This is a genomic window from Methylocella silvestris (genome assembly GCF_002891535.1).
GTDB classification, from domain to species: Bacteria; Pseudomonadota; Alphaproteobacteria; order Rhizobiales; family Beijerinckiaceae; genus Methylocapsa; species Methylocapsa silvestris_A.
Genome location: NZ_PDZR01000001.1, coordinates 169,232 through 226,902, shown reverse-complemented (window position 1 = coordinate 226,902; position 57,671 = coordinate 169,232). Strand labels below are relative to the sequence as shown.

At 63.0% G+C, this 57,671-nt stretch carries 45 protein-coding genes, 1 tRNA gene and 1 pseudogene (2 of these 47 running past the window's edge); 27 read left to right on the top strand and 20 right to left on the bottom strand.

Annotated features, from left to right (window positions below; all coding sequences use genetic code 11):
- A protein-coding gene (mtnA, locus tag CR492_RS01015; protein ID WP_102841849.1) for an S-methyl-5-thioribose-1-phosphate isomerase crosses the window boundary here: on the bottom strand, window positions 1-639 show its 5' portion. 462 nt of this gene lie to the left of the window's left edge; the window shows 639 of its 1,101 coding nt (coding positions 1-639); its start codon is at window positions 637-639; its stop codon lies off the left edge, out of view.
- Between the two features lie 72 nt (window positions 640-711).
- Entirely contained in the window at window positions 712-957 is a 246-nt protein-coding gene (locus tag CR492_RS01010; RefSeq protein ID WP_102841848.1) for a hypothetical protein, read from the bottom strand.
- Window positions 958-1,211: 254 nt separating this feature from the next.
- On the opposite strand from CR492_RS01010, the gene CR492_RS01005 reads away from it, so the two are divergent.
- The 3 genes from CR492_RS01005 (at window position 1,212) to CR492_RS00995 (ending at window position 3,922) form a co-directional block, all read left to right on the top strand.
- Window positions 1,212-2,261 (top strand): hypothetical protein, encoded by a 1,050-nt coding sequence (locus tag CR492_RS01005; protein ID WP_102841847.1) that lies wholly within the window; start codon window positions 1,212-1,214, stop codon window positions 2,259-2,261.
- 457 nt (window positions 2,262-2,718) lie between these two features.
- Window positions 2,719-3,093: a hypothetical protein gene (locus CR492_RS01000; protein ID WP_146030129.1), complete on the top strand. Its 375-nt coding sequence runs from the start codon at window positions 2,719-2,721 to the stop codon at window positions 3,091-3,093.
- 37 nt (window positions 3,094-3,130) lie between these two features.
- On the top strand, window positions 3,131-3,922 hold the full coding sequence (locus CR492_RS00995) for a DUF4239 domain-containing protein (RefSeq protein WP_102841845.1): 792 nt from the start codon (window positions 3,131-3,133) through the stop codon (window positions 3,920-3,922).
- Window positions 3,923-4,394: 472 nt separating this feature from the next.
- Here CR492_RS00995 and CR492_RS00990 read toward each other — a convergent pair whose 3' ends face one another.
- Window positions 4,395-5,048: a helix-turn-helix transcriptional regulator gene (locus CR492_RS00990; protein WP_245411942.1), complete on the bottom strand. Its 654-nt coding sequence runs from the start codon at window positions 5,046-5,048 to the stop codon at window positions 4,395-4,397.
- Between the two features lie 267 nt (window positions 5,049-5,315).
- Here CR492_RS00990 and CR492_RS00985 point away from each other — a divergent pair, with 267 nt between their 5' ends.
- The 8 genes and pseudogenes from CR492_RS00985 (at window position 5,316) to CR492_RS00955 (ending at window position 13,777) form a co-directional block, all read left to right on the top strand.
- Window positions 5,316-5,558, top strand: a complete 243-nt coding sequence (locus CR492_RS00985; RefSeq protein ID WP_102842315.1) for a hypothetical protein — start codon at window positions 5,316-5,318, stop codon at window positions 5,556-5,558.
- Between the two features lie 543 nt (window positions 5,559-6,101).
- The gene (locus CR492_RS00980; RefSeq protein WP_102841844.1) at window positions 6,102-6,668 is read left to right on the top strand and encodes an HdeD family acid-resistance protein; all 567 of its coding nucleotides are present in this window, start codon (window positions 6,102-6,104) and stop codon (window positions 6,666-6,668) included.
- A gap of 227 nt (window positions 6,669-6,895) precedes the next feature.
- Window positions 6,896-8,980, top strand: a complete 2,085-nt coding sequence (locus CR492_RS00975) for an ATP-dependent helicase (protein ID WP_102841843.1) — start codon at window positions 6,896-6,898, stop codon at window positions 8,978-8,980.
- Between the two features lie 169 nt (window positions 8,981-9,149).
- Window positions 9,150-10,559, top strand: coding sequence for an L-seryl-tRNA(Sec) selenium transferase (gene selA / locus CR492_RS00970; RefSeq protein WP_102842313.1), 1,410 nt, complete (start codon window positions 9,150-9,152; stop codon window positions 10,557-10,559).
- The gene (locus CR492_RS00965; protein ID WP_102842314.1) at window positions 10,546-11,322 is read left to right on the top strand and encodes a tetratricopeptide repeat protein; all 777 of its coding nucleotides are present in this window, start codon (window positions 10,546-10,548) and stop codon (window positions 11,320-11,322) included. The genes selA and CR492_RS00965 overlap by 14 nt, the downstream gene beginning before the upstream one ends.
- A pseudogene (gene selB, locus CR492_RS00960) lies at window positions 11,319-13,154 on the top strand (selenocysteine-specific translation elongation factor); the annotation flags it as partial. The gene CR492_RS00965 and the pseudogene selB, both read left to right, overlap by 4 nt.
- A gap of 114 nt (window positions 13,155-13,268) precedes the next feature.
- Window positions 13,269-13,364: transfer RNA gene (locus CR492_RS20650), tRNA-Sec, on the top strand.
- 29 nt (window positions 13,365-13,393) lie between these two features.
- Entirely contained in the window at window positions 13,394-13,777 is a 384-nt protein-coding gene (locus CR492_RS00955; RefSeq protein ID WP_102841841.1) for a hypothetical protein, read from the top strand.
- 6 nt (window positions 13,778-13,783) lie between these two features.
- On the opposite strand, the gene selD is transcribed toward CR492_RS00955, so the two are convergent.
- Entirely contained in the window at window positions 13,784-14,830 is a 1,047-nt protein-coding gene (gene selD / locus CR492_RS00950; RefSeq protein WP_102841840.1) for a selenide, water dikinase SelD, read from the bottom strand.
- A 167-nt stretch (window positions 14,831-14,997) separates the two neighbouring features.
- Here selD and CR492_RS00945 point away from each other — a divergent pair, with 167 nt between their 5' ends.
- Window positions 14,998-16,050 carry a permease gene (locus CR492_RS00945; RefSeq protein ID WP_180982383.1) on the top strand — a complete coding sequence of 351 codons (1,053 nt, stop codon included), beginning with the start codon at window positions 14,998-15,000 and terminating at the stop codon, window positions 16,048-16,050.
- A gap of 9 nt (window positions 16,051-16,059) precedes the next feature.
- On the opposite strand, the gene fdhE is transcribed toward CR492_RS00945, so the two are convergent.
- From fdhE to fdnG, 4 genes are read right to left on the bottom strand one after another with little or no spacing between them, the layout of a single operon-like run.
- Window positions 16,060-16,989 (bottom strand): formate dehydrogenase accessory protein FdhE, encoded by a 930-nt coding sequence (fdhE, locus tag CR492_RS00940; protein WP_102841839.1) that lies wholly within the window; start codon window positions 16,987-16,989, stop codon window positions 16,060-16,062.
- A 22-nt stretch (window positions 16,990-17,011) separates the two neighbouring features.
- Window positions 17,012-17,698, bottom strand: coding sequence for a formate dehydrogenase subunit gamma (locus CR492_RS00935; RefSeq protein ID WP_102841838.1), 687 nt, complete (start codon window positions 17,696-17,698; stop codon window positions 17,012-17,014).
- Window positions 17,695-18,603 (bottom strand): formate dehydrogenase subunit beta, encoded by a 909-nt coding sequence (gene fdxH / locus CR492_RS00930; protein ID WP_102841837.1) that lies wholly within the window; start codon window positions 18,601-18,603, stop codon window positions 17,695-17,697. The genes CR492_RS00935 and fdxH overlap by 4 nt, the downstream gene beginning before the upstream one ends.
- Before the next feature lie 11 nt (window positions 18,604-18,614).
- The gene (gene fdnG, locus CR492_RS00925) at window positions 18,615-21,686 is read right to left on the bottom strand and encodes a formate dehydrogenase-N subunit alpha (protein WP_146030128.1); all 3,072 of its coding nucleotides are present in this window, start codon (window positions 21,684-21,686) and stop codon (window positions 18,615-18,617) included.
- 467 nt (window positions 21,687-22,153) lie between these two features.
- Here fdnG and CR492_RS00915 point away from each other — a divergent pair, with 467 nt between their 5' ends.
- Both CR492_RS00915 and CR492_RS00910 read left to right on the top strand, forming a co-directional pair.
- Window positions 22,154-24,391, top strand: coding sequence for a TonB-dependent siderophore receptor (locus CR492_RS00915; RefSeq protein ID WP_102841835.1), 2,238 nt, complete (start codon window positions 22,154-22,156; stop codon window positions 24,389-24,391).
- A gap of 87 nt (window positions 24,392-24,478) precedes the next feature.
- The gene (locus tag CR492_RS00910; RefSeq protein WP_102841834.1) at window positions 24,479-25,090 is read left to right on the top strand and encodes a sigma-70 family RNA polymerase sigma factor; all 612 of its coding nucleotides are present in this window, start codon (window positions 24,479-24,481) and stop codon (window positions 25,088-25,090) included.
- 6 nt (window positions 25,091-25,096) lie between these two features.
- On the opposite strand, the gene CR492_RS00905 is transcribed toward CR492_RS00910, so the two are convergent.
- The 3 genes from CR492_RS00905 to CR492_RS00895 are packed head-to-tail and all read right to left on the bottom strand — an operon-like array spanning window position 25,097 to window position 28,880.
- On the bottom strand, window positions 25,097-26,275 hold the full coding sequence (locus CR492_RS00905; protein ID WP_102841833.1) for a PLP-dependent transferase: 1,179 nt from the start codon (window positions 26,273-26,275) through the stop codon (window positions 25,097-25,099).
- A complete protein-coding gene (locus CR492_RS00900; protein ID WP_102841832.1) occupies window positions 26,272-27,744 on the bottom strand; it encodes an MATE family efflux transporter in 1,473 nt (490 codons plus the stop codon). Before CR492_RS00900 ends, CR492_RS00905 begins: the two co-directional genes overlap by 4 nt.
- Window positions 27,741-28,880, bottom strand: a complete 1,140-nt coding sequence (locus tag CR492_RS00895) for a GNAT family N-acetyltransferase (RefSeq protein ID WP_102841831.1) — start codon at window positions 28,878-28,880, stop codon at window positions 27,741-27,743. The genes CR492_RS00900 and CR492_RS00895 overlap by 4 nt, the downstream gene beginning before the upstream one ends.
- A 266-nt stretch (window positions 28,881-29,146) precedes the next feature.
- Between CR492_RS00895 and CR492_RS00890 the strand changes: the two genes are divergently transcribed.
- The 5 genes from CR492_RS00890 (at window position 29,147) to CR492_RS21315 (ending at window position 37,767) form a co-directional block, all read left to right on the top strand.
- On the top strand, window positions 29,147-33,181 hold the full coding sequence (locus CR492_RS00890; protein WP_102842310.1) for a non-ribosomal peptide synthetase: 4,035 nt from the start codon (window positions 29,147-29,149) through the stop codon (window positions 33,179-33,181).
- A gap of 66 nt (window positions 33,182-33,247) precedes the next feature.
- Window positions 33,248-34,573, top strand: a complete 1,326-nt coding sequence (locus CR492_RS00885) for a lysine N(6)-hydroxylase/L-ornithine N(5)-oxygenase family protein (RefSeq protein ID WP_102841830.1) — start codon at window positions 33,248-33,250, stop codon at window positions 34,571-34,573.
- A gap of 441 nt (window positions 34,574-35,014) precedes the next feature.
- A complete protein-coding gene (locus CR492_RS00880; protein WP_280951505.1) occupies window positions 35,015-36,577 on the top strand; it encodes a PepSY-associated TM helix domain-containing protein in 1,563 nt (520 codons plus the stop codon).
- Window positions 36,578-36,731: 154 nt separating this feature from the next.
- A complete protein-coding gene (locus CR492_RS00875; RefSeq protein WP_102841829.1) occupies window positions 36,732-37,247 on the top strand; it encodes an RNA polymerase sigma factor in 516 nt (171 codons plus the stop codon).
- 64 nt (window positions 37,248-37,311) lie between these two features.
- Window positions 37,312-37,767: a FecR/PupR family sigma factor regulator gene (locus CR492_RS21315; protein WP_280951504.1), complete on the top strand. Its 456-nt coding sequence runs from the start codon at window positions 37,312-37,314 to the stop codon at window positions 37,765-37,767.
- Window positions 37,768-37,942: 175 nt separating this feature from the next.
- Here the strand turns inward: CR492_RS21315 and CR492_RS00865 are convergent, their stop codons facing one another.
- Entirely contained in the window at window positions 37,943-38,905 is a 963-nt protein-coding gene (locus tag CR492_RS00865; protein ID WP_102841827.1) for an SDR family NAD(P)-dependent oxidoreductase, read from the bottom strand.
- A 266-nt stretch (window positions 38,906-39,171) separates the two neighbouring features.
- On the opposite strand from CR492_RS00865, the gene CR492_RS00860 reads away from it, so the two are divergent.
- From CR492_RS00860 to CR492_RS00840, 5 genes are all read left to right on the top strand, one after another.
- Window positions 39,172-39,681 (top strand): TetR/AcrR family transcriptional regulator, encoded by a 510-nt coding sequence (locus tag CR492_RS00860; protein ID WP_245411915.1) that lies wholly within the window; start codon window positions 39,172-39,174, stop codon window positions 39,679-39,681.
- A gap of 314 nt (window positions 39,682-39,995) precedes the next feature.
- A complete protein-coding gene (locus CR492_RS00855; RefSeq protein ID WP_102841826.1) occupies window positions 39,996-40,358 on the top strand; it encodes a response regulator in 363 nt (120 codons plus the stop codon).
- A gap of 174 nt (window positions 40,359-40,532) precedes the next feature.
- A complete protein-coding gene (locus CR492_RS00850; protein ID WP_210200225.1) occupies window positions 40,533-43,244 on the top strand; it encodes a PAS domain-containing hybrid sensor histidine kinase/response regulator in 2,712 nt (903 codons plus the stop codon).
- A 325-nt stretch (window positions 43,245-43,569) separates the two neighbouring features.
- Window positions 43,570-44,658: a Dyp-type peroxidase gene (locus CR492_RS00845; RefSeq protein ID WP_245411914.1), complete on the top strand. Its 1,089-nt coding sequence runs from the start codon at window positions 43,570-43,572 to the stop codon at window positions 44,656-44,658.
- A complete protein-coding gene (locus CR492_RS00840; protein ID WP_102841824.1) occupies window positions 44,651-45,457 on the top strand; it encodes a family 1 encapsulin nanocompartment shell protein in 807 nt (268 codons plus the stop codon). The genes CR492_RS00845 and CR492_RS00840 overlap by 8 nt, the downstream gene beginning before the upstream one ends.
- Before the next feature lie 14 nt (window positions 45,458-45,471).
- Here the strand turns inward: CR492_RS00840 and CR492_RS00835 are convergent, their stop codons facing one another.
- The 4 genes from CR492_RS00835 to CR492_RS00820 form a co-directional block, all read right to left on the bottom strand.
- Entirely contained in the window at window positions 45,472-45,903 is a 432-nt protein-coding gene (locus CR492_RS00835; protein WP_102841823.1) for a nuclear transport factor 2 family protein, read from the bottom strand.
- A gap of 39 nt (window positions 45,904-45,942) precedes the next feature.
- Entirely contained in the window at window positions 45,943-49,092 is a 3,150-nt protein-coding gene (locus tag CR492_RS00830; protein ID WP_102841822.1) for an efflux RND transporter permease subunit, read from the bottom strand.
- A 3-nt stretch (window positions 49,093-49,095) separates the two neighbouring features.
- On the bottom strand, window positions 49,096-50,229 hold the full coding sequence (locus tag CR492_RS00825) for an efflux RND transporter periplasmic adaptor subunit (RefSeq protein ID WP_102841821.1): 1,134 nt from the start codon (window positions 50,227-50,229) through the stop codon (window positions 49,096-49,098).
- 156 nt (window positions 50,230-50,385) lie between these two features.
- Window positions 50,386-50,637: a hypothetical protein gene (locus tag CR492_RS00820; RefSeq protein ID WP_146030127.1), complete on the bottom strand. Its 252-nt coding sequence runs from the start codon at window positions 50,635-50,637 to the stop codon at window positions 50,386-50,388.
- Window positions 50,638-50,746: 109 nt separating this feature from the next.
- Between CR492_RS00820 and CR492_RS00815 the strand changes: the two genes are divergently transcribed.
- The gene (locus CR492_RS00815; protein WP_102841819.1) at window positions 50,747-51,478 is read left to right on the top strand and encodes a Crp/Fnr family transcriptional regulator; all 732 of its coding nucleotides are present in this window, start codon (window positions 50,747-50,749) and stop codon (window positions 51,476-51,478) included.
- A gap of 13 nt (window positions 51,479-51,491) precedes the next feature.
- On the opposite strand, the gene sthA is transcribed toward CR492_RS00815, so the two are convergent.
- A complete protein-coding gene (gene sthA, locus CR492_RS00810; protein WP_102841818.1) occupies window positions 51,492-52,880 on the bottom strand; it encodes a Si-specific NAD(P)(+) transhydrogenase in 1,389 nt (462 codons plus the stop codon).
- Window positions 52,881-53,074: 194 nt separating this feature from the next.
- On the opposite strand from sthA, the gene CR492_RS00805 reads away from it, so the two are divergent.
- Together CR492_RS00805 and CR492_RS00800 are read left to right on the top strand one after the other, a co-directional pair.
- Complete coding sequence (locus CR492_RS00805; protein ID WP_102841817.1) at window positions 53,075-53,941, top strand: extensin family protein; 867 nt, start codon at window positions 53,075-53,077, stop codon at window positions 53,939-53,941.
- A 335-nt stretch (window positions 53,942-54,276) separates the two neighbouring features.
- Entirely contained in the window at window positions 54,277-54,966 is a 690-nt protein-coding gene (locus tag CR492_RS00800) for a Crp/Fnr family transcriptional regulator (protein ID WP_102841816.1), read from the top strand.
- Window positions 54,967-55,018: 52 nt separating this feature from the next.
- On the opposite strand, the gene CR492_RS00795 is transcribed toward CR492_RS00800, so the two are convergent.
- The 3 genes from CR492_RS00795 to CR492_RS00785 all read right to left on the bottom strand — a co-directional run.
- Window positions 55,019-56,914, bottom strand: a complete 1,896-nt coding sequence (locus CR492_RS00795) for an AsmA family protein (protein ID WP_180982380.1) — start codon at window positions 56,912-56,914, stop codon at window positions 55,019-55,021.
- A gap of 258 nt (window positions 56,915-57,172) precedes the next feature.
- On the bottom strand, window positions 57,173-57,544 hold the full coding sequence (locus CR492_RS00790) for a response regulator (RefSeq protein ID WP_102842306.1): 372 nt from the start codon (window positions 57,542-57,544) through the stop codon (window positions 57,173-57,175).
- A 100-nt stretch (window positions 57,545-57,644) separates the two neighbouring features.
- Window positions 57,645-57,671, bottom strand: the 3' portion of a protein-coding gene (locus CR492_RS00785; protein ID WP_102842305.1) for a DUF423 domain-containing protein. Its footprint extends 369 nt past the window's final position; 27 of the gene's 396 nt are visible here — the last part of the coding sequence; the start codon falls outside the window, past its right edge; it ends in the stop codon at window positions 57,645-57,647.

The window sequence follows — 57,671 nt, the reverse complement described above, 5'->3', positions numbered from 1 at the left end:
GCCGAGTTCGAACGCGGTGAGCGCCGCGCCCTGATTGCGGGGCCGCGTTTCGTCGACATAGACGTGGACGGCTAGCCCGGCGTCATGGGCCTTGTAGACCGGGGCCGTGGCCGTGCCCCAATCCACGGTGGCGAGCCAGCCCGCATTGCAATGCGTCAGAATATTGACCGGCGCGCCGGGCGGCTTGCCAGCGACGAGGGTTTTGATGAGGGAAAGCCCATGCATGCCGATCGCCTCGCATAGCGCGATATCGTCGCGCGCGATGACGCCGGCCTCGGCAAAGGCCGTCTTGAAGCGCTGCGGCGGCGGCGCCGCTTCAAGCAGCCGCCGCACCCTGTCGACGGCCCATTGCAGATTGACGGCGGTCGGCCGCATCGCCTTAAGATGCGCGGAGGCGCGCTCCAGATTGGCATCCGCCGGGTCTGCGCGCATGGCCAGGGCGAGGCCATAGGCGGCCGTGACCCCGATCAGCGGCGCGCCGCGCACCCACATCTCCGCGATAGCTCGCGCGGCCGTGTCGACGTCCGAAATCGTTATGATCTCGAACCGGTGCGGCAAGCGCGTCTGATCGATGATCTTGATGCTTGCGCCGTCGTCGCCAGCCCAAATTGTGGTGTATGGCTTGCCGTCGACGCGCATGCCTCTGCCTTTGCCGAAATGACCGAATTTCACGATCGAAACGCGTCTGAGACCGGATGCAAGAGCCCCTGCTCAGTTGCAATTGCTGCAGATGCTCTTGTCGATATTATTGTCGCGACGCTGCATGGATTTGTCGAGCTTGGTCGGACCCGAAGCCTGCGGCACGCCCGGCCGTGGAACGACCTCGCCGGTCGAGGTCAGATAGTCCTTGTCGAGGAGTTGTCCCGGCCTTGGCTCCGACAGCTCCGGAGCGATCTGGGCCAGCGCCGCGCCTCCGATGAGCGCGGTCAGCAGAGCGGTCATAAAAATCGTTTTCATCCTCGTCGCCCTTGTTGATCAGCCCGGACGATCGCAGGTTTGCGCAAGCCGTAATTGACTGGATCATCCGTTCAACTCAAATTGAGGATGATCCTACTCCTTGGCAGAAAGCAACGCATTGGGAGGGAAAACCGACCCTTTTCGCGCCTGCTTATCACGCAAAATCGATCCAGTCCGCCCAATTCTTAACGCAGATTTAAGGGTAGAGGTCCAATCGTCGATCGGGAATTGACGAGCCTTTAGGGACGAAGCCAATGGACCACGAACCAGACGTTCCGCCGCCGGGCGACGGCCTCGAGGGACATTCGCATGGCCTTGAGCCCGGCGCGTCTGAGGCAACTTCCAGAGATATCGTTCCGGCAGACGGCGCCCGGCATGATCTCAATGAGGGCCTCGACGGTGAAATTCGGGCGGACGGCGCCGGAGAGGACTCCGAACATTCGGCGCTCGGCGGGCAGGAGGACGGCGGTCTTCGCGCGCCGGACGCCGGAGCTTCCGATCTCACGCGGTTTTTCGCCACGCGGGACGACCGCGAACTGCCGCCCGAACCGCCATCGGGCAGGCTCGCCACCTTCATCAATTACGGCTCCAGCGCGGCCTTCGTGCTTGCGGTGCTTGGTTTTGCTTTTGCCGCGGGAACTTATTTCTTCGGCGGCAATCCGGGCGCGGGGTCCGACCGGACGGCGTCGCAGATCGCCGTGCGCGAGAGTGCGGATCGCGCCGAGATGCTGCGCAAGACGCAGGCCATGGTTACGGAGATCGGCGCCCTTAGAGCCAATGTCGAGGCCTTGCGCGTCTCCGTCGCGCAGTCCCAGGCCGGCAAAGATCAGCATGGCCTCGAAAAAAGCGTTGACGCCCTGAAGGCGAAGGTCGACTCGATCAAGACAGACTCCGCCGGCGCCCTTTCCGAACTCGCCGCGAAAGTCGACAGGCTGCAGCGCGATCCGGCGCTGAAGCAGGTTGCCGAACGTCTCGACCGCATCGAAAAACAGACCGCCCTGCCGACGGGATCGATTGCGCCAATCGTCAAGGCGGCGACCCAGGAGCAGAAGAATGCGCCGCCCAAAAGTCAGCCGGCCGCCGACGCCAGCAAGCGGCCGCAGCTCATCACGAGTTGGGTCGTCCGGCAGGTCTATGACGGCGTCGCGCTAATCGAAAATGCGCGCGGCTCGATGGAGGTCGCCATCGGCGACCAGATTCCAGGCGCGGGGACGGTCAAATCGATCGAGCGGCGCGGCGGCGGCTGGATCGTCGTCACAAGCCGCGGCCTCGTCGATTACGATCACAGCATCCTGATCCCCTGAGCAAGGCGCGCGTGCGCCCTTGATGGCGCTCCAATGACGCTTCGGCGCGCGGTGAACGACAAGGCAAAAGCCCGGGCAGCTGCGCGGGACGGCCGCGGCGGAGCGCTGGTTGTGCGTCTCTAAATAATCGCATGATGCGCGAGACGGCTGGCCCCCTCGGCATGCTGACGCCAAGGCCGGCCGTTTATCTGCGTGCGTTATCACACCTTTCCTTGACGCTGCCGCTGTTACGAGTGAAGGATTGATAAAATCCGACAGTCGTTCCCGCTGGTCTCAAGCTGGGCTGCCGGAATCGTCAGCCATCAAGGGAGCGCCCGGCGCCGTGATCACGCAATGCCGGCGCCCCGCCCCAGGCAAATTTGGCTCCAGGTCCCGCGCGCGCATTTTCGGATTAAGCGCGCCTCCTCCCCGCTTGCCCGCCAAAATCCTCGTCATGATGCGTTCCGATGGCGCCGTCATGATCAGCCGCGCGGAATCCCTCGCGGGCGCGCCATTGGCGGGCGTCGCGACGCCCGTGATGTTTGCATTTCGATCAGTGGAAGAGGCGGACGCCGTCATGGTCGGCGCTCGCCGACGGTTGGCTGGCGACGCGCGACAGACGGATGGCTGGCTTGCCGGGGTGAGCGCCGGACGAGCCGCGGCCGACATCAAGGCCGAAGCCAAGGGCCTCTCTTATTCTTTCGAGGTAATCCACCCCGCCCTCAAGGGCGCGCCTATCCTGGGCGGGCGCGGAAGGGGTTGGGCGTGGCGCTTGGCGGTCGCAGCCTTTTACGCCATCGTCCTGGCCGCAGCCGCGTTGACCGGACTTGTTATCGGCATCGAGCTGACCTAATCCCGGATTGCCCCAAGCCCGCGGAGAGATCGGCCCGATGAGTTACGCCTTAGCCATTTCGATCGTTTTGGCCGCAGCCCTATCGGCGGCATTGACGACCATCATCATCCAGCGATGGATCGCCTTTGACATTCGCCGTCAGCACCACGAAGTCGGTTCGGTCGTCTTTTTACAGCTTGGGGTTGTATTCGCCGTACTTCTCGCCTTCGTATTTAGCGGGACCTGGAACGAATATAACGACGCCGCGCAGGCCGCCAATCTGGAAGCCGGCGCGCTGCACGGAGCAGCGCTGCTGGCCGCCACCCTCCCCGCCGCCGACGCCTCCGCCGTATTGTCCGCGGAGCAAAATTACCTGCAAGCTGTTGTCTCCGAAGAATACCCGATAATTGCAAAGACGCGCGCCGAAGACACAGGCGCCGATCTGAAAATGCAGATGCTGATCAGGACGGCATTAAATGTCCGTACGGCGGATCCCGATCAACACGACACGAAGAATGCAATCCTTTCGCTTCTGACCCAGGCCCACACGCAGCGCGGGATCCGCATCTACGAAGGAGCAAGCGGCGTTCCTATCGCGCTGTGGTGCGTGTTGATCGGGCTGGCGCTCGTGCTGGCTTTCTCCGTATCGTTTTCAGCCATCCAATATGCGTCGACGGCCGTCGCCGTCGCCGCCTGTTTCTCGGCCGGCATCGCCAGCATCCTGATCGTCGCCCGCCTGCTTGATTATCCCTTCGAGGGCGCCCTGGCTCAACCGCCCAGTGATTTCATCGTTCTAAGCGGCAAGGTTTCGACGCTTCTTGGCGCAACAGGGACAGGTCCCGCGCACTGACGTCGCCGCCATCACGATGCTTTCAGACAAAGCAGTTTCGATCTATCTCGCTTGCGATGCGTCAATGTAGTCTGGCGTCCACAAAGAACGGATTGTGGCAATCAACAGCGTCTTCAAAGCGCGTAGCCGTCGCTTCGATTGAAGTGCGCCATCCATGCCGGGGACATAATGATTGGGAACACCAGACGCTCACAACGAACGCCTGATGCTCTCGTTTTGCGTCAAATCACGCCGCGCCAAGCAACAGCCGCGGCATTAAAGCTCGCCCGGAACCACGTCAGCAAATCGATACATGCTAAAGTGGGTAGATGATGAGCCATTTTTTTTAAAAGTCCAGTAACGAAAAGCTACGCAGTTCATGAATACTAGTAAGTGTTGAATATTGAAATTTATCCATTCCCTTACGCCACACAGGGACGCCCAACTCGAGCACAGAGAAAGGAAACGTCTTCTGCCACGCCAGGCCCGCCTTTCATGAAATGAGGCCGGCTCGCAACGCCTTTGCGGCCGCATGAACGCGATTGAGCGCATGTAGCTTGTCGCGGGCGGAGTCCAGATGAGCCTTGACCGTGTCGTTTGAAATTCGCATGAGCTTTGCGATCTCTCCGGGCTTTTTGCCTTCCGCCACAAGAGAGAGCGCCTCGATCTCGCGGCGCGTGATCGTGCTGAGATCGATTGTTTGCCCCTCGCCATGTATGTCGCATGCGCGCTTGTGGACGTAATGCGCGACATGAGCGAGTTCTATCGTCAACTCATGGCGACGCGCCGCCCAGCAAATTTCGCTTTCGTTCGATGTGGCGATGAAAAGCCCCCAAACGCTGTTCGAGGGACCGCGCACGGGAATCGTCAGGCCTTGCCGCGGGGCGCCATTCTCCCCCGGCAGGAAGTGAATGCCTGTTTGGCGCGCGCTTTTCCGCCGAAGCGTGGCCCAGTCCATAGGCAACACCGTGCGCGACATCGCCCGAACCATTGGATCCGTCGCCAGGAGCGACTGGATTTTTTGCCGGTCGGTCCAACCTCGGCATCGCGGCTGAACCATAAACGGAGCGGAAAGGTTAAATCCAACGAATGACGGGCAAATATATAAGACGGAATACAGATTATAGCCGCGGCAGACGAGCCCCATCAGCTCTTCTAATCCGCCATCAGCCCAGCAGCCTTCGATTTGCTCGAGCAGATCATGGCTCACGTCAGCGAATCCCGTTTTACAAGGGAGCAGACGACCATCGGTCAATGTATATCGACTAAAAATAAACGCAACGTCGGGCGCTAGATCGAAGCGCATCCCGCCGCCCGATCGCCGCGATGGCGCAACAGCACAGGATTATTGCGACCGTTGCGAACCTTTTCAGGTCGCGGGCCGTTAGAGACGCTATTCGCCATGGAGGAATCGATGAGGCTCGCTATCGGATTTTCAGCCATCGTTCTTGCTCTGTCTGCGCCCGCAACGGCTTCCAATACCAACCCGACCGGCCAAAGCCGGAACGACGCCGGAGCCGGCGGCAACACGATGACAGAAGGCTCGAAGGAGCGTGGAGGCGCCGCAGGCCAGGACGGAATGCCCTCGCCGACGCCGCGGAACGGCGAAAAGCCGTCAGGCGACCACAACAAAGGCAAAGCTTCCGGCGATAACTGATGCGCGCCGATGCTACCGCGTTGCATGCTTCAGGCTCTGTCAAGAAGCCTGTATCTTGACAACGCAACCCCGCCTTCATCAACGGGATGCGTGCTGCCTCTACGATTGGCGCGGCTGCTGTCGCAAGATCGCCGGCGCCGCCGCCAGCAGATCCAGATTCGCGATTGCGCTAGTGTCCGAAGGGCGCACATCGCTCGGATCCAGATTGGTTTCGCCGCATCGCGCTCCCTGTAGGACGCGTCGAGACGTTGCTGCATCGCCGCCACATGCGAAAGTTTCTGCTCCTCCGCGCAGGCGCCCGGTCGCGCTTGGTTTAACAATCGAAAGCGCCGGTGCGACATCTCGCGGCTTTTGCGCGCCCCGCTCCGTCAGCGTTTCCTTCCTCCCACTTCGGGAGGAACACGGCGTCGGCTCGTCCTTGCCGATGCCCCTGGCGGCAATATCCTGTGACATTGCCAAAACCCTTCAAAGGCAGCACTCTCCGCCAGCCAAGCCGCCGCTGGCCGAAATCGGCCAAGAATGGCGGCTGAGGCGGGGGAAACTATGGAAAAACAATTCGACATCTTCGTCGCCGAGGCGCCTGGCGACCTCGCCGTCAACTGGGGCTGGCTCGTAGCGCTTGGGCTGGGACTTGCCCTTCTTGGCGCCTTGGCGATCTGGCGGGCCAGGACCGCGACGCTGGTTTACGTCATGTTTCTTGGCGCGATCCTCCTGGCAGCCGCCACGGCCGTTCTCATCGTTGCATTTTCGCTCACCGGCTATTGGACCGCGTTTTTCGTTCATGTGCTGTGGGCTATTCTGCTTGGGATCATCGGGCTCATCCTTGTGAGCCGGCCGGCGATCAGCGCAGAAGCGATTACGCTGGTCATCGCGTTTTATTTCTTGATCGAAGGCATTTTCAGCATCGGTTTTGCGCTGTTTTCCCACATCCGTGGCGAATGGCTGCCTATTCTGGACGGCGTCGTGAGCGTTGCGCTCGGCGCGATTCTCCTTTCCGGCTGGCCCATCACCGGCCTATGGGCGATCGGTCTGTTCATCGGAATCAACCTCGTCCTGAGGGGCGCGGCGATTGTCGCCCTCGGTCTTGGCTTTCGCGCGCTTTCCCATTGACGCCTTGCGCCAAGAGCGCAGGCAAAAGGTCCTTCCGGGGGATGCGTCCGCGGACTTCGGCCATCCTGTCTGAAGCGACAGGATGGCGCGCGCCATAGCGCGCTCTCAATGACGCGAGGAACGCGAGAAGCCGCGGCCAAAACCAAACATGCAGGATTGCTCGATATCTTTACCGGCGGCGTTGCGAACAAAACGGGAATCAACGATCGTGCTAACGGTCCTCTCGAATGATTCGCAACGTGTCAGCAACCCCCTATCTGGAAACCCTCAATCCCGAACAGCGACGGGCGGTAGAGCACGGCGTTACTGAAAACGACGCGACCCCGGCCGCGCCGCTCCTCGTCATTGCCGGCGCCGGCTCCGGCAAGACCAATACGCTCGCCCATCGCGTGGCGCATCTCATCGTCAACGGCGCCCATCCGAACCGGATCCTGCTGATGACGTTCTCGCGCCGCGCCGCTGCGGAGATGACGCGGCGCGTCGAGACGATCGCCAGCAGGGCGATGGGGGATCGCGCCGGCGCCATGACGCAAGCGCTGCACTGGTCGGGAACCTTCCACGCCATCGGCGCCCGGCTGCTGCGCGACTATGCCGATCAGATCGGGCTCGATCCGGCCTTCACGATTCATGACCGCGAAGACTCTGCCGATTTGATGAATCTGGTTCGACATGACCTCGGGTTTTCTAAAACGGAAAGCCGATTTCCGACCAAGGGAACATGTCTTTCCATCTATTCCCGCTGCGTGAACGCCGAGCTGGCGATCGAACCGGTCCTCGGCGCGTCGTTCCCCTGGTGCTCCGAATGGGCGACCGAGCTGAAGCAGCTCTTTGCCGCCTATGTTGAGGCAAAGCAGCGGCAGAATGTGCTCGATTACGACGATCTCCTGCTCTACTGGGCCCAAGCCGTTGGCGAACCCGCCCTCGCCGATGATATCGGCGCCCGCTTCGATCATGTGCTCGTCGACGAATATCAGGATACGAACCGACTCCAGGCCTCGATCCTCAAGGCGCTGAAACCGGGCGGCCGTGGGCTGACGGTGGTCGGCGACGATGCGCAATCGATCTATTCCTTCCGCGCCGCCACAGTCCGCAATATTCTGGAGTTCCCGCAAACGTTCAGCCCTCCGGCCGAGATCATCACGCTCGATCGAAACTACCGCTCGACGCCGGCCATTCTGGCGGCCGCCAACGCCGTGATCGATCTGGCCAGCGAGCGCTTCACCAAGAATCTGTGGACAGAGAGAAAAGCGGCGGCGCCGCCGCAATTGGTGGGCGTCCGCGACGAGACCGACCAGGCCCGCTACATTGTCGAGCGCGTCCTTGAAAATCGCGAAGGCGGTTTGACGCTGAAGCAACAGGCGGTGTTATTTCGCGCCTCGCATCACAGCGGCTCGCTCGAGGTCGAACTCACCCGTAGCAACGTCCCCTTTGTAAAGTTTGGCGGGCTCAAGTTTCTCGACGCCGCTCACATCAAAGACATGTTGGCGCTGCTGCGCTTCGTCGAAAATCCGCGTGACCGCGTCGCCGGATTTCGCTTGATGCTGTTGATGCCGGGCGTCGGCCCCGCGTCGGCGCAGCGCGCCCTCGACTTTATGGCTCAAGCTGCTGATCCGATCCGCGCCTTGGCCGACGCCCCCGCCCCCCGTCGCGCCGGCGAGGATTGGCGCAATTTTGTCGAGATCGTCGCTGAACTTGGATCCGGGCGACCCGGTTGGCCATCCGAGATCGAGCAAGCCCGTCTTTGGTACGAGCCGCATCTTGATCGTATGCACGAAGATGCGGCGGCCCGGCTCGCCGATTTGATCCAGCTGGAGCAGATCGCAGGCGGATATGCGTCACGCGAACGTTTCCTTACCGAACTGACGCTCGATCCGCCTGACGCAACCAGCGACCACGCTGGCGCGCCTTTGCTCGATGAGGATTATCTGACTCTGTCGACGATCCATTCGGCGAAGGGCCAGGAGTGGGCGTCCGTGTTTGTTCTCAATGTCGTCGACGGTTGCATACCCTCCGACCTCGGCGCCGGCACGACGGCCGAGCTTGAGGAGGAGCGTCGCCTGCTTTACGTCGCAATGACGCGCGCCAAGGATGACCTTCACCTCGTCGTGCCACAGCGCTTCTTTACGCACGGCCAGGCCGCGCAAGGCGACCGGCACGTTTACGCCTCGCGCACGCGCTTCATCCCGGCCGGTTTGCTTGGCCTTTTCGAAAAGACAAGCTGGCCAAAAATCGCTCGCGCAACCGCGGCGAAAACGCTTACCCAGAACCAACGATACGATCTCGGCTCCCGTATGCGGGGCATGTGGCGCTGAGCGGGCCAGCCGGCATCACACGCCATGCGGCCCGCCGTGATTTAAGCCGGCTGGCCTTGCCGGTCCGTTCGAGCCGACGTAAATTCGCCGGGACGCGGCGCCGGCGGCGATCTATGCGCGGCCCGTGTTTCACGTTTTGGCGCAGATGGTTTTGGCGAGCGAGGCTCTGATGGAAGGATCCAGCTCCGGCCGCCTGCGCGATCTCCCCTCCGTCGATGCCGTTTTGAAGGCGCCCGCAGCGCTTGCGATGCTGGAGCGTTTTGGCCGCGCCGCCTCGACCGACGCCGTCCGCGCCGCGCTGGCGGATGTGCGCGCGGCCATCGTCGGCGGCGCCTCCCGCGCGCCCGACGCCGCCGGGCTGGCGCGCGCGGCGGAAGCCGCGCTGGAAGGGGAGGCGCGGTCTAGCATGCGCCCTGTCTTCAACCTCACCGGCACGGTGCTGCACACCAATCTCGGCCGCGCAGTGCTGGCCGAGGCGGCGATCGAGGGCGCCGTCGCCGCGATGCGCGATCCCGTCGCGCTTGAGTTCGACCTCGAAACCGCCAAGCGCGGCGAGCGCGACGATCATGTCCGCGCCCTGCTCTGCGAGCTCACCGGCGCGGAGGATGCGACGCTGGTCAACAACAATGCGGCGGCCGTGCTGCTCTGTCTCAACACGCTCGCCGCCGGCCGCGAGGCGATCGTGTCGCGCGGCGAACTGATCGAGATCGGCGGCGCCTTCCGGATGCCGGACATCATGGCGCGCGCCGGCGCCAAGCTTGTGGAGGTCGGCACGACGAATCGCACGCATCTCAAGGACTACCGCGCGGCGCTGAGCGCGCAAACCGGGGTTATCCTGAAAGTGCATACCTCGAACTACCGCATCGAGGGCTTTACCGCCGAGGTCGGCGCGGCCGAGCTCGCCGCCTTGGCGGGACAGGCGAATGTGCCGCTGATGAACGATCTCGGTTCAGGCACGTTGATCGATCTGTCGCGTTACGGGCTGCAAAAAGAGCCGACCGTGCGCGAAGCGGTGCGGGAGGGCTCCGGGCTCGTGACCTTTTCCGGCGACAAATTGCTCGGCGGTCCGCAGGCGGGCTTCATCGTCGGCGCCGGCGCGCTGATCGAGGCGGTGAACCGCAATCCGATGAAGCGCGCGCTCCGGGTCGACAAGATCCGGCTGGCGGCGATCGAGGCGACGCTGAAACTCTATCGCGATCCGGATCGGCTCGCGGAGCGGCTGCCGACCCTGCGGCTGCTGGCCCGGCCGCTGGCCGAGATCGAGGCGCAGGCGCGCCGTCTCCTGCCCGCCACGACGGCGGCGGTCGAGCCGGCCTATCAGGTCGCGCTGCGCCTTTGCCGCAGCCAGGTCGGTTCCGGCGCGCTGCCGCTCGATACGATCGAAAGCGCGGGCCTGTTCATCCGCCCCACCAATGGAAGCCGTTCGCTCGAGCGGCTGGCGGGCGCCTTGCGGGCGCTCGCAAGGCCCGTAATCGGCCGCATCGAGGATGGCGGCCTGTTGCTCGATCTGCGCTGTCTCGCCGATGAAGCGGGATTTCTGTCAGCTCTTTCCGCGCTTGACGCCGATGCGCTGGCTTGAACGCCTGACGAGGCGGGGCGAAGACGTTGCCGCCGTAATGGCCAGGGCGCGCGCGGCCGCCGACGCCGGCGATTACGCGGCCGCGCTGGCGCTATGGGGACCACTCGCCCACGCCGGCGTGGCGCGCGCGCAAAACAATATCGGCGCCTGTTTTTCCGAAGGGCTCGGGGTCGCGCGCGACGCGGCGCTTGCACTGAAATGGCTGACCCTCGCCGCAGAAGCTGGCGATCCGGTCGGGCAGCGCAATCTCGCCACCGCCTATTTCAAGGGAAGCGGCGTTGACGGCGACGGCGTGAGAGCGGCGGAACTCTACCGCGTCGCCGCCGAACAGGGCGACGGGCCGGCGCAGGACATGCTGAGTTGGATGTTGCTGGAGGGCCGGTTGATCCCGGCCGATCTTGACGAATCCCGGCGCCTCGCGCGCGCCGCCGCCGAAAACGGCGTCGCCGCAGCGATGGCCCGACTGGGCATGTTCTACCACAACGCAACCGGGGTCGAGCGGGACGCGTCGGCCGCCGTCGCCTGGTGGCGGCGCGCCGCTTTGCTCGGCGAGGCCGATGCGCAGGCGATGCTGGGCGCGGCGTTCCATCTGGGCGCCGGCGCGCCGGCCGATCAGACGGAGGCGCTGGTCTGGCTGCTGCGCGGAGAGGCCGGCGGAAGCGCACTGGCCGCACCTTTCCTCGGGGCGGTCCGCGCGGCGCTCTCGCCGCAGCAGATCGCAGAAGCCGAAGAGCGCGCACGGCAGAAGCTCGAGGCGGCATGATTATCGGCGTCGCCGGCCATATCGATCATGGCAAGACCGCCCTCGTCAAAGCGCTGACAGGGGTCGAGGGCGATCGCCTCGCGCAGGAAAAAGCGCGCGGCATGACCATCGATCTCGGCTTCGCCTATCTGCCGGTCGAGGGTGGACAAACGCTCGGCTTCGTCGATGTTCCGGGCCATGAGCGCTTCGTGCACACGATGCTGGCCGGCGCGAGCGGGATCGATTTCGTTCTTCTCGCCGTCGCCGCGGACGATGGGATCAAACCGCAGACGCTGGAGCATCTCGCCATCATCGATCTGCTCGGCATTGCGCGCGGCCTTATCGTCATCACCAAGGCTGATCTTACGGGGCCGGGTCGGCTCGCGGAAGTGGAGGCCGAGATCCGGCGAGCGGTCGCTGGAACCGCGCTGGAGGGCGCCGATGTCGCAGCGGTCTCGACGCTGACCGGCGCGGGGATCGACCAACTGCGCGCCCGGCTTGTCGCCACAGCGATTGCGGAGACCGCGCGACCGGCGCAAGGCCGCTTCCGGCTGCCGGTCGACCGTTCCTTTACGCTGCAGGGCGTTGGCGTGGTGGTGACTGGAGCCGTTCTATCGGGATCGGTGCATGTCGGCGACCATGTCATGATCAGCCCTTCGGGCGTCCCGGCGCGCGTGCGATCGCTGCATGCACAAAACAGACCGGCCGAGAGCGGCAGGGCGGGCGATCGCTGCGCGCTCAATCTCGCCGGCCCCGGCGTCTCGAAAGAGACGGTTCAACGCGGCAATATCGTGCTCGATCCCGCGTTGCATGCGCCGACGGACCGCATCGACGCCCGGCTACGGATTTTGGCTCATGAAGCCAAACCGATCGGCCAATGGTTTCCGGTGCGGCTGCACCACGCCGCCGCCGAGGTCGGCGCGCGCATTGTTCTGCTCGGCGACGAGCCGATCCGGCCGGGCGCCTCGGCTGACGTCCAGCTTGCGCTCGACGCGCCGATCGCCGCCGCGGCGCAGGACCGCTATGTGATCCGCGACGTGTCGGCGCAGCGCACCATCGGCGGGGGCGTCTTCATCGATCTGCGTCCGCCTTTGCGACGCCGGCGCACGCCGGAGCGCGCAGCGCAGCGCGCAGCGCTTGCGCTTGAAGATCCGCGCTCGGCCTTCGCCGCTCTTTTGAACACGGCGCCGTTTACCGTGGACCTTGCGATCTTCGCACGCGACCGGGCCTTGAGCGCGGCGCAGACGGAGGAACTGGAAAACACGCTAAGCCTCGTCGTTCTGCCAGCCGGCGCGACCCGCTTTGCCATTTCCGCCGCCAGGTGGCGAGATTTCATGACGAACATCATGGAGCGGCTCGCCGCCTTTCACATCGAAAACCCGGACCTTCAAGGAATCGGACGGGAAAAGCTTCGTCTGCTGTTGCAGCCGCGCCTGACTGCGCCCGCCTTCCTCGCGGCGCTGCAGAAGGCGGCGCGGGAGATGGCGATTGCGCTTGACGGCTCCTTCGTCCGGCTGGCCGAGCATGAGGCGCGATTCGCGCCGAAGGATGAAGCAGCGTGGGAGGCCATTGCCCCGTTGCTTGGCGACGATGGGCGGTTTCGTCCGCCAAGGGTGCGCGATATCGCCGCGGCGACGGGACGGCCGGAGGGCGACGTGCGTCGCCTGTTGAAGCTCGCCGGGCGGATGGGCCTGGCCGATGAGATCGCGCACGACCATTTCTTCTTGCGCCCCATCGTCCACGAAATGACAGACATCATCGCTGAGCTCGCGGGCCGCCAGCCGGACAGCGCTTTCACGGCGGCGCAATTTCGCGATCTGCTCGGCAATGGCCGCAAGGTTGCGATCCAGATCCTCGAGTTTTTCGATCGCCATGGCGTCACGGTGCATAAGGGCGATCTTCGCCGGCTCGATCCGCGCCGGCTGGACTTGTTTGGCGCCCCCAGGCCATCATTGGGCGGCGCGGAGGGAGGAGAATCGTTCCCGGTGGGGCGTCCGGACTTCAAATCCGGGTGGGGCAGAAAGACTGTTTCAGGTGGGTTCGACTCCCATTCTCTTCCGCCAAACTCCCAATCCCCGCCGCGAGACGGCTCATGAGCGCGCCGCCTCGCCTCGTTGATTTCGATGACTGGCTCGTCGGCGTCTTCGGACGCACAGGCGCCTTCACCATGCTGATCGTGCTGGTGGAAATTGGCGCGACTTCGGTCGATCTCGCCGCTTCGTCCTATCTCCATGTCATGGGCGACAGGACGCGCTGGCCGGATATGATTCGCCTGTTCGCCGCTTCCGGCGCGCGCTGGAACGGCGCGGCGTTTTTTCAGGCTGACCGGGCAGGACTGGTTGACGAGGCGACCGCCGCGCGGAGACTGGCGGCGCTCGGGCGCCATCTCGCCAAGGACCGCTCGCTCCTGAATGAGGGCGCGTTCTTCAACGCGCAGGGCTTGCGGCTCAAGCTCGAGGAAATCGCAAAACAATGATGCGCGTCAGCTGATCCGGACGGCTGGCTCGCCTGCGGCGACGGCGCCGATGATCGTGGCGCGGGGAAAGCCCGCAGCCTCGATGGTCCCACGGATCGCTTCGGCCCGCTCCGGAGCGCAGGCGATGAGGAGCCCGCCGGAAGTCTGCGGATCGGTCAGCAGCGCGCGCCGCCAGTCCGGCATTGCAGCCGGCAGCACAACGGCCTCGCCATAGCTCGCCCAGTTGCGTCCGGAGGCGCCGGTGATGAATCCGCCCTCGGCCAGCGCCGGGGCGTCCTTCAGGAAAGGGATGCGGGCGAAATCGATATCGAGCGCGACGCTCCCGCCGCGCGCGAGCTCGACGCCATGGCCAAGCAGGCCGAAGCCGGTCACATCCGTCATGGCGTGGACGTCGGCGTCCTTCGCCAGCTTGTGGCCGATGCGGTTGAGCAGCGTCGTCGAGGCCATCATCTCTTCATAGGCGGCCGCGCCAAGCGCCTGCTTCTTGAAAGCCGCCGAATAGACGCCGACGCCAAGGCCCTTGGTCAGGATCAGCGCGTCGCCGGGGCGCGCGCCCGAATTGCGGCGGATATCGCTGACGGCGCAAAGCCCGACGACCGCAAGTCCGTAGATCGGCTCCGGCGAGTCGATCGAATGGCCCCCCGCGACGGGAATGCAGGCCTCGGCGCAGATCGAGGCGCCGCCCGCAAGGATCGCGCGCACGGTTTCAATTGGCAGCTTTCCGAGCGGCATGCCGAGAATGGCCAGCGCCATGATCGGCGTTCCGCCCATGGCATAGATATCCGACAGCGCATTGGCCGCCGCGATGCGGCCGAAATCGCGCGGATCGTCGACCATAGGCATGAAAAAATCGGTCGTGGCGATGACGCAGCACTCCTCGTCGATCTGCCAGACGGCGGCGTCGTCGCCGGTTTCCGTGCCGACCAGAAGCTGGGCATAAGGCGCCGCCTGCGGCTGATTGGCGAGAAGCTGTTGCAGAACAGAGGGCGCCAGTTTGCAGCCGCAGCCGCCGCCATGGGCGAGATCGGTGAGGCGCACGGGAGCATCTAACATTGCGAACCTTTCTGCGGCAGGCGACGCGGGAACAAATGACAACTTGAGCGGCAGTATATCGCCGCCCGGCGCAATCCTGTCAGGCGCGCCATCGCTGGCGTCGACAAAACCAAGGCTTGTGCGTTACGCTGCCCAAGTCCAACGCGTCCAAGCACGGCGAGGCAGACATGACCACGCGGCAAGAGGTTAATCCGGTATTCGGATGGATGACGTTTCTGCTGATCGCCATCGCCGGACTTTTTTACGTGAAATGGTTCCCCTATTACAACAGGGCCTTTGTCGCGGCGGAGACCCATTCGATCGGCCAGTCGATCCTGATGGGCAAGGCCAGCGGTCCGCCGGCGCCTTCGCTCGACTCAGCGCTCGGCTACGCTTTCGCTTACGGCAAAGCCATCTGGCAGGCGATGGTTCTCGGGCTGCTTCTTGGTTCGGCAGTGCAGGCGCTCATCCCGGCAAATTGGGTGGCCAAGGCGCTCGGCCGCACGGGATTTGGCAGCGTCGCCGCCGGCGGCCTGTTGTCGATTCCCGGCATGATGTGCACCTGTTGCGCGGCGCCGGTCGTCGTTGGCCTGCGCGAACGGCAGGCCTCCCCTGGCGCCGCCATCGCCTTCTGGCTGGGCAATACGGTCTTGAACCCGGCGGCGCTCGTCTTCATGGGCTTCGTGCTCGGCTGGAACTGGACCGGGCTCCGGCTCCTCCTTGGCGTTCTCATGGTGTTCGGGCTCGGCTATCTCGCCAACCGCATGGCGAGTCCGCGGGAAATCGCGGCGGCCGAGGCGCAGATCGCCGCTTTCAAGGAGCCGGAGCCCGACACGGGCCCCTTTGTGCGCTGGATGCAGATCCTGTGGCGCATGACGCTGCGGCTCGTCCCTGAATATATCGTGCTGATCCTGCTGCTCGGCGCCGCGCGCGCCTTTCTGTTTCCGCAGATCGGACCGGAGATCGACAACAGCCTGTTCTGGATCGTCGCCTTTGCGGTCGCAGGAATGATCTTTGTCATTCCGACTGCAGGCGAAGTGCCGATCATTCAGGCGATGCTTTCGCTTGGGATGGGGGTCGGCCCCGCAGGCGCCTTGCTGATGACCCTGCCGCCGATCAGCGCCCCCTCGCTGGCGATGCTCGCGCGCTCGTTCCGGCCCGCGACGCTCGCGCTGGTCACGGTCTGCGTCGTCGGATTTGGCGTCGCCGCCGGATTGCTGGCCGTCTGGCTGAAATTTTAGGAGTGGAATTCAGCCGCTCAGAAGCAGCGGATTTGGCGCGTGGCGCGCAAAGCCTGCTTCCGTGACAAGGAGGTCAAGCCCGAGCGTCGCGAGATCGTCCGCATAAGGATCGACCTCCATGTCGCGCGCGGAATAGAGCATCTTCGCGTAGCTGAGGCAGGCGTCGCAAACCTCGGCCTTGATCGCGCCGGAATCGCCTTCAATCCCCTTCAGGGAAAGCGAACGCGACTCGCCGCAGGTGATGCAGATGGCGCGCACATGGTTCCAGGCGGTCGAGCACAGCGAACAATAGAGATAGCGCGTTCCCGGCGTCGTCCCCGACGCGGTGATGACGCCCGCGACGGGCGTCGAGCCGCAACAGGGACAAAGTCCGCGCTGCGGCAGTAGCCGCAGCGAAGCCGCAGGGAGCGCGGCGGCGCATAGCGTGAAATAGACCTGCAGCGCGGCGGCGACATAGAGCGTCGCGCCGAGCTGCTGCGGCTCGATCTCGCCATGCAGAAAATCGTCGGCGAGGCGCTCGATCGCGCCGGCGTCGCATTGGCGTAGAGCCGCCATGAGCGAAAGCGCCGGCTCGGTCGCGGCGGGCTGGTCGAGATGGCCCAGCAAGACGGCGAGACCGTCGCGCCACATCGGATTGCGGCGATGCCCGTCGGCGGCGAGCGGCGGCATGCGGGCGCTGACCGCCTGCTCCACGGTCGCCGGATCGGGCGGGGCGAGCGGCCCCAAGGCAAGGGCCGCGGCGTGCTGGGCGTCCGAAAGCTGCGCCATGAAGCGCAGCCATTCCATCAGTGGATGGCCGTCCGATAGATGTCGCAGCCGCGCGGCGCTGCGCGCGAACCGCGTCAAGGGGCTCGGCAGCAGCAGCGGCTCCGGCGCCTTGACGCCGCCCTGAGGGTCGCCAATCCAGGCGCCTTTGGAGGCGACCTCGCCCTGCCTCACTTAGGCTCCTTCATGCGCGATGTCATCGGCGCTCCAATGGCCCTGGCGAGTCGCCGCCGGTTCGAGGCCGCGGCCCGATCGAGTCCGTCGCAACGAGGCTGCGCAGCCATTTGCGGTGATGGCGGAACGCCCAGCCCGGCGTGACATAGCCTTGCGTCATCGCCCGCATCGAGCCCCTGACCCAGATCGCGGCGTAGACATGAATGATCCAGACAATAATCGCGGCGAAGGCGGCGAGGCTATGGATCAGCACGGCCGCGCGCTGCACCTCGATTGTGGTGTAGCTCGAAAAATAATATTCCCAGATGACGAGGCCGGTCAAGAAAAGCACAGGCGTCAAGAGCGCCATCGCCCAGAACACGAATTTCTGGCCGGCGTTGAAGCGGCCGACTTCGGGAACGCCCTCCTCCTCATTGGCGAGGACCTTGTCGATCGCCTTCATCCAGGCGAGATCATCGCGATTCCAGAGATTGTCGCGCCAGAACTGGATCATCATCCCAAGATAGCTGACAAGAAACACGCAGCCGATCCACGGATGGATCGCGCGCGCCGACTGGCCCCCGCCGAAGAGGCCCGACAGAAAAAACAGCATCGGGTCGAACATCGAGAGGCCGGACAGGACCAGCAGCACGAAACAGCCGCCCGTGAGCCAGTGATTGATCCGCGTCACCGTCGTATTGCGGATGAATGTTCCCTTGGGATAGCTCATTGCGGCTCGTCCGCATGGATCAGATGTTTCGCTTCCGCCTCATCGAGCGGCTGCACTTCGTTCGGTCCGGCGACGATCCAGTGCAGGAACCCTGTGACCGCGGCGAGAGCGACGCCGGCCACCGCGAGGGGTTTGAACAGACCCTTCCAGACGGAGACAAGCGCGCTGATGTGCGGATCGTCGGGCAGGCCGGCATAGAGCGACGGACGGTCGGCATGATGGAGGACATACATCACATGCGTGCCGCCGACGCCGGGCGGATCGTAAAGCCCCGCCTTGGCGAAGCCGCGTGAGTTCAGCTCGGCGACCCGCTCCCCGGCCCAAGCCGTCATGTCAGTCTTGGAGCCGAACATGATCGCGCCCGTCGGGCACGCCTTGACGCAGGCGGGCTCCAGCCCGACCGCGACACGATCCGAGCACAGGGTGCATTTATAGGATTTATGGTCGACCTGGCTGATGCGCGGGATGTTGAACGGACAGCCCTTGACGCAATAGCCGCAGCCGATGCAGGCCTCGCTGATGAAGTCGACGATGCCATTGGCGTATTGAACGATGGCGCCCGGCGCCGGACAGGCCTTGAGGCAACCGGGATCGGCGCAATGCATGCAGCCGTCCTTGCGGATCAGCCATTCGAGATTGCCCTCGTCATTGTCCCATTCCGTGAAGCGCATCAGGGTCCATGTGTGCGGATCAAGATCGAGTGGATTGTCATAGGTCCCCTCGAAATGCCCGATCTCCGCGCGCAGATTGTTCCATTCCATGCAGGCCGCCTGACAGGCCTTGCAGCCGATGCAGCGGCTGACGTCGATCAGCTTGGCGACCTCTATCTCGTGGCTGCGGGCCGACGGCGGCGTCATCGTCGACGCCGAGCGCCTGACATAATCCTGAGACTGAAGATCGGCCATTGACTGCTCCTTCAGGCCACAGGGGCGGTTGTTCTTTCGATACTGACAAGGAACGCCTTGAATTCCGGCGTCTGCGTATTGGCGTCGCCGACGGAGGGCGTCAGCGTGTTGGCGCCGTAGCCTTTACGGGCCAATCCGGTAAAGCCCCAATGGATCGGCACGCCGATCACATGCGTCGGTTTTCCATCGACCAGCATCGGCTTGATGCGCTTGGTCACATAGGCCTTGCAAACGACGACGCCGCGCTTCGAGGCAAGACGCACCCAGCCGCCCTGCTCGATGCCTTTTTCCTTCGCCAGAACCTCGCCGATTTCGATAAATTCTTCCGGCTGCAGGATGGCGTTGATCAGCGCATGTTTGGTCCAGTAGTGGAAATGTTCGGTCAGCCGGTAGGTGGTCGCCACATAGGGGAACTCCGAGGCTTCGCCGAACGCGGCCCTGTCATCGGCGAACACCCGCGCCGCCGGGTTCGAGCTCACCTTCGGATGCAGGATGTTCGGCGAGGGCGATTCGAAGGGCTCGTAATGCTCCGGGAACGGCCCCTCCGCCATCTGGTCGCGCGCGAACAGGCGTCCGACCCCTTCCGCGTTCATGATGAACGGCCCGACGCCCTCCGACGGCTTCACCGTCGGGCCGTAGTCGGGCACGTCGATGCCCGCCCATCGGCTGCCATTCCATTCAATGATCGGCTTTTGCGGATTCCACGCCTTGCCGGCGACGTCGGCGCTGGCGCGATTATAGAGAATGCGCCGGTTGGCCGGCCACGACCAGGCCCAGTTCGGCGCGATGCCCTGCTCGCGCGGGTCGCTCGCGTCGCGGCGCGCCATCTGATTGCCCTTTTCGGTATAGCATCCCGAAAAGATCCAGCAGCCGGACGCCGTCGTTCCGTCGTCGCGCAACTGGGCGAAGCCGTCGAGCAGCTGGCCGGCCTTCAGCGTGACGGCGCCTGTCGCATCCTTCACCTCCGTCAGCGCCTTGCCGTTCATCTCCTTTGCAAGCTCTTCCGGATTCGGCTCGACCGGGTCGGTGTAGTTCCAAGTCAGGTTCAAGATCGGATCCGCAAATGCGCCGCCGTCTTTGCGGTACATTTCGCGCATGCGATGGAAGATGCCGGACATGATCCAAAGATCGGATTTGGCTTCGCCCGGCCCGTCCGCCGCCTTCCAGTGCCATTGCAGCCAGCGCGCCGAATTCACAAGCGAACCGTTCTCCTCGGCAAAGCAGGTCGTCGGAAGCTGGAACACTTCTGTCGCGATGCTGGCCGGGTCGGACGGGTTCTGCGGGCCGAAATTCTCCCAGAACCGCGACGTCTCTGTGTCGAGCGGATCCATCGTCACGAGAAACTTCAGCTTGCTCAGCCCCCGGCGGATCTTGCCCTTGTCGGGGAACGCCTGCAGCGGATTGAAGCCCTGGCAGATATAGCCGTTGATCTTGCCGTTCGCCATCATGTCGAAGGCGCGAATGATGTCATACATCGGCGCGTCGAGCTTCGGCAGCCAGTCATAGGCCCAGTCATTGTCGGCGCGCGCCGCATCGCCATAGACCGCCTTCTGGAAGCTCACGAAGAATTTGCGGTAGTTCTGCCAATAGCTGGTCTGGCCGGGACGCAGCGGCTTGAACTGCCGCGTCTTCATATATTCTTCGAAGGTCGGCTCCTTGTCGCTCGGCAGCGTCATATAGCCTGGCATCTGGTTCGACAGCAGGCCGACGTCGGTCAGGCCCTGAATATTGGAATGGCCGCGCAAAGCGTTCATGCCGCCGCCGGCGACGCCGATATTGCCGAGCAACAGCTGCACCATCGCCATCGCCCGGATGTTCTGGGCGCCAACAGAATGCTGCGTCCAGCCGAGCGCGAACAGGCTGGTCAGCGCCTTGTCCGGCGCCGCCGTCGCGGCGATCATTTCGCAGACTTTCAGATATTTGTCCTGCGGCGTGCCGCAGATGCGCGACACAGTCTCGGGCGTATATCGGTCGACATGCTTTCGCAGCAGATTGATAACGCAGCGCGGATCCTGCCACGTGTCGTCGATCCGGGCGAAGCCCTGCTCGTCGAGATCATAGTTCCAGCTCGATTTGTCGTAGCTGCGCGTATCCTCCTTGTAACCGGTGAAAAGCCCGTCCTCGAAGCCAAAGCCATCCTTCACGATCAGGCTGGCGCTGGTATAGGCGCGCACGTAATCGTGCTGGATCGCGTCCTTTTCGAGCAGATAGCGAATGACGCCGTTGAGGAAGGCGATGTCCGTGCCGGGACGGATCGGGGCGTGGAAATCCGCGACCGAGGCCGTACGCGTAAAGCGCGGATCGACGACCACCAGCTTGGCGTTGTTCTCAAGCTTGGCTTCGATCACCCATTTGAAGCCGCACGGATGCGCTTCGGCCGCATTGCCTCCCATCACCAGCACGACATCGGCATTCCTGATGTCCTGCCAGGTGTTCGTCATTGCGCCGCGACCAAATGTTGGAGCCAGACTGGCCACCGTTGGTCCGTGTCAGACGCGCGCCTGGTTGTCGAAGACGAGCATTCCAAACGATCGGGCGACTTTCCATGTCAGCATCGCCGTCTCGCTCGACGATGCGGACGCCGCCAGCATTCCGGTCGTGAGCCAGCGGTTGACCGTGGTTCCCGCCGCATTCTTGGCGACAAAATTGGCGTCGCGATCCTCTTTCATCAGCGTGGCGATGCGGCCGAGCGCGAAATCCCAGGAGACCGGCTTGAAGGCGCTCGCGCCGGGGGCGCGATATTGGGGCGAAGTCAGGCGTCCGGGCGAATGCACGATATCGAGCAGCGCCGATCCCTTGGGGCAGAGCGTGCCGCGATTGACCGGATGATCCGGATCGCCCTCGATATGCATGATCTCCGAGCGCGCATTCTTGGCGCGATCGCCGAGGCTATAGATGAGAATGCCGCAGGCGACCGAGCAATAGGTGCAGGTGTTTCGCGTCTCGGTCGTCGCCGTGAGCTTGAACGGCCGCACCGCGGCCGCGAGGGCGGCGCCTGCGAGACCGAAGCCAAGCGCCCCGAGACTTGAGGCTGCGAGCCCGGCGCCGGCGAGCTTGATAAAGCCGCGACGACTGACGTTCATTGCCATCCGCTCCGTCAAATGAGCCAAACCCGGGCGCACGCGCCGCGGATCTGTCCGACAAACGCCGAGTATAGCCAAGCCGGATCACAGCACAAGCCTGTTCTAGCAGGGGCTTTGCCGCTCGCTGGAGTCAATTGAATCTCGACTTGCGCCCTCTGGCCAAGTTGCAGCGACATGCATGCCAGGATCCTTGGGATCAAACGTTGCTTTGCTTGCCGCGACGCGCGGCTTTGCCTGCCGACCAGGCAATCCTTGTGCTATATCAAATTAGGAATACCTTATTTCATTGAAGCGATCGGCGCGGCCGTCGCTGGGTGCAGCAAATCCGCAACAGCCGACTTCGTCATCAAAAAATCCGCACGGCCTTTGTGCGGATCGGCGCGGGACATTCGTCTTAAGTCCTGACGAGGCGGGCGCCCATACATTGGAATCATTCCGCCTCTTCAAGATCGAAGGGGATTTCTGCAATGCGGACTGGACGAAGGAGTGGACGCTACCGCCTGATCGCGAGCGTCGTCGGCATGTTCGCGCCTCTCACAAGCGTCCATAGCCAGGACATTCGGGAGGTCGAGCAAGCGCAGCCTCCTCTTCCTATCGTCGACTTTCCGGCAAAGCCGCCGGCGGACGGCGTCATCACAACCGGCCGTTCCGCCGGGGAATCGGTCCAGCTTGACGCGATCGACGTTCAGGGGCCGGGCGGCGGCGATGCGAACTCTGGCGACGCAAAGGGTTATGTCGCAACCGACAGCGCCGCCGGCACAAAGACGAACACGCCGCTGATCGAAGTTCCACAATCAATTTCCGTCGTCACCCAGCAGCAGATGCAGGATCGCAACGTTCAGACGGTCACCGAGGCCGTCAACTATACCGCGGGCGTCGAGACCGGCATGTTTGGCTTCGATCCGCGATTTGACTCATTCTATATTCGCGGCTTCGACATGACCTACACCGGGGTCTTCCGCGACGGATTGCGCGAACCTGCGGGAAGTTTCTCGATCTACAGAAACGAGCCATATGGGCTGCAAAGCATAGCCGTCGTCCGGGGGCCGACCTCGGCCCTCTACGGGCTCGGATCGCCTGGCGGCCTGATCGATCTCACCAGCAAGCGGCCGCCGTCGACCAGTTTGCGCGAGGCAGAGTTTCAGATCGGCAATTTCGAGCGCTATCAAGGCCAGTTCGACCTCGGCGGTCCAATCGGCGCGGATGGCGTCTATTCCTATCGTTTGACGGGCCTTGTGCGCAACAGCGGCACGCAGCTCCTCGACGCGCCGGACAATCGCTATTTTATCGCCCCGGCCTTCAGCTTTCGCCCAGATGCAGCGACGTCCCTGACGATCCTGACCGCCTTCCAGAATCAGCTGACCACGGGAAACCCCGGATTCTATCAAACGCCAGGAGGACAGCTGACGAACATCTACAGCGGCGATCCGGCCTTTCAAGACTTCAACCAGACGCAATTTCGAATTGGCTATGCCTTTGAGCATGCATTCAACGACGCCGTGACGTTTCGCCAGAACGCCCGCTATTCCTACGTGTTTGCGGACGTTCGATACACGCAGATCGATTCCATCGACCCTGATACCTACAACGCAACTCGCTCGACCGGGCGCGTCATCGATCACCTCAACACCTTCGGCGTCGACAATCAGGCCCTTATCAAATTCAATACGGGTCCGCTCAACCATTTCGTTCTTCTGGGGTTCGAATACACCAACTCGGCTTTCAGCGACAAAATCGGCTTCGGCTCGGCGCCCGACCTTAACCTCGCCACGAGCGCGCCCAATTACGGCGGGCAATTTATCCCGTCCCCTTTGTTCTCCTACAACAGCTATCAGTCGCAGCAGGATATGGCCGTCTATCTGCAGGACCAGATCAAATTCGGTCCTTTGGTCCTGACCGTCAGCGGACGCAATGATTGGGTGCGCACGAGAACGGATGACCTCGCAAACACGTCGAGCACCGTTCAGAACGACGAGGCCGCCACGGGACGCGTCGGGCTGACCTATCTCTCGCCGGTCGGACTGGCGCCTTACGTCAGCTATGCGACGTCCTTTACGCCGACGCTCGGAAGCGGGGAGAACGGCGCCGCGTTCAAACCCATAACGGGCGATCAGAAGGAGGTCGGCGTTAAATATCAGCCTCCCGGCATCAACGGGCTGATCACAGCCTCGCTGTTCGATATTCACCAGTTCAACAGCCTCAGCACGGATCCGAACAATCAGGCATTTCAGATCCAGACCGGGGAAATACGCTCGCGCGGTTTCGAACTCGAAGGCGTGCTCAACCCCTTGCCGGCTTTGAACGTCACGCTCGCTTACACCTATCTCGATCAGAAGATCCTCGATGGCGACGCCGACACCATCGGAAAATCGCCCTCCGGAATTCCGGCCCAGAGCTTTTCCGTTTGGGGCGACTACACGCTGCAACCGGATACATTCGCGCCAGGCCTTGGCGGCGGATTTGGCATGCGCTTCATCGGCCAGAGCTACGGTAACGATCAAAATACTACTATAAATCCCCAGGCGACGCTGTTTGACGCAGCGCTGCACTATGATTTCGCAAACCTCGATCGAAGCCTCGCCGGCGTGAGGCTTCAGATCAACGCCACCAATCTGTTCAACACCAAGTATCAGGTCTCCCAAGCGGGCTATGGCTATTGGGGCCAGGATCGCACCATCGTCGCGTCGCTTCGCTACCGCTGGTGAACGACATTGCATGACAGATCATACGTTCGCGCGGTCCGCGAACGATCGCCCTAATCAAACACGCGGACCCGAAGGACGCCCAACGTCATGTCTCTTTCCACGCACGCTGAAACGCGGGATGCCCTCCTGCGCGTCATGATCAGTGAACGGCGCCAGCTTGTCACCGTCGCCAAACGCATCTTGCGTTGTCCCAATCTCGCTGAGGACGTCGTCCAGGACGTCGCCGTGAAGGCAAGCCGCATGGAAGGCTGCGCGGTCGGATGCCCGGCGCGCTTCGTGAAATGCATGGTCCGCAATCTCGCGATCGACCATGCGCGCAGACGCCAGCGCGAAACGAATTGCGCTGCGCCAGACGCCGACGTTGACTCGATCGCGCAACTTGCATCCGATGCATTGTCGGAAATCGAGGCGCGCGACGCGTTAAGGCGCGTGTTCGCCGCTCTTGAGGAATTGCCGGACCGAACGCGCGACGTATTCTATCGGGTGCGGATCGAAGGCTGCGCGCAAAGAACGGTCGCGGCCGATCTTGGCGTATCGCCGACGCTGGTCAATTTCATGGTTCAGTCAGCCCACCGCCATTGCCTCGCGCGGCTGCAGGAGTCGTGGGAGCCCGTCCTCGACGGCTCGGAGGCGTACCCCCCGAAGCGCAAGCAGACAGCCAGGAGAAAGCGCCACAAGCCGAGCGCCCTTGCGAATTAGGCGGCTTCAACGGCGCGCCAGCGCCAACGCCCGTTCGAGATCGTCCCAAAGCGCCTGCGGATCCTCAAGGCCGACATGAAGTCGGATCAGGCGCGGACTTACGCCAAATCGCGCGAAGCAATTGGCCGTTCGGAGCTGCAGCGGGGCGACGGCCGGGACGACGAGGCTTTCGGGACCGCCCCAGCTCACACCGAGCCGAAATAATTTAAGCGCGTTGGCAAAGGTCCGCACGTCGATATTTTCGTCGACCTCGATTGAAAAGAGTCCGGAAAATCCGGATAGCGTCGCCTTACCGACCTGATCGGAATAGACCGGGTGGCGCACAAGTGAAACATCGGCATGGCTCTTCAACCTTTCTGCGATCGAAAGGCCGCTTTGCATATGGCGAGGCAGACGCAACTCCAGCGTGGTGAGCCCCCGCAACAGGAGCCAGGCCTCAAACGGGGACAGCTTGGCTCCGAGATATGCGTAGGCCCCGGCGTTGATGCGGGCGATATGTTCGGCGGAACCAGACACGACGCCAGCGACGGTGTCGCTGTGGCCGCCAAGATATTTCGAGGCGGCATGGATGACGAGATCGACGCCATGGGCGATCGGCTTTTGAAACAGCGGCGTCGCCCAGGAATTGTCGATGACGCTGACGGCGCCTTGCGCGCGCGCAAGAGCAGCGAGCGTCGCTATATCCTGCAGCTCGAAGGTCATGGAAGTTGGCGTTTCAAGGTAGAGCAGCCTGGCTCCCGGCAGAGCCTCAGCAATTGCGCCGACGTCGGCGCCGTCCAAATAGTCAACCGTGACGCCAAATTTTGCGAGCACGAGTTCAAACAGGCGATAGGCGTCGCTGTAGACGTTTCGAACCGTGACGATACGGTCCCCGGCGGAAACGAAGGCGATGATCGTCGCGGCAATTGCGCCCATGCCGCTTGAGAAAGCGCGGGCTGCCTCAGCTCCCTCGAGCTCGGCCATCACGCGCTCGAACTCCATGACCGTGGGATTGTCGCCGCGCGAATAAATGAGCCGGCGCGTCCGGCCCGCATAGACATCCGCCATTTCGTCGAAATTGTCGAAGAAGAAGGATGATGTTTGGAATATCGGCGCCGATGCGGCGTCAACCGGATAGGCGTTCGCCCGCCCAGCGGCCTCCCTCGCGGGCGCTGAGCCCGAGGGCGAAAGGAAAACGCGGTTCATCTTGCCTCCGCCATAAGAGAAGATCCGCTCTGAGCGGAGGTCTCGTCAACGCCGCCCCTATCCTCTGTCGCCTCGCGCCGCAGCGACCCTATCCGCCGCCATAGCAGGACGGCGGACAAAAGCGCCGTGAGCGCCATGGCGATCGGCTGGCTTAAAATGACTCCAGTCATGCCAAACGTCTGAGGAAGGACGATGAGGAGCGGGATCAGGAGATAGCCTTGCGGGGCGAGTCCCACCGCCCCGGCGAGTCGTCCTTCGTCGAGCGATTGCAGCAGCACCAAAGTCACGAGCTGCAGTCCGCTCAGGGCGAAAACGGCGTGGAAGGCGACCACCGCCTGCACAGCGACGGCGCGGGTCGGCGCGTCATCGGTAAAGAGGCTGACGACCGCGTGCGGAAAGGCCAATATGACAAGCGAATAGGCGGCTGCGAACGCCGTCATCACCATAAGCATGAAGCGCGCCGCCGCGACGACGCGCGCAGGCTGCCCGGCGCCAAAGGCATAGCTCAGCACCGCCTGAGCCCCCAGGCAGAAACCGACCAGCGGAAGTTCTCCGAAAGTCAGAAGGCGCAGCGCTATGCCCGCGCCGGCGATCGCGGCGTCGCCGCCGTGGTTCGCCGCGGCCCGATAGATCAGAACGAACGAAATCGCCGCGAGCGCCGTGCTGAGGGATGTTGGCGCGCCGACGCTGAAAATCGGGCGCAAGATTGCAAATCGCGGACGCAACCACTTTGCGCTAATTTGAAGCTGCCCGACGCGATTAGCGAAATAGAACGCAAATGCGGCGAGCGCCGCGATCTCGGAGGCGATCGTCGCCGCGGCGGCTCCAGCGACGCCAAGATGAAAGCCAAAGATCAGGATCGGATCGAGGATTATGTTGAGCGTGAAGGCGCCGACCAGCGTCCACATGCTGAAGCGGGTGTTGCCTTCCGCTATGGCGATGAAGTCGCAAAGAATCTGCAACAGCATGAACGGCGCGCCAAACGCCAAAACGCCGATATAGGCGCGCGCGAGAGGCGCGCTCGTCGGCGTCGCGCCGAGAAACTCGAGAACAGGCGTAAGCCACAGGAGGAGCGCGGCGGAGCAGATGAGCCCAAATGGGGCGGCAAGCGCCAGCGCGACTGTCGCGGTCGCATTGGCTTCCTCGGGCTCATGGGCGCCGAGCAAGCGTCCGATCGAGGCGGCGGCTCCGACGCCAAGACCATGCCCGACGGCGGAAATGAAGATGAAAATCGGCAAGGCGAGCGTGACCGCAGCGATCGCCTCGGCGCCGAGAGCGCCGACAAAGGCCGCGTTGACGACTTGATGCAAGGCGTTGATCGACAGCCCGAACACCGACGGCAAGGCAAGTCTCATGATCAGCGAGCGCAACCGCGGATCGCCGAGATCGACCGGCTTTGGCATGAACAGCTCGGATGCGGAGGCTTCTACCGGCGCAAGCGACGTATCGACCGGGAGCGAGTCATTCATTGGACGGGCTCGACCGCGAATGAGGCGTCCGCTACGGCCTCGCCTCGGCCCGCGTCGCGTTCGGCCTTGTCCCTGCGTGCTTTGAAAGGCGCAGGCGCCTCGTTCGGCATCCACAGCCGATCATTGAAGAAACGCTCGCGCAACAGCATGACCAGCAGCGCGTGTTTGTGCGGAAAATTGAAATGTTTGACCTTGGCAAATCCTGACCGCTCGAGATTGCGGATCTGTTGCGCATGCGCCGCGGCAGGCTCGCCAAGGATGCGCTGCGTCCGCGGATCATCGAGAAACATAAAATGCATCAGGGACGGCAACCATGCCGTGATCCAGGCCTTGCCCCTGAACGCGGGCTCGCCGATCGCCACGTGCCAGCCGCGGTCGTAATCATCGGCGTCATAATAGGGTCCCAGCCGATTCTCTTTCGCCCAGTAGATCTCGAAATAGCCAAATGGCGCATCATCGAAAAAACCGATGACGGGCAATGTGTGCGGATCAGCCAGCCGCGCGAGAAGATAGGCGCGGTGATGGTCGACATCGCCGGTTTCCTCCCAGATCCTCGCAACTTCCGCTTCATTCATCCAGCGATTGAAGGCGCAAAGATCCGTTCCCGGCCGCGCCAGACGAAAAGACAACACCTGTTGCAGCCAAGGAATGTACCGGGCGTAGAGGACGCCCTCGCGCTTGGGCGGGCGGATGGGATGCCGCTTCCCGTTCGTCATCGTGTGAAGCTGCGGTAAAGGCGCGGCCGCAGCGCCAGCCAGCCAGGGGGCTCGCAATTGCCAGAACATCGGCGGCGCGACGACGACGGCATCGCCCTCCTTTATCGCGACCCCTGCGGCGAGAAGCTCGGCGATCAGCGCGTCGGCGCCGGCAAACCGGAGCGTCAAACCGCCAATATCGGGCCTGTTGGCGAGCAGAGCCTCGATCGCGGCGAGGACGACGTCGAGGCTCATTGGCCGAGCGTCGACGGGATAAATCAAAGCCGGGGGATTTTCCTTAACCTGGAGCGCGAAACGTGAGCCGTCGTCGCCCGCTACGAACAATGCATCGGCCGCCACGGAAATTTCAAGACGAGACGCACGATCGGTATTGAACGCGCTGTAGTCATGAAGGTGCGACGCTTGCTGCGGCCTTGTCATTCAATGTCTCCGTTGGCGGCAGCGGATTGCGCTCGATCATCGAGGTCCTTTGCACGGAACGCCTGACGTTTAGACGAACCTCGATCATGATTGTTTAGTCCTGCGGCGCAAAAATGATGACAGTGAAAATTTTTCAATCGCATCACTAAATTTCGCCGACGCCTGGCCGTCCTATCTGCAAAGCTTATCGCGACGCCAAAAAACACGCGCCTTCGCGGGCGTCGCCCAATGCCTTGACCCTTGTCGAAAATTCGGGAACGAATCTCGTGAATGCTGCAGCCTCAATTCGCCTGGTCGCCGATGACAACCCGCATGCGTATTGCGACGGCGCGCCGCTGACGCTCGCGCAAAGGCGGATCTGGTCGCTGGACCAGATCGGCAATGATTCCGTCGTTGGTCCCTACACACTTGCGCTGCGCTTGCGCGGGACGCTTGACCTTGACCGCTTTCGGCGCGCTTGCCGCTTATTGGTCGAGCGCCACGGCGCCTTGAGGACGCGCTTTATACGCTCCGCTGGGGGACGGATCGACCAGATCGTCGATTCCCTGGCGACGCCCGAATTGAACTTTGATGATCGCGACGCGGCGGACAGCCCGCAGCAAGGCGAGCGCGACAGCGCGCGTCTTCTCGACGAAGATCTGTCGTTCGATCTCAACGAAAGCCTGCCCGTTCATCTTCGGCTGATCCGCCTCAAGCCCGGCGAACATCTCTTCGCCATAACCATTCATGCGATCGTTTGCGACGGCGCCTCGCTGTTGGTTCTCGCGCGCGACTTCGTGGATATTTATGAGGCGCTCGCCGGCATCAGCCTCCCGGCGCCGGCGCCCTGTGGCGATTTTGCAAGCTTCGCCCGCGGCGAGCAGACTTGGCTTCGTTCAGAAGTCGTCCGCCAGCGGCTGGCCTATTGGCGCGAACGACTCGCGACGGAAGGCGGCGGATCGCTGCTGCCGGTGCGTCCGGGCGGCGCGCGCGCGTCAACAATGGCGCCAGGGTCTGTCAGCTTCACGCTTGACGCAGAGCTTTGCGCGAGGCTGCGGCGGCTTGAGAACGAGGCCTGCCCAATGGGCGTTCTCCTGTTGGCGGCGTTCAATGGGTTGATCTGCCGTTACGGCGGCGGCGCCGGCGTGACGCTTGGCGTCGTCGTCGAAAACCGTGCGGACGAGGAGTGGGCGAATCTCGTCGGCCACTTCGAGAACGTCGTTCCCCTGACGGCGAGCATCACGGCGAATATGAGCTTTTCACAAGCGGCGAAGCATTTGGCGCGGCAGCTCGAGGACGCTCTTTCCAATACGGTTCCGTTTGAACGACTGGCTCAGGAGTTTTCCGAACGCGACGGCGAGGTTGGAAAGAATTTTCTGGAAGCGATCTTCGAGCATCGTTCCGGCGCCGCCGGTCTTTCGCGCGAGGTCGAAGACTTGCGGATTGATATCGAAAGGATGACGCAGTCGCGCTGCGACGCGAATCTCGTCTTCACGACCGTGGAGACCGCGCAAGGATCGATCGAGGGACGCATCTATTTCTCGGCGCTCCTTTTTGAGCCCTGGCTAATCGAGCAGGCTTCCCGGCATTTTGCCAGGGTCGTCGCCGCTGCGGCGGCCGATCCAGATATCGAATTTCGCGCAATCGCGCTGCTTGACGACGCCGAGCTCAACCGGCTTTCGGCGCCTTTGGAGGACATCGAGGCTGACGACGCGCGCCCAATCCACGCGTTGATCGCCGCGCAGGCGCAGCAAAGGCCCGACGCCCCTGCGATATTTCAGGCAGATCAATGCTGGACGCATGGACGGCTGGACAGCGCCGCAAATCGCATCGCCAGCCGGCTGATGCAGCTTGGGGCGGGGCCCGAGGTCCGCGTCGCCATCGCCCTGCGACGGTCGCCCGAGGCGGTCGCGTCAATTCTCGCCACGCTCAAATCCGGCGCGGCCTTCGTTCCGATCGAGCCGGATCATCCGGCCTCCCGCAATCATCATATTCTAAAGGACGCCGGCGTTGCGATCATCGTCACGGACAGCCGGCTGCGCGGCGCCCTGCCCTCCGAGATCGGGGCGGCGGTGGTCGAGATCGATCGCATCGATCTCGAAAGCGAGCCGGCCGCGCCGCCTCAAGCCCGCCACACGCCAGGTCAACTCGCCTATGTGATTTACACGTCGGGCTCGACGGGCCTGCCCAAAGGCGTCGCCGTTGAGCATGGCGCCTTGACCCGACATTGCCAATGCACGGCGCGCGTCTACGAGATGAGCGCGCAATCCTGCGAACTGGCCTTTCTCCCGTTCAGCTCCGACGGCGGCCACGAGCGCTGGATTGTCCCGCTCATGGTCGGCGGCAGCGTGGTTCTGCCCGACCGTCTGTGGACGCCGGAAGAGACCTTCGCCGCGATGCGGCGCTACGGCGTCAACAATGCGAGCTTCCCCACCACCTACCTCCAGCAGCTTGCGGAGTGGGCCGAGACGACCGGAGACGCCCCGCCGATGCGGCTCTATTCGTTCGGCGGCGAGGGCCTTCCGCAAAAAACCTTCGAACTCCTGTCCGAGGCTCTGCGCGCGGAATGGCTCATCAACGGCTATGGCCCGACCGAAACGGTCATGACGCCCATGGTCTGGAAGGTGCGGCCTGGAGCCCGGTTTGAAGGAACCTACGCGCCCATCGGCCGGGCGGTGGGCCGGCGTAGGATCTATATTCTCGACGCGGACGGCAATCCGGCGCCGGCGGGCGTGACGGGCGAATTATACATTGGCGGCGACGGAATCGCGCGCGGCTATCTCGGCAATCCCGCGCTGACCGACGACCGCTTCATCCGCGATCCCTTCGCGGCCGGCGGCCGGCTTTACCGCTCCGGAGATCTTGCGCGCTGGCGCGACGACGGCGCGGTGGAGTTCATGGGCCGCGTCGACCATCAGGTCAAACTGCGCGGCTTCCGGATCGAACTTGGCGAGATCGAGACGGCGCTTGGCAATGAGCCTGGCGTCAGCGCTTGCGCGGTCGTGATGCGCGCCGAGGCCGGTCAGGCTCCGATATTGGCCGCCTATGCCGTGCCGATGGAGGGCGTCGTTCTTGACGGCAAGGCGCTGCGCCGCGCGCTCGCGCGCCGCTTGCCGGACTACATGCTGCCAAGCGTCATTCTCATTCTGGACAGGCTGCCGCTCAACGCCAACTCAAAACTCGATCGGGACGCGCTGCCATCGCCCTTATCACAGATGTTGGACCTCGAGCCGCCAACGACGCCATGGGAAGAGAAGCTGGCGGCGATCTGGCGGGACGTTCTGGGTTTGGCGCGTGTCGGCGTAACGCAAAACTTCTTCGAGATAGGCGGCAACTCCCTCGCCGCATTGAGGATGTTGAGCCGCATCAAAGCGCTCGATCCGCAAAGCGGCATCGACATCGTCGATCTCTTCAACCATCAGGACATTCGCTCACTGGCGCCGCTTGCCGGAAGGCGGCGCGAGAAGCCGTCCGGCGCGCAAGTCGTGCGTCTGCGCGCGCGCGGCGAAAACCCGCCGCTCTACTGCTTCCCCGGCCTGCTTGTCAGCACGCGCGAATATATCAAACTCGTCGATTATCTTGGCCCGAACCAGCCCGCCACCGGCTTTCTTTGCTATTCGCTTTCGGAAGAGAAGAAGGTCGACGCGTCGGTTGAGGAAATCACGGCGCGCTACGCCGATCGCGTCCGGGAGGAAAGCAAGGGCCAGCCCTGCCTTTTCCTTGGCTGGTCGTGGGGCGGACTGCTTGCATTCGAGGCCGCTAAAATGCTCAAGAACGACGTCGATGTGCGCCTCATCGGCATGGTCGACGTCTGCGACATGGATACGGACTTCGCGGTCGGCGCCGAGCCTGCGTTCAATCCTGGCGAGCGCGACGAACTCTACCGGCGCATCATGGCGTGGCTCGAACGAACGCAAATGCGCGCCGATTGGGATCGCTTGTTGCAGGCCATGGACCGGCAGGCCTTCGAACAGTTCCTCCGCTACGTCGGGAACAGCGAAGAGGACCTGCCGACCGACGGTCCGGAGGTTGGCAGCCGCGAGCACACCTTCTGGATCCTCATAGATAATGCGCTGATTTTCCGTCGATACCAGATGCGGCCTTTCGATTGTCCAATCCACTCGTGGGCGGCCGAGGATTCGCTCAATCGCGGATTGAACCTCATCGACTGGCGATCGCTGTCCCGACAGGCAGGCGCCGCCGAGATCGTCGCGGGAACCACGCATCTTCACATCATCGGCGCTGCGGCGTTCCACGCCCGCCTCGCCCTTCGTATCGAAGAAGCAGTCGGCGCCATGGGGCGAGGCGCAATCGTCCGCTGATCCCAAATTCAGCGCGGCGCCCGCCTCGGCCTCAATGCATGTTGACCAAACGATGGAGCTTAAGTTGTGACGACGGAACAGACGCTAGATCTTGCCGGCATCGGGGTTGGTCCCTTCAATCTGAGTTTGGCCGCTCATCTTGATTCCATCCCCGAGCTCGGCGTCCGCTTTTTCGAGCAGCGCGACAGGCTCGATTGGCATCCAGGCTTGATGTTGCCAAACGCCGATTTGCAAACGTCCTTCCTCAAGGATCTCGTCACGGCGACCCATCCGACAAGCCCCTGGTCGTTCCTCGCCTATCTTGTCGCCCAGAAGCGCTTTCTCAAATTCCTCAACGCCGAATTCGAGGCGACGCCGCGAAGGGAATTCGCGAATTATCTTGAATGGGCGGCGAATGGATTGCCCAACCTGCAATTCAACACGCCTGTCAGGGAAATCTCATTCGATCGATCGGCGTTCAAGTTGCGGTTTGACGACGCGTCTTGCAGCGCCCGCCACATTGCGCTGGGCATCGGCCTGTCGCCTTTCCTGCCGCCATGGGCGGATGCGCAGCTCGGCGAAGACTGCTTTCATTCGTCAAAGACCAGGCGCCATCTCGACGGCATGACCGGCGAGCGCATCGTGGTGATCGGCGGAGGCCAGAGCGGCGCCGAAATCATGCTTCATCTATTATCCGAAGGCCGACATACGCCAGCCGAGATCAAATGGGTGAGCAGACGGCCCAATTTCGAGCCCCTCGACGCAACGCCATTCACCAACGAGCTGTTCACGCCCGAATATGTGGACAGTTTCCGTCGCCTAGGCGAGGACCGACGCCATGCTCTCGTCGCCTCGCAAAAGCTCGCCGCCGACGGCGCATCGGCTTCGACCTTGCGGGCGCTCTACCGGCGCATATACGCGATGAAATATCTGGAGGACAGCGATGTCGATATCGGCCTTCTGCCGCATCGCGACGTGATCGAAGTCGATCGGCAGGGCAAGGAATTCAAGCTTGTCATGCGCAACGGATTCGATGGCGGCATTGAAGTCATCACGGCCAGGACAATCATTCTCGCCACAGGATACACATTCAAATTTCCAGAGTTTTTGGCGCCCCTCAAGGATCGGATCAGCTTCGACCGCCACGGCAATTTTATTCTCGGCGACGATTTCTCGGTGAAGTGGGATGGGCCGCGGCGTCATCACATCTTTGCGCTGAATGCGGGAAGGTCAAGCTACGGAGTCGCCGAGCCACAGCTTAGTCTGACTGCCTGGCGCAGCGCCGTCATCGTCAATGCGCTTCTCTGCAAGCCTCATTTCGATCTGTCGCTGCCGCCGTCCGTCATGCGCTGGTCGACAGGCGACGATGTCTATGTAAAATCGGCTGGCGGAGCCGTATCGATCGCGGGCTGACAGCTCTGGTCGGTCTTCCGAGTCCCGGAATCACGAAAGGCGCCCGGATTGCACAACGCTAAGTTTCGGCGCGCGAGAGAGCTTTGCAAGAACGCGCTCGTGCGATCAGTCAAGGCGCTGCATTCGGCGAAAAACCATCCGCCTGTCCAACAAGCTTTCCTTTGGCTGCATTGCCGGAGCCAGGCGCTTTATTCGCGGGCGTCGTCCGTCGTTGCTTCCGGCCGGCGGCGCGCGGCGGCGCTGGCCAGGAATGCGTCCCGTCCCGAATGGCGCCTTGCCCGTGGCCAACAGCTTCGCGCGCTGTTCACGCGGTGGACAGCCGTTGCCGCCCGGCGGCTTGCTGCGCTGACCGAACGCTTGTTTGTGTGGGGGAGCAAGCAAGCGGCGAGAATAGCCTCGCGGGAACAACTGGGCCTACGCTTTCGCGCCGCTTGCGCCCTGTTGACTCGCTGGTCGCAGTTCGCCGCCGCGCGATTAAACAGACTGATCGCGGCGGCGCAAAGCCGGACATTGGCCTGCGTCAAATTGGCTTTGGAGGCGGCATGGTGCGAGAGCGTTGTCGAAAGAGCAAGGGCGCGTCTCAATGATTGGTCCTGGCGCGCGGCCGCGCTGCGCGTCTCGCTTGGCGAGGCCGGTCTCCTGCGCCTGGGTACGCGGGCGCGCAACGTCGCGTTTTGGCGACACAAAAAATTCGCCCTTCGGCCCGCGGTCGTCGCGCTTCATCGCTGGGCCGGCCTCACAATGGCGGGCTTTTTGGTCATCGCGGGGCTGACGGGCGCCGTGATTTCCTGGGATCATGAGCTTGACGAGTGGCTGAACCCGGATCTCTGGCGGGCCAGTGAAGGCGCGCCGCTACCCGCCTTTGAACTTGCCCGGCGCGTCGAGGCGGACGATCCGCGCGCGCTTGTCACCTATCTGCCGCTCCACGCCAAACCGGGCGAAGCCTTGTCAATGTTGGTCGACGCGCGAGTCGATCCCTCAACCGGGCGGCTCTACGATCTTGGCTACGACCAGGTTTTCATCGAGCCGATCCCCGGAGAGATTTTGGGGCGGCGCGAATGGGGCGAGATCGGGATCGATCGGCGCCATCTTGTGCCCTTTCTGTACAAGCTCCACTACAGCCTATGCGCGCCCCCGTTTTTGAACTTCGACCGCTGGGGCGAGATGCTGATGGGCGCCATCGCGCTGCTCTGGATGACCGACTGTTTTTTTGGCCTCTTTCTGACCCTGCCGCCAGGGGCTCGCGGACGCGACGCCTCCGCGAGCGCCGCCTGGATCCGCCGCTGGGAGAAAGCCTGGCGGATCAAATGGCCGAGCGCGCCTTATCGTCTCAACTTCGACATTCACCGCGCGTCTGGATTGTGGCTTTGGGCGCTTCTTTTCCTGTTGGCGCTGACGGGCGCTTCACTCAATCTTTCCAAGGAGGTCGCGGAGCCGGTCGTCAATTTCTTTTCCAGCGTGACCCCATCGCCGCTCGATATTCGCGAGGAGCGCCCGATCAACCAGCCGATCATGCCCCGGCTCGGCCTCACGGGGATCGTCTCGCGCGCTGAGGCGGAAGCCGAGCGCCGGGGTTGGGAGGAGCCTGCTGGCGCCGTCGGTTATCACCAGCAACATGGAGTCTACAGCGTCTATTTTTTTAGCCCCGGAGGCGATCACGGGGCTGCGGGCGTCGGCCCCGCCGAACTCTTCCTTGATAGCGAAGATGGACGCGTTCTTGGCGACCGTTTGCCCTGGCGCGGCACAGCCGGCGATCTTTTCATGCAGCTTCAGTTTCCACTGCATTCGGGGCGGATCGCCGGCTTTTTCGGCCGCGTGCTCATTTCCGCGATGGGGCTCGCCGTTGCGGCTCTCGCCGTCACCGGCGTCGTCATATGGCTGCAAAAGCGCAACGCGCGAAGAAAAAAGACCGCGACCGCGGGCGCAGCCCAGCCGCGGCAAAACAACGCCGTCGCCGTCCCGGAACCGTCGGGCCTCCGGAAACAGAGCCATACTTCAATATAAGACTTAAACTTAGACTAAGTATAAATCATTTTGATTGCTCTTGACGCCGGGAAAAGTAACCTGAAGACAGACATTCACCTTGACTTGGCTCAATGCCGCGATCCAGCGATTACTCTACAGAACGCTCTGCGCGGACGCACGACGTCGCGTCCCGATGAGCACGTGGCCCGATGCAATCGGCAGGCTCTTTGCCCGGCACAGGGCAAGGCTGGAGGCGATTGTCGTCCAGCGCATTCGCGATCGCGATGCGGCGGCCGATATCGTGCAGGACGTCTTCGCCAATGTCCTTGCCTCCGGCACCAAGGGTTCGCAGGACGCCGACACGCGGGTGCTTTTTGCCGCCGCCCGCAACGCTGCGATCGACCGCGGCCTCATGACAGCGCGGCGAACGCGTTTGCTTGCGAGCGTGGCGCCGGAGCAGATTATGCCGGCCTTGCCTTCGGCGGACGCCGCGCTCGAATCCCGGCAAGCGATCGCAACGCTTGATCGCGCCCTCGAGGAGTTGACGCCGCGCGCCCGGCAGATTTTTTTGATGCATCGGGTTTATGGCGCATCGAATATGGAAATCGCGCGGCAGTTCGGAATCAGCGTCAGCGCGGTGGAGAAGCAGCTGGCGCGGGCCTTGCGTCATTGCCAGAATCGCCTGGAGGATTATCTCGCCCCCCGTTGAATTGCGCAGGCCGTCGAATTCGTATGGCGATGTGCGGTTTTTGGCGCCTGATCCGTTTATTAGAATGGATATAAGTTTTGCCCCCGGCGCCACCCTAGCGCGCCACGACGGCCAAGGTGACGAAGTGCCATCGCAAGACGAGAAGGCGCCGAACGACAGACAGCGAGACGCGGCGGCGCTTTGGCTCGCGCGCTGCGCCGGCGGTTCGCTCGGCGAGTCGCAAAAGGCGAAACTGGCGCTTTGGATGCAAGCGGATCCTCGCCATCGGACGGCGCTTCGAGAGGCGATCCAGCTGTGGAATGAACTGGAGCGCCCGGCGCTGGCCCTGGCCGCGCGCGCGAAGCGTCCCCCGCTCGATTTGCGTCGGGAGGGGCGGCTTTGGCTTGGATTTGGCGCCGCCGCGGCAGGATTTGTCGTTCTTCTCGCGCTGTGGCTGAAAGATGGAGGCGCTCCGGTCCAGCCGAACGGCGCGCGCGAAGGGAAAAGCCTCAGCAGGACAGGCTGGATCCGCGATCATTGACTGGCGGTCATATGATCGCGGAGAGATCGGAATTAGAGGCGGTTTGATCCCGGATCGACGCTCAAAACGTCGCCTTTGGAGATAAAGCCAACGACGGTCCGCGCCTGAGCGCCCGCCGTCGCACACATCGGATCGCCGGGAGATCCGGCCCGAACCATCGGCGCGATCTCGGCCTTCAGAAGCGCTCGCCGACCATCTGCTCGCTTTTGGCCCAGAGCGCCTTGGCGTGCTCAGGGTCGAGGGCGTAAGCGCGCACGCCGCCGCGGATGTCCTCGCTCTCCACCGGCTCCGCCACGTGGCAGTCTTCGCAATAGAGGCCGCCGACCTCGTCGCCGGACGCAACCACGCCGCTCCAGACCGTGGTCGCCGCACCCTGCGGGATGGTCTTCCAAGTGAAGGACGGGTTACCCGAAGCCGCATTCGCCGCATTGATCTGATCGACAAGGTTCTGCATGGACTCAGGACTCATATGGCGGCCAAGCTCGGTCCGGATGCCGCCGGGATGAACGGCTGTGGCTCGCACGCCGTTCGCCTTGTGGCGCCGATCGAACTCGACGGCGAACAGGATGTTGGCCGTTTTGGAGCGGCCATAAGCGCCGAACTCCGTATAAGGCGTGCGTTCGAAGTTCGGATCCTCGAGGTTGACGTCGGAGAAGCGGTGGCCCGCCGAGGACAGATTGACGAGGCGCGCGCCTGGCTTCAGCAGCGAGGCGATGCGGTTGACCAATACGAAGTGGCCGAGATGATTTGCGCCGAACTGGGTTTCGAAGCCGTCTGCTGTCTGGCTCTTCGGGCAGGCCATGACGCCCGCATTGGCGATGACGAGGTCGAACGGCTTGCCGCTCAACACCAGGGCGTCGGCGCAGGCGCGCACGCTGGCGAGGGACGCCAGGTCGAGCTCAACCAGCTCCAATCCGCCGCCTTTGGCCGCCTCAGCGCGAACTTGCTCGGTTGCCGCCTTGGCTTTGCTCAGGTCGCGCGCGGCGCCGACCACCAAGGCGCCATGGGCGGCCAATGTACGGGCGGTCTCGACGCCGAGCCCAGCCGAAACTCCCGTCACCAGAATGCGCTTGCCGCTCAGGTCTACGCCTTCAAGCACGTCGTCCGTCGTGGACGTCGCTCCAAATATCTTGGCCATGGTATTTTCCGATGTTTGGGGTCAATTCAGGGTCGTCCGCTTCGAGGCAAGGATTGAAGATTGCCAAAATTCCGAAGAACGAGTAAACGGAGGGTGCCTCCGGCTTATATACGGAGGTATCCTCCGTATATCAAGAGCACATCATTGTGAGCGTCGACCCCACGGGGCCGGGCCCTCGGATAACCAAAGATAAGCCGGCGCCGGCCTCGGGCTCCGCGCGGAAGCCGCGCGCGGACGCAAAGCGGAACCGCGAGCTGCTGGTGGAAATGGCGAAGGCGGCTTTCGCCGATGTTGGCGTGGGTGTCGGCCTCGAGGAGATCGCACGCCGCGCCGGCGTCGGGATCGGCACGCTGTACCGGCACTTTCCGAACCGCGACGCAATTGTCGAGGCGGTGTACCGCCGCGAAGTGCAGCAATTGGCCGACTCGGCGGCGAGCCTCCTCCAGTCGCTGTCTCCTGGCGAGGCGCTCCGTGAATGGATGCGGCTGTTCGTCGATTATATCGCCGCCAAAAAGGTGATCGCGCCGGCGCTCGGGTCGATTATCGGCGGCGCAACAGAGCTTTACGCGTCCTCGGGCGCACGGATCACGGCGGCGATGTCATTGCTGGTGGAACGGGCGCGCGACAGCGGCGACATACGCGCCGGCGTCGACCCGAATGACCTTCTGCGCGCGCTCGTGGGATTTACTTATGGCAACGCCGCTCCGGGCTGGGAGGCCAGCGCAAGGCGGCTGATCGACATTTTGATGGATGGGCTGCGACCGCCTCGCGCATAGAATAACATGCAACAAGATCATCTCGTCGATAAGGTCGGTCATTGAGTTCAGCGACGCAGCGCGGCGCCCGGTTCGCCGCCTCCTTGCCAAAGATTTCCCCCATCCTGGCGTCGTCGGGGCGTTTAGGGCGTCAGGCCGAAGGAAGGTGCAGGTCGAATCAAAAGAAAGAAACGCAGAAGGCGCTATTCGACGAGAGAAAGATCTGACCCTCAGGGAACTATCCCCGCCAACGGGGATTACGTTAGGCGCCAGAAGTAAAGAAGCGGCGCAAAGGGGCTTTGCTAAGTGCCTAATTCTCAGCCGCTGACGCTCTGATGGCCATCATTCTCATCGTCGAGGATGAGATGTTCATTCGCCAGAGCGCCGAGTGGACGATGGAGGATCTGGGCCACACGATCCTCCTCGCCAGCGACCTCGCCAGCGCGCTATTGCACCTGTCGGGGACCAAGCAAATCGACGCGCTCTTTGTCGATATTCGCCTCAAGACCTTGACGTTCGGCGGATACGACGTCGCCAATCAGGCGATCAGGCTTCAGCCCGGATTGCGAGTGCTCTACACGTCGGGCAGCAGCCTGTCCGCCGAGATGACGGAATTGTTCGTTGGCGGCGGCCAATTCATTCAGAAGCCCTATTCTCCCGCTCAACTCGAACATTCGATCGGGGAGCTTTTTCACTGATTTCCTTCGTGACCGATTCCGAATGATAAAGTGTGGGATCCTGATTGGTTGAAATATTAAAAAGCCAGATGCCCAGATTTTCCGGCGGATAAGCACACGAAGAAACTGCTCCCCCAGTCTCCCGACAAGGCGGCGCGTCACGAGACGGAGGAGTCGATTGTCAAGACGGGCGCCTTGCAGAGCGCGATCTTCAACAGCGCAAATTTTTCCAGCATAGCCACCGACGCCAAAGGCGTGATTCAGATCTTTAACGTCGGCGCCGAGCGGATGCTGGGCTATGCCGCCGCTGAAGTGATGAACAAGATCACCCCGGCCGACATCTCCGATCCTCTGGAGTTGATCGCGCGCGCCGAGGCCTTGAGCGCAGAGCTTGCGACCTCCATCACGCCGGGCTTCGAGGCCCTGGTGTTCAAGGCCTCCCGTGGGATCGAGGACATTTATGAGCTGACTTATATCCGCAAGGATGGCAGCCGCTTTCCTGCGGTCGTATCCGTCACGGCGCTGCGCGACGCGCAGGGCGCCGTCATCGGATACCTTCTCATCGGCACCGACAATACCGCCCGTAAGGAGGCCGAAGAGGCGCTGCTCAAGGCAGGCGCCCTACAGAGCGCGATCTTCAACAGCGCCAATTTTTCCAGCATCGCGACGGACGCCCGCGGCGTGATCCAGATCTTCAATGTTGGCGCTGAACGCATGCTCGGCTACGCGGCCGCCGAAGTGATGAACAGAATTACGCCGGCCGACATCTCTGATCCGCAGGAGCTCATCGCGCGCGCTCTGGCCTTGAGCGTCGAGCTCGCGACCGCGATCGAACCGGGATTTGAGGCCCTGGTATTCAAGGCCTCGCGTGGAATCGAGGACATTTACGAGCTGACCTATATCCGCAAGGATGGAACGCGCTTTCCGGCGGTTGTGTCAGTCACGGCGCTGCGCGACGCGCAGGGCGCGATCATCGGATATCTGTTGATCGGCACGGACAACACCGCGCGCAAATTGGTCGAGGAAGAGCAAAAGAAGTCCGATCAGCGTTTGCGCGATCAGCAATTCTATACCCGCTCGTTGATCGAATCGAACATCGACGCCCTGATGACGATCGACCCCGCCGGCGTCATCACCGACGTCAACAAGCAGACCGAGGCTCTCACCGGCCGCACCCGGGACGAGCTGATCGGGGCGCCGTTCAAGGACTGCTTCACCGATCCGAAGCGGGCGGAAGCGGGAATCCAACGCGTGCTGAGTGAAAATTCAGTGACCGACTATGAGCTCACGGCGCGCGCCCGCGATGGCAAGCAGACCGTCGTGTCCTATAACGCCACGACCTTTTACGACCGGAGCCGCACGCTGCAGGGGGTCTTCGCCGCGGCTCGCGACGTCACGGAACGCAAACGTGTGGAGGTGGAGCTGCAGCAGGCCAAGGCCGACGCAGAAAGCGCGAGCAGGGCCAAATCGGAGTTTCTTGCCAGCATGAGCCATGAGATCCGAACGCCCATGAATGCGATCATGGGGATCGCGGACCTGCTCGCAAAGACCACCCTCTCTCCTGAACAAGACAAATACGTGCAGATCTTCCGCCGTTCCGGCGACAATCTGCTGAACCTCATCAATGACATACTCGACCTCTCCAAGGTCGAGGCCTCTCAGCTCGACCTTGAACGAACCGGCTTTTCGTTGAGCGACCATCTCGAGAAGATAATCGAGATGGTGGCGCCCCGGGCCCACGAAAAAGCGCTAACTCTGTTGTGCGAAATCGCGCCGGGGGTCGCCAATAGCCTCGTCGGCGACCCGACGCGCTTGCGGCAAGTGCTCCTCAATCTGCTTGGCAACGCCATCAAGTTCACGCCGGCAGGAGAGGTGTCCTTGAAGGTCGAGCTGGATGGAGACTGCTCGGTTCCGACCGCCTTGCGGTTCACCGTCTCGGACACCGGCATTGGCATTCCGCGCGCGAAACTGGGTCATGTGTTTGACAGCTTCACTCAGGCCGATTCATCCACCACGCGCCGGTTTGGAGGATCGGGGCTGGGTCTCACGATTTCAAAGCGGCTCATCGAGTTGATGGGCGGGCGCGTCTGGGTTGAAAGCGAAGTCGGGAAGGGGAGCGTTTTCGGCTTTGCCGTGCCATTTGAGGTCTGGCGCGAAGCCAACCGGCCGGCGGCCGCGCCCGTCGGCGCCGGAGCGGAGGCGCCGCTGCCCCCGCTGCGAATCCTTCTCGCCGAGGACTCGCCCGACAATTGCACGATCGCGCTCGCTTATCTCGAGGATACGCCCTACCTGATCGACGTCGCCGAGACTGGAGCAGTCGCCTGCCAGATGTTTATGGCGGGCCAATACGACCTTGTCCTGATGGACCGGCAAATGCCGGTCATGGACGGCTTGACCGCGACACGAACCATCCGCGCGTGGGAGAAGGCGAATAACCGGCGCCCGACGCCGATCATCGCCGTAACGGCCTCCGCCCTGAAGGGCGATCGGGAGGTCTGCCTCGCGTCAGGATGCACGGCCTATTTGACCAAACCAATCAAGCAGAACGTGCTTCTGCAAGCGATAAAGGACTATTCCGTAACTGCGACGCCGGCGTCGCAAAAGGATGGCGAACCGCCGGAGACGACCTCCCGGGCCAATCGAAAAATAGCGCAACGCACCCCCGCCTATCTGAAAAATTGTCGGCAGAATGTCCTTGCGATGGATGAGGCCCTCGATCGCGCTGACTTCGAGGCCGTTACGATCCTTGGGCACAATATGAGGGGGTCGGGCGGCGCATTCGGATTCCCGGCCATTACCGACATCGGCGCCGGCCTTCAACAGGCGGCCGAAAGCGCCGACATCCCGGCGTCGCGAAAATGGGTGGCCAAATTGTCCTCCTTTCTGGATCGCGTCGAGGCCATTTGACCGGCCCGTCAAACGCGGAGCGGGGTTGTTCCTGCACATGCCGTATTGCGCTCCTGGTGCGAGCGGCCGCACGGCCGGCGGGCAAGGAGGGGCGGCAAAACGCCCCTACCTCCGCGCAGCGGGGGTCGGCAAGAGCTTTACCCTTGCTTTATGATGCATGATTATGCGACTTGGCTGCGATCGAGGCGATGAGCCTGGTCCAACGTATTGTCCGCGGCCCCTTTCCTCATTGCGGGCGGCGCCGGGCTAGTCCGGCTATGCGGCGTCGGCGCGCAAACCCGCCGTTCCGGCGCGGTTTCAAACTCTGGCGTGGAGATCGCGATTCGTGTTCAAGGAAGACAAGCTTGGCGGCATGAGCGCGGCGGCGTCAGGTGAGACCTCCCCGCCCCCGATTCCGCAGCCGGTCGTCGCCCCCCTCACTCCGGCCGCCATCTTCATGGTCGTGGCGATCACTCCCGGTGAGGAGAGCCGGGCCGGGCTGCGCGCATTTTGCGGCGATCTTTCCGGACTGATCCGCGCGGTCGGCTTTCGCAATATCGAAGGCGGCCTGTCCTGCATCATCGGATTTGGCTCCGAGGCCTGGGACGCGCTTTTTGACGCGCCCCGCCCTCTCGAGCTGCATCCCTTCCGCGAGATCCGCTCCGAGGGCCGCACGGCCATAGCGACCCCGGGCGACATTCTGTTTCACATACGCGCCAGCCGCATGGATCTTTGTTTTGAACTCGGCGCGCAGATCATGGAGCGCATCGGCAAATTCACTTCGCCCGTCGATGAGGCGCAAGGCTTTCGCTACTTCGATGATCGCGATCTGCTCGGCTTTGTCGACGGAACCGAAAACCCGGCCGCCGCCGCCGCCGTGGAGGCCGCCCTCATTGGAGCGGAAGACGAAAACTTCGCCGGCGGGAGCTATGTCATCGTGCAAAAATATCTGCATGACATGAAGGCGTGGAATGCGGTGCCGACGGAAATGCAGGAGCTCATCGTCGGCCGCAAAAAACTGTCCGACGTCGAACTCGATGAAAGCGTCAAGCCAAGCTGGGCGCACGCCTCGCTGACGATCATTGAAGAGGGCGGCAAGGAGATCAAGATCCTGCGCGCCAACATGCCGTTCGGGAGCCCGGCGCAGGGCGAATTCGGCACCTATTTCATCGGCTACAGCCGCTCGCCGCGCACCATCGAGCAGATGCTGGAGAATATGTTCATCGGCCGTCCGCCTGGCAATTACGACAAGCTGCTCGACTTCAGCCGGCCGGTCACGGGCAATTTGTTTTTCGTCCCCTCCGCGACATTTCTGGAAAATGTGGCGGATGAGGCGGCGGCTCCCGCGCCGGCGGCGCCCGCACAATCCGCCCCGCTGGCAAAAAACGAGACCCTCGCCATCGGTTCCCTCAAAGGAGATAAACGGCATGAATAATCTTCATCGCGAGCTCGCGCCAATTTCCGACGCCGCATGGGCTCAGATCGAAGAGGAGACGACCCGTACGCTCAAGCGGTACCTCGCGGGCCGGCGAGTCGTCGACATGCCGCAGACCGGCGGCGTCGCGCTTTCGGCCGTGGGCACGGGCCATCTTCGGACTATAAATGCTCCGGCCGAGGGCGTGCTGGCGCGCCAGCGCGAAGTGAAGCCGCTGGTCGAATTGCGCGTCCCCTTCGAACTCTCGCGCGCTGCCATCGACGACGTCGAACGCGGCGCGAACGATTCCGACTGGCAGCCCGCCAAGGATGCGGCAAAGACCATCGCTTTCGCCGAAGACAGGGCGATTTTCGACGGTTATGCGGACGCGGCCATTACGGGCGTGCGGCAGGGAACCAGCAATCCGATCATGACGCTCCCGGCCGACGTCCGCGATTACCCCGACGCCATCGCGCACGCCTTGAGCCAATTGCGCCTCGTCGGCGTCAATGGCCCTTATGCCGTCCTGTTCGGCGCAGAGGCCTATACCGCGCTGGCCGAGACCAGCGATCACGGCTACCCGGTGCTGGAGCACGTCAAGCGGTTGGTCGAGGATCAGATCTTCTGGGCGCCGGCGATCGCCGGGGCCTTCGTGCTGACGACGCGCGGCGGCGATTTCGAACTGACGCTCGGCCAGGACGTCGCGATCGGCTATCTCAGCCATACGACGGACACCGTTCAGCTGTATCTTCAGGAAAGCTTCACCTTCCGCTATTTGACGAGCGAGGCCGCCGTCGCGCTCGCGCCGCCAGCGAGTTGACGGCGGCCCTCGGGCTAAGCCGAAGCCAACAGCGCGCCCGGCCCCGCGATCGCCGCCAGTTTCGCGGTGTCGGTATGTTGGTACAGCGAGGCGAAAAGGCCGTCGCGGAAGGTCACCAGGTCGACCACGTCGAACAGGCTTGAGGCGCCGGTCTTTGTGCTTTTCACCCTCGCCCGCCAGTGCAGCACAGCTTGGTCGCCCTCTGCCATCAAGCTGATTTCGGTCCAATCATCAATCTTGAAGGCGGCGACAAGAGCGGTGAAAATCGCCTCCAGCGCCTTGCGGCCGCGAACCGGCGCGCCGTCGCCGGTCAGGTTCAGGCCCTCGACGTTAAACGCAAATTCCGCGTCCTCCGTGAAAAAGGACAGCATCTTCGGCACGTCTTCCGCAAGACGCGCAGCATAGCCGGACCGTATCGCTGCTTTCATGTCGGCGTCAGTGGTCATTTCGCATTCCCCCTGCTTGCCGCCAGAAAATGCCGGCGGCTATTTGGCAGCTTCGGCCGGCGCGGCGCTCTTCTTGCCGAAGCCGCCCTTGATGCGTTCGCGCAGCCCTTGAAACAGGACATACAGCGCAGGAATGGCAAAAATGCCGATGAAGGATGCCGCGATCATGCCGCCGAACACCGGCGTCGAGACGTTGCGCCGCGCCAGCATTGCGGCGCCGCTGCCGAACACCAGCGGCGCGAGGCCGAGAATGAAGGCGAAAGACGTCATCATGACCGGCCGGAAACGCAGCCGCGCGCCCTCCGTCGCCGCCTCGAGCAGGGGAACGCCATGCTCGCGCCGCTCCTTGGCGAATTCGACGATGAGGATGCCGTTCTTGGCGGCAAGGCCAATCAAAACGATGATGCCGATCTGGCCATAAAGATCGAGGGTCAGATGAGCGACGAGGATCGCCGCGAAAGCGCCGAGGATGCCGATCGTGACCGAGAGCAGCACCGGAACGGGGATCGTAAAGCTCTCATAGAGCGCCACGAGGAACAGGAAGGCGAACAACACAGCGAAGCCGAGGATCGCGCCCATCTTGCCTTCGGCGCGTTTCTCCTGAAACGAAATGTCGGTCCACTCGCCGCTGTAGCCGGAGGGCAACGCCTTGGCCGCCACGGCCTCCATGGCGTTCAGCGCCTGGCCGGATGAAACCCCCGGCGCCGGCGCGCCCTGCACCGTCACGGCGAGACGGTTGTTGTAGCGGATCAGCGCCTGCGGGCCGATGGCGATCTTCGTCTCGACGAGGCTGCGTAGCGCGATCATCTTGCCGTCCTTGCTGCGGACGTTGATGCGGTTGATGTCGTCGATGCTTTTGCGGTCGGTCGCTTCCGCCTGCGCCTGCACCTGCCAGGTGCGCCCAAACAGGTTCACGTCGTTAATGTAGGAGCCGCCGAGCGACGTCTGCAACGCCTGGAAAATATCGCTGATCTCGACGCCGAGGATTTTGGCCTTGTCGCGATCAATGTCGAGATAGATTGACGGATTGCTGGCCGAGAACGTGCTGAACACCCGCGAGAGCTGCGGGTCCTGATTGGCGGCGACGAGAAGGCCGCGCAGTACCCGCGCCAGCGCTTTCGGATCGCTGCTGTTCAACGCCTTCAGCACGTAGCTGAAGCCGCCGCCGCTGCCAAGACCGATGATCGGAGGCAGGCCGAGCGGGATCGCTTTGGCTCCCCTCACGCCAGCAAGCTTGGGGCCGAGCCGTTCAATGATCCCCGTAGCCGAATCCGCTTTATCCTTGCGCTCGTCGAATGGCTTCAGCGAAACGATCACAAAGGCGGCGTTGGGCTGCGAATAATTGTCGATGAAATTGAGGCCGATGATCGCGGAATAATCGGAGATCGCGCTTTCCTGCTTCAAGATCTCCTCGACTTGACCGACCGCCTCGCCGGTGCGGCCAATCGAGGCCGCGTCCGGCAATTGGACCACGACGAAAAAAGCGCCCTGATCTTCTTCGGGTAGAAATCCGGTCGGCGTGATCTTGTTCAGCGCGAGGATGCCGACGACCGAAACGGCGACCATCGCCAATCCGATAATCGACAGGCGCACCAGCCGCGCCACTACCGCGCCATAGGCGTCGCGCACATGATCGATGCCGCGCATCACTGCGCCGATCGGGCCGCGGCGCGGGCCGTGATGAGGTTTTAGAAGGATCGCGCAAAGCGCCGGCGACAGCGTCAGAGCATTGATCGCGGAAAGCGCCATAGCGGTCGCGACGGTGACCGCGAACTGGCGGAACAACTCGCCCGTGATGCCGGGCAGGAACGCCACCGGCACGAACACCGACAGCAGCACCAGCGTAATGGCGATAATTGGCGCGGTGATCTCCGCCATCGCCTCTTTGGTCGCCTGCGCCGGCGTCAATTCCGGCTTGCTCTCCATTTTCGCTTCGACCGCTTCAACGACGACGATGGCGTCGTCGACGACGATGCCGATCGCCAGGATCAGGGCGAGCAGCGAGACGGTATTGGCCGAATAGCCGATGGCGTTCAAGACGACGAATGTGCCGATCAGGCTGACCGGCACGGCGATGGTCGGGATCAGCGTCGCCCGCAGGCTGCCGAGGAAGAGAAAGACGACGAGCACGACAAGGATGAAAGCCTCGATGAGCGTGTGCTCGACGACCTTGATCGTCGCCGAAACGAACACCGTCGGATCGTAGGTGACTTTCCAGGCGAGATCGTCGGGAAAGCGTTCGGCGGCGTCGGCGAGGCGCTTCTTGACCGCGGCGAGCGTCTGAAGCGCGTTGGCGCCGGGGGCCTGGTAGACGCCGATCAGCGTCGCCGGAGCGCCGTTGAGGCGCGTGTCGCGATCGAGATTGGCGGCGCCAAGTTCAATCCGCGCGACATCGGAAAGTCGCAGCACCGAACCGTCGGCGTTGGTCCTTATGATAATTTTGTTGAAATCGTCGATCGAAGACAGACGCCCCTTGGTTTCGATGTTCAGCTGCAATTGCTGATCGTCGGAGATGGGGCGTGCGCCGATGCGTCCGACGGCGGCTTGAACATTCTGGCTCTTGATGGCGGCGATGAGGTCGGCCGAGGTGAGGCCAAGGCCGGTCAGGCGGTCTGTCTGCACCCAGACCCGGATCGAATAATCCTGAGCCGCGAAAAGCTTCGCGTCGCCGACGCCGGCCGTGCTCCTGATGTCGTCAAGGAGATTGATCGTCGTGTAATTGGAGATGAAAAGCCCGTCATGCGTCCCCTTCGGGGAATAGAGCGCGATGACGCCGAGCAGCGCCGAGGATTGCTTCTTGACCGTCACGCCCTGCCGCTGGACGTCCTCCGGCAGTTTCGACAGCGCAACCTGCACCCTGTTGTTGACGTTGACGGTGTTGATGTCTGGATCTGTGCCAAGCTCAAAGGAGACGAGCAGCGAATAGCTGCCGTCATTGCCGCTGACGCTCTTCATATAGATCGCCTTGTCGACGCCGACGACCTGGCTTTCAAGCGGCTGCGCGATGGTCGATTCAACGACCGCCGCCGAGCCGCCCGGGTAAAAGGTCGACACCGAGACCTGCGGCGGCACGATATCAGGATATTGCGCTATGGGAATCGACAGCAGCGAGACGAGGCCCGCGACCATGGTGACGAGCGCGATGACGATTGCAAACCGCGGCCTGTCGACGAAAATCGACGAAATCATCGTTCAGCTCCGGCCGAGCATCTTGGCGGGCGAGGCGATCACCGGCGCGCCCGGGCGCAGCACCTCCATGCCTTCGACGATGACCTGGGCGCCGGCGTCGAGCCCTGAATCGACGATGGCGTTCGCCCCGCTTTCGCCGCCGAGTTTCAAGCGTTTGACAGCCGCCTTGCCGTCCTCGACGACAAAAACATAGACGCCTTGCTGATCGGCGATCAGCGCCGACTGCGGGACCAGGATTTTTTCTTCCGGCTTGTCGCCCGTGATGGAGAATTTGACCAATTGGCCGTCGATCAATTGCCCGTGCGGGTTTGGAAAGCTCGCCCGCACCAGCACGCTGTCGGTGGCCTTGTCGATTGAGATATCGACGAAATTGATCTTGCCGGGAAACGCATAGGCCGAGCCGTCGGAAAAGCGCAGCGCCACCGTCAGGCTGGCGGCCACATCGCCGCCGGCGCGGCGCTGCTCGCTTTTCAGCTGAAGGAATTCACGCTGGCTGACCGGGGTTACGACATACATCGGGTCCTGGCTGACGATGGTCGTCAATACGCCGCTGTCGGGACCGACCACATTGCCTTTGGTGACGCTGGTGCGCCCAATGACCCCGGAGATCGGCGATTTGATCTCGGTATAGCTGAGATTGATCGCGGCGGCCTGTACATTGGCTTGCGCGACCAGCACGTCGCCCTTCGTCGTCTGGTATTCTGCGGTGCGCTGGTCGCGGACGGCGACGGAGCCCGATTGCGTCTTCAAAAGCGTTTCAGCGCGATCGAGCTGGCCGGCGGCGTTGGCCTCCTGTCCCTGCGCCTTGAGGAGAGCGCCTTGCGCCTGCTGCAGTGCGGCCTGGAACGGCTCCGGCTCGATACGGTAGAGAGGGGCGCCTTCCTTGACGGCGTCGCCTTCCTTGAACAGAACTTCCTTGAGATAGCCGGTGATGCGGGCGCGCACGCTGACGCGTTCGACCGCCTCGACGCGGCCGACGAATTCCTTCACGGGGTTGACCGGCTCCCTCGCCGCCAGAATCGTGCCGACGTGGGTCGCCCCCGGAGTTTGCGCCCAAACGGAATTTGAACAAGAGGCGGCCGAAAGCGCCACTGCGAGCTGAACGGCGATTCGCGCGCAAGCGATCGAAAGACGCATCGCTATTCTCCGAGGTCCGCGAGCGCCGCCGCGAGGCGCTTCCGTTGGAAGGTGGGGGCGAAAAGAAATGTCTTGATCTGGAAGAGGCCTGAACCGCCGCAACCTGCGCGGCCGAGTTTCGAAAGTCAATTCTTCGGCATCGCCTCTGGCGCTCGCTCAAAGAATTGCAGCGATCGCCGAACCCGCAAGCGTTGACGCGAAAATCAGGAGAACGAGAGCCGCCCCCCGCGCGATAAGGACCGGCGTGAGCGCCTCGCCGCCCGAGCGCGCGAGAAACCCGCCGAGGAGGATCCAAAGCTCGCCGACAAGCACGACAAGCGCGGAAAAACCGGCAAGCCAAAGACTCAAGGCGGGAAGGCGAAGGGATTTTCCATTGCGGCCGGACACTAGTGCGCATTCACGATTCATGGAATCGTGAATGCGCTTAATTCAAAGGGCGGGGTCGAATGGAAAATCGCCGGTGGCGAGCGGACAGGCGACCCAGCCTCCTCTGCCCGCAAAATAAGGCCGCGATCGCATGACGACCGGCCGCCCGCCTGAAACGCTTGCGCGCGTCGGGCTTTTCCGCTCGCTGACGCCAGACGAGATCACCCGTCTCAACGCGCGCTGCATTTTTCGGCGCGCCCACGCCAAGGACTGGATCATCGACTATCAGGATGAAAGCACCGACGTGTTTTTCCTGATCAGCGGCAGCGCCCGCGTGATGATCCGGGCGATCTCGGGCCGTGAGACCATCTTGCGTGAAATCGAAGGCGGCGCGTATTTTGGAGAGTTCTCCGCCATCGACGGACGGCCGCGCTCGGCCAGCATTCTTGCCGTCACCGATGTGACCATCGCCAAAATGACCGCCGCCGTCTTTCTCGAGACGGTGACGCAGCATGCCGACGTCTGCTTGCAGCTGCTGCGCCTCATCACCGGACAGGTCCGCATGCTGTCGAACCGCGTCAATGAATTCACCACCCTCGCGATCCGCGAACGGCTGATCACGGAGCTGCTGCGTCTCTCGCGGGCAAACCCTGCCGATCCTGAACAGGCGATCGTGTCGCCGCCGCCGCTCCACGCCGATCTCGCCGGACGCATCAGCACCCGCCGCGAGACCGTGACCAAGGAGTTGAGCGCCATGGAGCGCGAGGGTCTGGTGCGGCGCGGCCGCCGCGCCCTGACGCTGATCGATATGCCCCGGCTGATGGGCGCGATCCGCGCCGCGGAGGAGGCGGAAGACTTCGACGCGTCGGCGAAGCTCAAATAATCGCTGCGCCAGATTATTGCCGGACCATGCGGTTCCAGGCGTCGAGGCCGGCGATCTTGTAGGCTTCCGCCAGCGTCGGATAGTTGAAGGTGTTTTCGATGAAGTAGTCGATAGTGCCTTTGAGGTTCAGCACCGCCTGGCCGATGTGGATCAATTCGGTCGCGCCCTCTCCGACGATATGGGCGCCAAGCAGACGCCGCGTCTTGGTCGAGAAGATCAGCTTCATCATGCCGCTGTTCAGCCCCATGATATGGCCGCGCGACGTCTCCCGAAAGCGAGCGATCCCGCATTCATAGGGAATTTCGCGCTTGCGCACTTCTTCCTCGGTCATGCCGACTGTCGAAATCTCCGGCACGGAATAAATGCCATAGGGAAAGAATTCGGGCGGCGGCGACGGCTGGAGCCCGAAAGCGTGGCATGCGGCGACGCGCCCCTGCTCCATCGAGGTCGAGGCGAGACTTGGAAAACCGATCACGTCGCCGGCGGCGTAAATATGCGGGACGGACGTCTGCAGCGTCTCGGGCGTCACAGTGATGCGGCCGCGATGATCCGTGTCGATGCCCGCCGCCTCAAGATTGAGCACGTCGGTCGCGCCGACGCGGCCGGCGGCAAACAGCAGCATCTCCGATTTGACGACGCGGCCATTGCCCAGCGTCGTTGTGACGGAGCCATTGACGACGATCGACGTCACCGGCGAGCCAAGCCTCAGCGCGACATTGCGGTCGCGCAGATCATGCACGAATTCCTCGATCACCTCCTTGTCGAGAAAATCGAGGAAAGTCGGGCGCGGCTCGATCAACGTCACGGCGACGTCGAGCGCGCTGAAGATCGTCGCATATTCAACGCCGATCACCCCCGCGCCGATGACGGTGAGGCTGCGCGGCACTTTCTTCAGATCGACGATTTCGTCGCTGTCGAAGACATTGACCTCATTGAAGGGCACGTAATCGGGTCTGAAGGGCCGCGTGCCGCAAGCGATCAGGAAATGGGCGGCGGAATAATTTTGCGTTTCGCCGCTCTCGCCTTTGATCTCGACCTCGTGCGGGCCGACAAAACGGGCATGGCCGCGCTTGGTGCGGACCGCGTTGCGGCTGAACTGATGCTCAAGCACCTCGACCTCATGATCGAGCGTCTTGCTCATGCGCGCCATCAAATCGTCGGCGCCGATCTGCTCCTTGACGCGATAGGACCGTCCGTAAAATCCGCGCTCCCGCCAGCCCGCGAGATTGAGCACCGTCTCGCGCAGCGTTTTCGACGGAATGGTGCCCGTATGGACCGAAACGCCGCCGACGCGCCGCCCTTTTTCCACGACAAGCACGGATTTGCCGAGCTTTGCTGACTGGATCGCAGCCCGCCGCCCGGAGGGACCGCTCCCGATGACGATCATATCATAGTCATGCATGGGTGAACTTCGAAGGAAGGAGCGCGGGGATATCGGGCCGGCGCCTTTGGGGGCCAAGCCCTCAGGATCAGCAATATTCGCGCCAAAGCCGCGCTTCGGCTCGCTCCGGCCTCTTCAATCCTTCCGCCGCCGCGGCTGGCCGCGACGGCAAGAGCCTCGATGAGCGAACCTTTTCCAGCCGGCCGCATTGCGCAATGCGCGGGAGGACGCGCGCCATCGGATCAAGATTGCTGAAACTTTTGAATGGCAGCCGCGCCCTAGCGCGTCGAGAACGGCGCGCAAAGACACGCAAGCGGCGCTTTTTCGAGCGCTGGCGGTTGATCCTTGCGGTGGTCGCGTCAATCGGCGCCAACTGCGGCCCCTCGGCCGCGACGGACGAGGGCAGACCGCCGCTGCCGCCAAAGCGCCCGTCCGCCGCTTCAACGCCCTCCGCCACAGAGAGCGAGCCTGCGCCCGCCGCAACGCCTTCTCCGCCGCCAACAGCGACGAATCAGCCGCCGGCGGCGGACGATTGCCGGGCAGGCCTTGCCGCCCGCGGCGTCATCCTAAAGCCCGTGGAGCAAGCATCACCGGCCGATCCCCGCTGCGTGATGGCGGCGCCGGTCCAGCTTCTTTCCTTGCCGTTGCCGAGCGGCGGGCGTCTCGATCTGCCCGATCACCCGACGCTCGACTGCCCGGCCGCCGCGACTTTCGCAGATTATGTCGACGAGTTGCTGGCGCCTCTCGCCAAAGCATATTTTGACGCGACCCTCATCGCCATCGCAACCGGGCCCGGCTTTGACTGCAGGACCCGCAACCACATCGCCGACAGCAAGCTGAGCGCCCACGCAAAGGGGCTTGCGATCGACATCGCCGCACTCCGTTTCGCGGGCGGGCGCCTCTACGAAGTCGGCCGCCTCGCCGATGCGCCGGAGCGCGCCTTCGACCGCGCGGCCCGCGCCGCCGCCTGCGGCTATTTCCATACGGCGCTCGGGCCCGGCGCCGACGCCTTTCACAGCGCGCATTGGCATTTCGACCTCGAAACCCGCGGCGCTGACGGCAAAGCGAAATTCTGCCAGTAGCGGCGCCAGAACTGTCCCCTGCCGCGCGCCGGCAAATGTTGGGCAAATCATTGACAGTTCCGCCGCCGCAGCCTTAATCGACGCTTTAGCGGGAATAATTACGCCGGATGATCGTCGAATCGTGCTTGGCGAGGATCGCGGCGGATCGCCTCGCAAGAGCCTGACGCCAAAAACACGAGACTTTCGGACCGGCGAACATGCTTTGAATACTTCGAAACGATGGTCGGCCGATTTCCGCGGTCCGCGGACGGTCCGGACGCCGTGTGGACTATCCTGCCGCAACCGGACCAAAGTCTAGCGTTGGGTCGGGATCACCGCCTTCCACCGAGAGAGCCATGCAGAGTCTCAGGCGCGTCTCATTCTTCAAGGATATCGACGATCTCGATTTCGACCGCTTCGACCGGCTCTGTCTGTGGCGGCGCTTCGATGACGGAGAACTCGTCGTCGATTACGAGGACGAATCCTCCGACGTCTATTTCATCGTCACCGGCGAGGTCCGCGTACTGATCCGGACCGTCGCGGGAAAGGAGATTATTCTAGGCGAAAGCCGCGCCGGTCAGTTTTTCGGCGAGATGACGGCGATCGACGGAGCCAAACGGTCAGCCAATGTGACGGCGCTGACAAAATCCGAACTCTGCATCATGCCCGCCCATGTCTTTCGCGAAGTCATTTTCGCCTCAAATACGGCATGTGAGCGAATCCTCCGCCTTTTGACCGGCCGCATCCGTGAACTCAATTCGCGCCTCGCCGAACATTCGATCTTCGATCTGAAGCACAGGCTCTATTCCGAACTGCTGCGCATGGCGCATCCAAGGCCCGGCAAGCCTACCGAGCGGGTGGTGACGCCGCCGCCGTTCCATCACGTCCTCGCCGCGCGAATCGGCTGCAGGCGCGAACAGGTGACACGCGAACTTTCCGCGCTGGCGCAAGAACATATCATCGAAAAAACGCGCGGCGCCCTGGTGCTGGTCAAGCCGACCGTGCTCGAGACGCGTCTAGAGGAAGCGATGCGCGAAGGCGGCTAGAGCAAAAGCCGATCTGACTGGAACGGGCATTCCGTTGTTTCAATGCATCCGCTCAGTGCTGCGGCGGCGCAGGGGCGACCTTCGCGCCCGTCGAAAACAAGGGAGCCGCGGCGCCCGACTGCCGAATCAGGCTGCGCGCATCCGGGACCAGCGCGAGTTCGTCCCAGGATCCGGCGACATCGAAGGCAAATTGCGGCCGCTCGGACTTCGAATTCGAATCCGGCTCGGCGCTCGTCGCCGTAGCATGCACGTCGACCATCCTGTCGCCGAAATCGATGGCGCCATGGAAATTGAGATCGATGGCGCGGCTGCGCATTTCGCCGCGCTCGATCGTGGCGACGCCTTTGGCGAGCTGGAGGCCAAATCCCGCCGCGCCGAAACTTGTCGCGCCATAACGAATATCGTCCGCAAGACCCAGCGGGCGCTTGTCGACGGAGCGCAGCGCCTGCCCGAGATTGACGCCGGTGATCTCGCCGTTCTGCACGGCGATTTGCGCGCGGCCCTCAAGATTGCGCATGATTTCGCTCATGTTCAGCCCGGTGGCTTGTAGATTGGCGGTCGCGTTCACGGTCCCGGTGACGCGAAAGGATTCGACGCCGCCGGGCCACATCGCAGCGGCGTCCACGCCGGCAAGCGCGGCGGTGACATGGGTCTCAAGTCCGCCAGCCGTCTTGAGGAAGGACGCCCGGCCTCTGACCTCGCCCTGAGATGTCTTGGCCCGAATCAGCGCCAGGTCGAGACGGCGATCGCGCTTCATCACGGAGAAAGCGGCGTCACGGAAATCGACGCCGGGCAAGGACAGACGCTGCGCGGAAATGCGGATGTCGAGATCGGCGAAATTATCCTCGTCGAGATCGAAGGCGTCATGGCTCCATTGCCCGTCGCGGCCGTGGATCGGCGACAGATTGGCGAAGAAGGGTCGCAGCGAAAGCTGGTTCGCGGCCAGCGTCCCGGCCAGCGTCGGCCGGCCCTCCCCCTGCAACACGGCGAGGGCGCCCTCATAGTCATTGCCGTCGAGCTGCAGCCGCAGATTGGAAAAGCTCGCGCTCGGCGCGCTGGCGTTGACGTCGGCCTCGAGCGCGAAATTCTCGAACGGCGCCGGCAGCGCGATGAAATAGCCGCCCGTTTCGACGAGCCGGCGCAGGGATGGCGCCGAGGCCGAGACGCGTCCGGCAAATTGAGCCTTCGGCCCGCTCGCCAGACTGCCTTCCGCCGACAGCGACAGGGCGGGACCGTCGATCCGCAGAAGAATCCCCGATGCGCCGCCGCGCATCAGATCCGCCGGATGCTCGATCGCGGCGGAAATGTCGGCGCGCTGGTCGCGAAAGCGCGCGGTCCCGTTGACGTTCGCCGAGGCGCCGAGCTTGCGCCAGTCGACCGTGATATTGATCGCCTCGACAATGGCGTCGCCGTCGCCGAAACTGTTGGTGAGGCGGGCGCGGCCATTGACCAGCGTGAGCACCCCAAGCCGCGTTTCATCGGCGGAGCTTGCCTGCGGCGTCGCCGATTTCGCGTTGGCGGCGCGTCCGATCGCGCTATCGGACGGCATTGGCCGACCGGCGAGGTCGATTACCATCTGCGGCTCGCCCAAAGTCACCGAGGCGATCTCAAGTTGCCCGCGCAGCAGCGCGGAGACGCGCAAATAGCCCTTGAGATAGGCGGCGTCGATGCGAAGCCCCCCGGACGAATCGGCGAAACGGACGGCGTCGATACTGATATGCGGCTGCGGCAGCACGACGAACACCGCCTTGCCTTGCGAGAGCGTGTTAAGGCCGGTGATCTGGCGGATTTGCGCGATAATCCCGTCCCGCAAGGCGGCGGTGGAAAACAGCCAGGGAACAGCCGCCGCGGTCATGCCAAGGAGAACGGCCAACAGGCCAAGGGAGGCCAGAAGAACTCTGCCGCGCTTTCGCGGCGGACGGGAGGAAACGGTAGGAATCGACGCCATTTCATCCACGGCCTGAAAAGCCCCCCGCTCTCGCCCGATCTGCGCATCCGCCCCGGCGACCGGACGAGGCCGCAAATCCGATTGAGCTTCGGTCTCAGCCCTTCGTCCTTGAAACGCCATCCAGCTCCGGTTTGCGCAAGAGCCTGATATGTTGCTTGTCGTTGTGGACTATGTCGCGATCAAGGCAGCAAACGCCATGCCGACGCGCGCAATTCTACAGAAAAATAAACGCTTTCCCGCAAAAACTTTGGTCCACCGCTAACGTCCGAAGACGCTGTCGATCATCGAGACGAGCGCGGCGGTGCCAAACGGTTTTTGCAAGATGGCCCGGCCCGCAAATTCCGGCGGAATGTCGGCCTGTCCCAGCCCCGTGGTGAAAATGAACGGGCATGCGTGCTGGTCCAGCATTTCAGCGACGCGGTCGACGCGCTCCGAGCCGAGCCGGACGTCAAGCAGCGCGCCATCGAGATGCTCGCGCCCGATGACGTCAAGCGCAGCGCGAACATCGGCGACGCAGGCGGCGACGTCGAAACCGAGTTCCAAGAGCGTGTCGACAAGGGAAAGCGCGACGAAGGGCTCGTCCTCAACGATCAGAATGCGTTTCGATGGCGGTTCGCCAGCGCGCGTCATCTTAAGCCCAGGTTGCAGCTGACCCTGACTCTGCCTTGAGCCTTTGGCAATGTCCAGACAATCGGGCCTCATCACCCGATGTTCATCATAATAGCAGATTTCAGCCGCGTTTTGGCCGCAGAGCCGC

What these genes read in the sequence shown, in the direction of transcription:
- CR492_RS00875 (WP_102841829.1), top strand. Translation starts at nt 36,732, where the DNA reads ATGAGCACGTGGCCCGATGCAATCGGCAGGCTCTTTGCCCGGCACAGG.
- selA (WP_102842313.1), top strand. Translation starts at nt 9,150, where the DNA reads ATGGAAGGATCCAGCTCCGGCCGCCTGCGCGATCTCCCCTCCGTCGAT.
- sthA (WP_102841818.1), bottom strand. Translation starts at nt 52,880, where the DNA reads ATGCATGACTATGATATGATCGTCATCGGGAGCGGTCCCTCCGGGCGG.
- CR492_RS01000 (WP_146030129.1), top strand. Translation starts at nt 2,719, where the DNA reads ATGATCAGCCGCGCGGAATCCCTCGCGGGCGCGCCATTGGCGGGCGTC.
- CR492_RS00825 (WP_102841821.1), bottom strand. Translation starts at nt 50,229, where the DNA reads ATGCGTCTTTCGATCGCTTGCGCGCGAATCGCCGTTCAGCTCGCAGTG.
- CR492_RS00855 (WP_102841826.1), top strand. Translation starts at nt 39,996, where the DNA reads ATGGCCATCATTCTCATCGTCGAGGATGAGATGTTCATTCGCCAGAGC.
- CR492_RS00900 (WP_102841832.1), bottom strand. Translation starts at nt 27,744, where the DNA reads ATGAATGACTCGCTCCCGGTCGATACGTCGCTTGCGCCGGTAGAAGCC.
- CR492_RS00820 (WP_146030127.1), bottom strand. Translation starts at nt 50,637, where the DNA reads ATGAATCGTGAATGCGCACTAGTGTCCGGCCGCAATGGAAAATCCCTT.
- CR492_RS01005 (WP_102841847.1), top strand. Translation starts at nt 1,212, where the DNA reads ATGGACCACGAACCAGACGTTCCGCCGCCGGGCGACGGCCTCGAGGGA.
- CR492_RS00835 (WP_102841823.1), bottom strand. Translation starts at nt 45,903, where the DNA reads ATGACCACTGACGCCGACATGAAAGCAGCGATACGGTCCGGCTATGCT.
- CR492_RS00985 (WP_102842315.1), top strand. Translation starts at nt 5,316, where the DNA reads ATGAGGCTCGCTATCGGATTTTCAGCCATCGTTCTTGCTCTGTCTGCG.
- CR492_RS00955 (WP_102841841.1), top strand. Translation starts at nt 13,394, where the DNA reads ATGAGCGCGCCGCCTCGCCTCGTTGATTTCGATGACTGGCTCGTCGGC.
- CR492_RS00965 (WP_102842314.1), top strand. Translation starts at nt 10,546, where the DNA reads ATGCGCTGGCTTGAACGCCTGACGAGGCGGGGCGAAGACGTTGCCGCC.
- CR492_RS21315 (WP_280951504.1), top strand. Translation starts at nt 37,312, where the DNA reads ATGGATATAAGTTTTGCCCCCGGCGCCACCCTAGCGCGCCACGACGGC.
- CR492_RS00895 (WP_102841831.1), bottom strand. Translation starts at nt 28,880, where the DNA reads ATGACAAGGCCGCAGCAAGCGTCGCACCTTCATGACTACAGCGCGTTC.
- CR492_RS00975 (WP_102841843.1), top strand. Translation starts at nt 6,896, where the DNA reads ATGATTCGCAACGTGTCAGCAACCCCCTATCTGGAAACCCTCAATCCC.
- CR492_RS00840 (WP_102841824.1), top strand. Translation starts at nt 44,651, where the DNA reads ATGAATAATCTTCATCGCGAGCTCGCGCCAATTTCCGACGCCGCATGG.
- CR492_RS00865 (WP_102841827.1), bottom strand. Translation starts at nt 38,905, where the DNA reads ATGGCCAAGATATTTGGAGCGACGTCCACGACGGACGACGTGCTTGAA.
- selD (WP_102841840.1), bottom strand. Translation starts at nt 14,830, where the DNA reads ATGTTAGATGCTCCCGTGCGCCTCACCGATCTCGCCCATGGCGGCGGC.
- CR492_RS00990 (WP_245411942.1), bottom strand. Translation starts at nt 5,048, where the DNA reads ATGGGGCTCGTCTGCCGCGGCTATAATCTGTATTCCGTCTTATATATT.
- CR492_RS00910 (WP_102841834.1), top strand. Translation starts at nt 24,479, where the DNA reads ATGTCTCTTTCCACGCACGCTGAAACGCGGGATGCCCTCCTGCGCGTC.
- CR492_RS01010 (WP_102841848.1), bottom strand. Translation starts at nt 957, where the DNA reads ATGAAAACGATTTTTATGACCGCTCTGCTGACCGCGCTCATCGGAGGC.
- CR492_RS00800 (WP_102841816.1), top strand. Translation starts at nt 54,277, where the DNA reads ATGCAGAGTCTCAGGCGCGTCTCATTCTTCAAGGATATCGACGATCTC.
- CR492_RS00790 (WP_102842306.1), bottom strand. Translation starts at nt 57,544, where the DNA reads ATGACGCGCGCTGGCGAACCGCCATCGAAACGCATTCTGATCGTTGAG.
- CR492_RS00980 (WP_102841844.1), top strand. Translation starts at nt 6,102, where the DNA reads ATGGAAAAACAATTCGACATCTTCGTCGCCGAGGCGCCTGGCGACCTC.
- CR492_RS00795 (WP_180982380.1), bottom strand. Translation starts at nt 56,914, where the DNA reads ATGGCGTCGATTCCTACCGTTTCCTCCCGTCCGCCGCGAAAGCGCGGC.
- CR492_RS00905 (WP_102841833.1), bottom strand. Translation starts at nt 26,275, where the DNA reads ATGAACCGCGTTTTCCTTTCGCCCTCGGGCTCAGCGCCCGCGAGGGAG.
- CR492_RS00915 (WP_102841835.1), top strand. Translation starts at nt 22,154, where the DNA reads ATGCGGACTGGACGAAGGAGTGGACGCTACCGCCTGATCGCGAGCGTC.
- CR492_RS00945 (WP_180982383.1), top strand. Translation starts at nt 14,998, where the DNA reads ATGACCACGCGGCAAGAGGTTAATCCGGTATTCGGATGGATGACGTTT.
- CR492_RS00815 (WP_102841819.1), top strand. Translation starts at nt 50,747, where the DNA reads ATGACGACCGGCCGCCCGCCTGAAACGCTTGCGCGCGTCGGGCTTTTC.
- CR492_RS00860 (WP_245411915.1), top strand. Translation starts at nt 39,172, where the DNA reads ATGGCGAAGGCGGCTTTCGCCGATGTTGGCGTGGGTGTCGGCCTCGAG.
- CR492_RS00830 (WP_102841822.1), bottom strand. Translation starts at nt 49,092, where the DNA reads ATGATTTCGTCGATTTTCGTCGACAGGCCGCGGTTTGCAATCGTCATC.
- CR492_RS00995 (WP_102841845.1), top strand. Translation starts at nt 3,131, where the DNA reads ATGAGTTACGCCTTAGCCATTTCGATCGTTTTGGCCGCAGCCCTATCG.
- fdxH (WP_102841837.1), bottom strand. Translation starts at nt 18,603, where the DNA reads ATGGCCGATCTTCAGTCTCAGGATTATGTCAGGCGCTCGGCGTCGACG.
- CR492_RS00935 (WP_102841838.1), bottom strand. Translation starts at nt 17,698, where the DNA reads ATGAGCTATCCCAAGGGAACATTCATCCGCAATACGACGGTGACGCGG.
- CR492_RS00805 (WP_102841817.1), top strand. Translation starts at nt 53,075, where the DNA reads ATGCGCGGGAGGACGCGCGCCATCGGATCAAGATTGCTGAAACTTTTG.